Consider the following 57,671-nt stretch of genomic DNA (forward strand, 5'->3'; position numbering starts at 1 on the left):
ACCCAAAAGCTTCTGTTGATTTCCAAGGAAACACAGGACCTTTTATCCAATATACTTATGCTAGAATTCAATCAATTTTAAGAAAAGCAGATTTTGATTATTCAAACCCTGTTTCTGTTGAATTACATGCAAAAGAAAAAGAATTAATTAAGTTATTAGAATTATACCCTGAAACAATTCAGCAAGCAGCTAAGAACTACTCTCCTGCTGTAATTGCTAATTACACGTACGACTTAGTAAAAGAGTTTAACTCATTTTATCAAAACGTACATATTTTAGGGGAAGAAAATCAAGATAAAAAAGTATTTAGAGTTCAGTTATCTAAAAAAATAGCGGACACTGTAAAATCAGCATTCAGTTTATTAGGAATTCAGGTTCCTGAAAGAATGTAAAAACTAAAATTATGAAAAAGAAACTATTTGTATTATTAATTTTATTTGTAAAAACTGTTGACCTTAGATCTCAAAACGATCATTTAGGTAAAATTTTTTTTAGAAATGGAACACAGGAAGTAGTAAATTATAAGTGGGTTATTTCAACAAATGTATTGCAAAAACCTAAAATTAAATTTACTAAGAAAAATGGTGTTTTTGTTATAAATGGATTTAATGAAATAGAAAAAATTAGGAAATATCATACCAAAGATAATAAAGTTAACGATAGTACCGATTATTACTTTAAAAGTTTAGACAGTAAAATCTTAACTTTAAGAAGTGTTATTTCAAAAGGAAAACTCAGATTATATGCTAAAGATCATTCAAGAGAATATAGTAGTAGTTTTGTTTTTGGTACTATAAATGGTTCATCATCTTATCAAACATACTATGTGGGTGCTCCTTATAGTGTAAAAGTAACAAAGCTTCCTAAAAAAATAAAAAGTAAAAAATTTAAAAAGATATTATCAAAGTATACATCTAAATGTAAACCTTTTACAGAAAAACTTAATGATAAAAAGTTTTTAGAAAATAAATCTGTAAAAGACATTATCAATTACTACAATGAAAATTGTAAATAAAAAATAAAACAAACAACAAGTAAAAATAGACGACATGAAATACGACGTATTAATAATCGGAAGTGGTCCTGGTGGTTATGTAACTGCTATTAGAGCTTCTCAATTAGGATTTAAAGTTGCAGTAGTAGAAAAAGAAAACTTAGGTGGGATTTGTTTAAACTGGGGATGTATCCCTACAAAAGCATTATTAAAATCTGCTCAAGTATATGATTATTTAAAACATGTTGATGAGTACGGATTAAAAGCTGAAGCAATCGATAAAGATTTTGATGCTGTAATTAAACGTAGTCGTGGTGTTGCTGAAGGAATGAGCAAAGGTGTTCAATTCTTAATGAAGAAAAACAAAATTGATATTATTGACGGATTTGGAAAGGTAAAACCTGGAAAAAAAGTTGATGTTACTGATAAAGATGGTAAAGTAACTGAATACAGTGCAGATCATATTATTATAGCTACAGGAGCTCGTTCTCGTGAGTTACCAAACCTACCACAAGATGGTAAAAAAGTAATTGGTTACCGTGAAGCTATGAGTTTACCTACACAACCAAAATCTATGATTGTTGTTGGTTCTGGAGCTATTGGAGTTGAGTTTGCTCACTTCTACAATTCAATGGGAACTGAGGTTACTGTTGTTGAATTTATGCCAAACATTGTACCAGTTGAAGATAAAGATGTTTCTAAACAAATGGAGCGTTCTTTTAAGAAAGCTGGAATTAAAGTAATGACTAGCTCTTCTGTAGAGTCTGTTGATACTTCTGGTGATGGTGTAAAAGCGACTATTAAAACTAAAAAAGGAGAACAAATTTTAGAAGCAGATATTGTTTTATCGGCTGTTGGAATCAAAACAAATATTGAAAACATCGGATTAGAAGATGTTGGAATTATTACTGACAGAGATAAAATTTTAGTAAATGATTGGTACCAAACTAACATTCCTGGATACTACGCTATTGGTGATGTTACTCCTGGTCCTGCTTTAGCACACGTTGCTTCTGCAGAAGGAATTACATGTGTTGAAAAGATTGCTGGTGTTCATACAGAAGCTATCGATTACGGAAACATTCCTGGTTGTACTTATGCAACTCCAGAAATTGCATCTGTTGGTTTAACTGAAGAAAAAGCAAAAGAAGCTGGTTACGAATTAAAAGTTGGTAAATTCCCATTCTCTGCTTCAGGAAAAGCAAAAGCAGCTGGAACTCCTGACGGATTTGTAAAAGTAATTTTTGATGCTAAGTACGGTGAATGGTTAGGATGTCATATGATTGGTGCTGGTGTAACTGATATGATTGCTGAAGCTGTTTTAGGACGTAAATTAGAAACTACTGGACACGAAGTATTAAAAGCTATCCATCCTCACCCAACAATGAGTGAAGCAGTAATGGAAGCTGTAGCTGATGCTTATGACGAAGTAATTCACCTATAAAAAGATTATATATTTTTTAACTAAAACCTCACCTATTGGGTGAGGTTTTTATTTTTAATTTGACTTTGAAAATTAATTATCAATTAAAAAAGTTATGAAAAAAATTTTATTTTCCTTTTTGGTTATTATTTGCTCTTATTCTTATGCTCAACAAATATCCAATGAAGATTGGACAACAGATTTAAATTTTTTAAAAACAGAATTAGCTAAGAAACATAAGAACTTATTTTTTAAAATAAGTAAACAAGATTTTGAAAAAGAAATTGAATCCATAGTAAATTCTTTAGAAAAAGATAGTAATATTGAAACCTCAATAAAACTCACCCAATTAATTGCTAAAGTAGGCGATACACATACTAACTTAAGTATATCTCATTTACTAAGAAAAAGAAAAACACTTCCTTTAGGTCTTATTTGGTTTGGAGATGGATTGTATATAAATGCTACCTCAAAAGATAATTATGAAATTTTAGACAAAAAATTAATTGCTATTAACAACTATAAAATCGAGACAATTATCGACAGTTTAAAAACATTATTTGTTCCTGAAAACAGAGCTGTTATTAATCAAAATAGTAAAAGATTATTACCTAAACATGTCTTATTAAAGCATTTTGGTTTTGCTAAACCTAACGATAGTATTTACAATTTAAAATTAACCGATCAATCAGGTAAAATAACCAATTATAAACTTAAAGAGGTAGATATTCCTACGAAAAGGTATAGAAATAAAATCTATATGAGAGTTAACGCTCAAAAACCATTTTATATGAATGGTAGTCGTAAAATTTTTAAAGAGAAATATTTTCCAGAAGAAAAAATTTATTTCGTTCAATATAATAAATGCGTTAGTAGAGAAACTGTTGAAAAATACGGAAAAAAAGAATTTGCCTACAGATTTCCTTCTTTTAAAAAATTTGAAGCTAAAGTTTTAAAAGAGCTAAATGAAAACAAAAACATTGACAAACTTATTTTTGATATGAGGTTTAATAAAGGGGGGAGTTCTTATTTAGCTGAAAACTTAATTAAAGAAATTGCCAATAATAAAAAGATCAATCAGAAAGGAAAACTTTTTGTCGTGGTAGGTAATGATACTTTTTCATCAGCTATTTTTAATACTGTTGATTTTAAAAATAACACTAATGCAATTATAATTGGTGAAGAAACTGGAGGAAAACCAAATCATTATGGAAATATTAAATCATTTGCTCTTCCTTATTCAAGAATTAAAGTTACCTTTTCTTCAGATTTTTACAAGCTGAGTGATAAAAATGAAAATACAATTACCCCTGATGTTCTTATAGAAACAAAATATAATGATTTTAAAAAAGGAATAGATCCTATTTTTGAATATGTTAAAAAACAATAAGAAAAGATAAAACCTCACCAAAATGGTGAGGTTTTTTTATCTTTGAACATGAAAAAATTTTTCCCATTATTCGTAGTATTATTAATGACGTGTTTTTATTCTTGTAAAAAAGAAGAAAAGAAAACACCTGTACACCCTTTAAATCTTCCTTTTAATGAACGTCCTGTACCTACTCTTCCAAATAACAATATGTTAGGCGGTGGTGTTATAGGAGGTGCACATTATATATGTCCTAAAAGATGTAAAGGAGGAACTTCTAGTGAAAAAGGAGTTTGCCCTGTATGTAGCTCAGCATTAGCTCATAACCAAGCTTTTCATAATAAACCAGCGAGCACTTCTAGTTCGCCAATGTCAACGCCTGTAACAAAACCAGCCTCTGGCCCAAATGCTAATGGCGAATACCATTATAAATGTAAAAACGGTTGTGCTGGTGGCGAAGATGCAGCCGGTAAATGTAGAAGCTGTACGGCAGACTTAGAGCATAATGCTGCTTATCATAGTTAAAGATTACTACTATAAAAAGTATAAAAACCTCACCAAATAGGTGAGGTTTTTTGATTGAATAATCTATTTCAAATAATCGAAAGTATTCACCATTACATATTTTGGGCTTCTGCTTATAAAGTCTCTAAAAAAAGCTGTATGACTTGCTCCCATCAATATAAATACACGGTCATTTTCTGTAAGTTCAATTCTATTTAAATTTGAATACATTCTTAAATTTCTTTGATAATATTTTGCTGCTTCATCGGCTCCTTCAAAATTATCTTTAGTTCCTACATGGGTTAGCATATCTGCATTTACAGCTATTAAAAAGTCAAGAAACCTATCGTGATTTGTTTGTTTTAATTTATCTAAAAGGTTTAGTTTGTTTTCATCATAATTAACTTCTGGATAAAATTTTAATCGATTTTTATAAAACTTATCATGCCAAATAGCATCTATTTCATTGTTAATTTCTCTTCCAATATTATAATTATACCCCATCCTGTAATCTATTCCATAAATTCGTTTAGTATTCGATAATCTTCCTAATTCATAAGCTAATAACTCAACTTCATCTGGTTTTTTAAATTTCATTTCAGGAGTTGCTATGTACTGCTTATATAGAGTCTGGAGTTTTTCATTATATGTTGGCGGAGTTTCTACAATAATAACTGTTGGTTTAAATTCAGCAAGCATAGCTGCTATTTTATGAACTTCTAGTTGATTCTTTTTATCATGTTCGTCAAACTCAGTTTTAGTAGCATCAGAAGTTTGTCCCATATGAAAAGTTCCAAAGTTTAAAACTGGGATTTTCTTTAAATCAGAATTTGTTTCTTTTTTTACTTCTGAAACCTTATTTTCTTTTTCTTCGTTTGTCTTTTGTTTAGCGCATGAAACGGTTGACAAAATTGTTATTACAAGTATTAAATATATTCTTATCATTTTATTTTTAATTATAGTTTAGTTATTTCTTCAAAGTTTTTTAAATTAAAATCTACCGACGATTTTGCTAAGAAATTCAGAATTGATAAATGTCCAGCTCCCATTAAAACAAATACTTTGTCCTCTCCTGCTTTGTTCATATTTAGAATATTTTGAAAAATCCTTAGATTTCTACTGTACCACCAAATTGAATTATCTGCTCCAAAATAATCTCCTTTTTCAGCTTCACCCATTTTAAATTCACCTATTAAATAATGCCCGTGATTATGACTTACTACATCAGGATTATTCATTATTTTAAAATACTCTACTAATGACATTTCTGTTTTTAACTTATCTCCTTTTTCATATAAACTAAAATAAGTATCATTAATATTCATTTCTCTTTTAATCATTTCCATTCCTGCTTTTTGAGCATAGTAGTTCTTCTTAGCTTTAAATTCTTTTTGAGTTAAATCGCTTTTAAAGTTTCTTGACGGAGCATCAACAGCATAGAGTTTTTTGTGTCCTAATTCTTTTCCTAATCTGAAAGCTACTTGATATATTTCATTTGATTTTAATCTAAACTTTCCTTCCAAATAGGCATTGTATAAAGAATCTAACTTTTTCTGCTTGGTTGCTTTCCATTCTACTCCAATCTTAGTAGGTCCGTATTTTTTAATAACATTGAGTAACTCTCTTAATTCCTTTTGACGTTTCTCTGAAAAAATATCTACAGTATATTTTGGTTTATAACTATCTAATTGTGGATTTGCGAAATGAAATGATCCTAAGATTAATAAATCTGATGATTTTATATTTTTAAAATGTTCATCTATTTGAGTTTTTTGAGCAAATACAATACTTGTTATAAATAAAACAATAAATAAAATTCTAGTTTTCATGATTCTATAGTTTTGAATTCGATACTCCAAAAGTATTTACTTAAGCTAGCTAAAAACTCTAATTTCAACCAACACTAATATGTACCGTACCAACTCATCAAAAAATTATATCACAAATTTCGTTGTGTAGTTTTACTAGTTTGTCCTAAAAAACAGAAACTACGTCTTAAAAAGAAAAAGAAAGTTACCTTTATAGCTACTTTTGAACTATGGAATTAAAAAAGACTTTTAAATATCACCTCATTCTTGGATTCATTATTGTTGGAATGGATCTTTTTAGAAGTTATATTACTGGTGGACATACATATTTTATAGAAAAATATAATCTTGTAGGGATTGTTTTAAAAACTACTTTCTACATGACGTTTTTTAGTGTTTATGCTATTAATGTTGGTATTATTTGTCCTAAAACCTTAGCTAAAAACAATCTTGTCTATTTTATTTTAGGGCAAATATCTCTGTTTTTCATTTTTGCAGGAATTCGCTATTTATTAGAAGAAATAATAGTGTACAATATTGCTGGATTTCATAATTATCATGAAAGCACTAGAACCTTTTGGTATTATGTTTTTGACAATTCTTATTATAGTTTACAAATAATTTTATTCAGTACTTTCATATTTTTATTATTCCGTTTTCTTGAGAATAAAAACAAAATTCACAAGCTTAAACTAGAGCATCAACAAGCAGAATTAGATGCTTTAAAAACACAATTAGAACCTCATTTTCTATTTAACACTTTAAATGTTTTCTATTCTGAATTGGCAGATACCCAACCAGAGACTGCTAAAGGAATTTACAAACTTTCTGAACTATTACGATACCTTACTTATGAAGCTCAAAAGGATTACATGCCTTTAAAAAGAGAAATAAAGTTTATTAAGGATTATATTTATTTTTATGAAAAAAGGTTTGAAAATAACTTGTTTCTAAATCTATCAATAAAAGGCGATGTAGCAGAACAACAAATACCTTCTTTGGTTTTGGTTCATTTTATTGAAAATATCTGTAAACATGGTATCATCAATGATAAAAATAACCCTGCTAATATTTCTATTACAATTAATGTAGATTCTTTAGAGCTCAAAACACAAAATAAAATTTCTACTGTTAAAAACTATAGCAGTACAGGAATTGGAAGAGAAAACTTAAAAAAACGATTAGAATTACTTTTTGATAAAGAATTCATCTTTGAACATAAAGAGTTAAATAATACGTATACTACATATTTAAAAATACCAATCAAAGCCAACTAACTTATGAATACTTTAAAATGTTTAATTGTAGATGATGAAGCTCCGGCGATAAGATTATTAGAATCTTATGTAAAAAAAGTATCTTTTTTAGAACTAGTTGGATCTACAACAGACCCTATAGAAGCTATCAGTATTATTGAAAAAGAAGCCTTAGATTTGGTATTCTTAGACATACAAATGCCAACCATTACAGGAATTCAACTTTCTAAAATTATAAAAGATAAGGTTAACGTAATTTTTACCACTGCTTATCCTCAATTTGCTATTGAAAGTTATGAACTCAATGCTATTGACTACCTTTTAAAACCTTTTGAATTTGAGCGTTTTTATAACGCAATTTTAAAAGTAAAACCTAAAGAAAATATAAAACCAATTAGTAAAAGTGATGAATTTATTTTTATAAAAACGGATGGTAAAAATAATTTTGAAAAAGTGTATACAAACGAAATTCTCTATATTGAAAGTTTAAAAAATTATGTATCACTTCATTTAGAAAATAAAGAGGTTATTACCTATAGTACTTTAAAACATTTTGATACTGAACTATCTTCTAAAAGCTTTATAAAAATTCACAAATCTTACATTGTTGCTATTCAACACATAGCAAAAACGGATTCTCTTTCTGTATACTTAACCAACGGTAAAAACTTACCTATAGGAGATACGTATAAAAAAAACTTTTTTGAAAAGATTAATAAACTAATATTATAAAGTTCTAATTATTCTTAATAGTTCCTTAATTATTAAATATTTAACAACCTCATTTTAAAATATTTTTAACCTTAGCAATAAATATGTTAAAAATTTACAATTTCGGCACGATAATTGTTTTTAACATTGCTTTAACTTTTTAATCACAAACTATGAGAAACTATCTACTACACAGTTTTAATTGATGGGAGAATTGTTAAATGAAAAGGAAAGAAAAAACTCGAAGCATGCTAACTTCGAGTTTTTATTTTTATAAAAAATGTAAAATTAATTATCTAATTAACTTTTTATATTTAATACGTTTCGGCATTAAATCACCTCCTAAACGTTTCTTTTTGTTCTCTTCATAATCTGAGAAAGAACCTTCAAAGAAATACACTTGACTATCTCCTTCAAAAGCTAAGATGTGTGTACAAATTCTATCTAAGAACCATCTATCGTGAGAAATTACCACAGCACAACCTGCAAAGTTTTCTAAACCTTCCTCTAAGGCTCTTAAAGTATTTACATCTAAATCATTCGTAGGCTCATCTAATAGTAAAACATTACCCTCTTCCTTTAAAGTCATTGCTAAATGTAAACGGTTACGTTCTCCACCAGAAAGTGTATTCACTTTCTTATTTTGTTCGCTACCTCCAAAATTAAAACGACTTAAATATGCACGAGAGTTCACTTGCTTTCCTCCCATCATTACTAAATCTTGACCCTCTGAGAAATTTTCCCAAATAGATTTTTCTGGATCTATATTAGAATGTGATTGATCTACATAAGCAATTTTTGCTGTCTCTCCTACTTTAAAACTTCCAGAATCTGGAGCTTCCTCTCCCATAATCATTTTAAAAATTGTAGTCTTACCAGCACCGTTTGGTCCAATAATACCAACAATTCCTGCTTGTGGAAGATTGAATTCTAAATTTTCATATAATAATTTATCTCCAAAAGCTTTTGATACACCAGTTGCTTCAATAACATTCGTTCCTAAACGAGGCCCATTAGGAATGTAAATCTCTAATTTTTCCTCAGTTTGCTTTTGGTCTTGACTCATTAATTTCTCATAGTTCTTCAAACGTGCTTTTTGCTTTGTTTGACGACCTTTTGCTCCTTGTCTAACCCAATCTAACTCTCGTTCTAATGTCTTTTGACGTTTAGAAGCTGTTTTACTTTCTTGAGCTAATCTTTTCGATTTTTGATCTAACCAAGACGAATAGTTTCCTTTCCAAGGAATTCCCTCTCCTCTGTCTAATTCTAAAATCCATCCTGCAACATTATCTAAGAAATATCTATCGTGTGTTACAGCAATAACAGTTCCTTTGTATTGTGCTAAATGATGCTCTAACCAGTGTACAGATTCTGCATCTAAGTGGTTGGTAGGCTCATCTAATAATAATATTTCAGGCTCTTGCAATAACAATCTACATAATGCAACTCTACGACGCTCTCCTCCAGATAATACTCCAATCTTCTTATCAGAATCTGGTGTACGTAAAGCATCCATTGCTATTTCTAACTTGGTGTCTAATTCCCAAGCATTAGAAGCATCAATTTTATCTTGAAGTTCGGCTTGTCTAGCCATTAACTTCTCCATTTTATCAGCATCAGAGTATACTTCTTCTAAACCAAACATATCGTTGATTTTGTTATACTCATCTAAAATAGCTACAGTTTCTGCAACTCCTTCTTTTACAACTTCTAAAACTGTTTTATCATCATCTAATTGTGGCTCTTGCTCTAAATAACCAACTTTATATCCTGGTGAAAAAGTTACATCTCCTTGGAAGTTTTTTTCTACTCCAGCTATTATTTTTAACAATGTTGATTTACCAGATCCATTAAGTCCTAGAATACCAATTTTAGCTCCATAAAAAAAGCTTAAATAAATATCTTTTAAAACTTGTTTCCCGGTACTTTGATAGGTCTTAGAGACCTTATTCATTGAAAAAATTACTTTCTTATCGTCTGACATTTAATTGCTATTTTTTATTGTTTAAACTCTTCCTTTAAGGGCGTTAAACACCCAAGCATTTGCAAAAAAACCTAGACCTACAGCTCCAAAACCATATCCTGCTATTTCATCGTATTTAAATACAGCTAATGCTACTAATAAAATACCCATTAAAACCATTATAAGCGTTGCCCAACCTAGGACTGTGTTTTTATTCATTGACATAATTTACTTTTTACAAAAAATGTGAATTACAAATATCGGTATTTATTTAGATTTGACAATATTAAGTTTTAGGGCAAAAACCTTATTATTCATTACAGGTTTAAATTTATCATATCTTTTATATTTCTATTTTTGGAAAAAATGTAACTTAGTCTTCAAAAATGCGTCTTTATAATATGCGTAACATATTGTACATATTATTCTTTTTATCAGTTGGTAAGTTTTCCTACGCTACAAATGACAATGAAATCATTATCAATTCTGTTCCTATTCATTTTAAGAACGCAAAAGTTATAAATGAACATTCTACTCGAATTCCTTTTAAATTAGTTGATAGACTTATTGTTATTGAAGGTAACATAAAAGATAAAAAAGGGAATTTTATTATTGATACAGGTTCTGAAACCATGATTTTAAACAAAGCGCATTTTAAAATTTATCCTTTTCAAAAAGAAAAAAAAACTACAACAGGAGTTATTAATAATGTAGATAATCTTTTTGAAAAAAAGATAAAAAAACTATCACTAAAAGAGTTTACTCTTCATAATAAGAGATCTGATATTATTGATTTATCTCACATAGAAAAAAGTAAAAAAATTAAACTATTAGGAATCATTGGTTACAGTATTTTAAAAGACTATGAAATTTTTATCGATCTATACCTGAATCAGATTACGCTTACCAAAATAGATTCATCAGGAAATACTTTAAATAAAAATGTATATCTGGAAAAGATAGTTGATACTGTTGACTTTAAACTAGAAAAACACACTATTGTTTTAAATGGTTATATTGGTAAACAGAAAATAAAATTTGGTCTAGATACGGGTGCTGAATTTAATCAGTTGCATAAAAGAATTAACAAAAAAGCTTTAAGGCATTTTTACCCTAAAAAACGTGTAAAACTTGTGGGGGCAAGCAAAAGAAAAATTGAAGTTATGTATGGAGATTTATTCCGAATAAAACTTAGTGATAAGATATATTTTGGACCTATGAAAACCATGCTCACCAGCCTTCATAACATGAACAAAGCCTTTGGCACAAATTTAGATGGTATATTAGGACATGACTTTTTTGCACAAAAAAGGGTTATAATCAATTATAAAAAAGAGAAGCTTTATTTTATTAATTACCCACTTATAAGATAGTTTTTACCTCTTTAAAAAAATCATTTGATTGTATTTATAGTATAGCATGAAGCATTTATTAAAAATAACTTTATTCATAATTTGTTTTAGTAACCTCAACGTTTTTTCTCAGAAAAAAGCAATAAAAGGTTATAAAATAGAAGGAGATTATGTTGTTTTTACATTTGATAAAAGAGACTATACTGAAGCTACCAATGAACGTACCAAAGAGAAGCTGGATTTTGATGATTTTGACATAGAAAATGTTGTTGTTTCTGGTAATTTTAATTCATGGTCTAGAGACAGTTGGAAAATGACTAAGGTTTCCAAAAACATATATGAATTAAGAAAAAGAATTACCGATTTTAAAGATGAATTTGACTGGGAATTCAAATTTGTTATAAATAATCGCATTTGGGCTGAACCCTCTGAAAACATAAGCAATATTACTCCTGCTAGGGATGGTTTCATGAATTACTACACTTATAATTTAAAAATGTATAGTGCCTATCCTAGTAAAAATGGAAATGCAAAATTTAGACTTAAAGGTTTTGAAAATGCTAAAAAAGTAATTGTTACAGGTTCTTTTAATAAATGGAACGAACAACTTTTTGAAATGGAAAAAACCGATAATGGTTGGGAGCTAACACTTCAATTAAATCCTGATAAATATGAATACCGATTTATTGTTGATGGTGCTTGGATTGAAGACCCAATTAACCCTATGAAAGTTCCTAATGAATTTGGAGAATATAATTCTATAATTGATATTTCTGTTAAGGTAAAATTCTTTTTATATGGTTATGAAGACGCCAAAGAAGTAATTTTAGCCGGATCTTTTAATGATTGGTCTGAACATTCTTTAAAAATGAAAAGAGTAAAGAATGGTTGGACATATTCAACAAAACTGCCTTCTGGAAAACATCATTATAAATTTATAGTAGATGGAAATTGGAAAGTAGATCCATCAAACCCTGTAAAAGAATTTGATGGACATGGTAATATCAATTCTGTAAAAATGGTGAAATAATTAAATTTTCGCTGCTAATCTACTTCCTTGGTCTATTGCTCTTTTAGCATCCAATTCTGCTGCCACATCAGCCCCACCAATTACATGAGTTTTAATCCCTTTAGCTTCTAATGGTTCTAATAATTCTTTGTAAGGTAATTGCCCTGCACAAATAATAATATTATCTACTTCTAATACTTTTTGTTCTTCATTTTGTGTATAGTGAAGCCCCTTATCATCTATTTTAGTGTATTGAACTTCATTAATAAACTGTACTTTTTTCTTTTTTAATACAGCTCTATGAATCCAACCTGTAGTTTTCCCTAATTTACCACCAAACTTACCTTTACTACGTTTTAGCATAAATATTTCTCTTGGAGATGGATGAAAATCTGGTTGTATTCCTTCTATTCCTGCGCGTGCTTTTAAAGATTTATCAATTCCCCATTCTTGTAACCATGCATCTATATTTTGTGAAGTACTTTCACCTTCATGTGCTAAATATTCAGATACATCAAAACCAATTCCTCCTGCTCCAATAACAGCAACCTTTTTACCTACTTCTTTTTTAAGTTTTATAACATCGATATAACTCAATACTTTTTCATGATCAATTCCATCAATACGTGGTGTACGAGGAGTAATACCTGTAGCTAAGATAACCTCATCAAAGTTTCCTTGGGCTAAATCTTCAGCATTAACTCTTGTATTCAATTGTAGATTTATATTGTGTAGCTCTATTTGTTTGTTGAAATAACGAATAGTTTCATAAAACTCTTCCTTTCCAGGAATTTGTTTGGCAATATTAAACTGTCCTCCTGTTTCTTTATCGGCATCATAAAGAGTTACTTCATGACCTCTCTGGGCTGCTACAGTTGCTGCCGCTAAACCTGCTGGCCCAGCTCCTACAACAGCTATTTTCTTTTTATTTTCAGTTGGAACGTAATTTAATTCTGTTTCATGACATGCTCTTGGATTTACCAAACAGCTAGCTACTTTCTTTTGAAAAGCGTGATCTAAACAAGCCTGATTACAAGCTATACATGTATTTATTTCATCTTCTCTTTCCTCCTTTGCTTTATTTACCCATTCTGAATCTGCTAAAAATGGGCGTGCCATAGAAATCATATCTGCGTGCCCTTCTTTTAATACCTTTTCTGCAGTTTCAGGCATGTTAATTCTATTAGAAGTTACTAATGGAATTGACAATTCTTCTTTCATTTTTTGAGTAACCCAAGTAAATGCTGCTCTAGGTACTGATGTGGCTATAGTTGGGATTCTAGCTTCGTGCCAACCAATTCCTGTATTTATAATAGTAGCTCCCGCTTTTTCTATTTCTTTTCCTAACTGAACTACCTCTTCCCAAGAACTTCCTTGTTCAACAAGGTCTAGCATTGATAAACGATAAATAATAATAAAGTTTTCTCCTACTGCTTCTCTTGTTTTTTGAACTATTTCAACAGCTAAACGGATTCTATTTTCATAATCTCCTCCATAATTATCAGTTCTTTTATTTGTTCTTTTAACAATGAACTGATTAATTAAATATCCTTCAGACCCCATTATTTCTACTCCATCATATCCAGCTTCTTGAGATAACTTTGCACAGTTCACAAAATCTTTTACAGTTCTTCTAATACCAGATTGCTTTAATGCAAATGGCTTAAAAGGATTTATAGGTGCTTGGATTTTTGAAGGAGCTACACTAATTGGGTGATATCCATAACGTCCAGAATGTAAAATTTGCATACATATTTTACCACCTTCTTTATGCACTGCTTCTGTAATTTTTTTATGTTCTCTGGCATGCTTTTTAGTACTCATTCTTGCAGAGAAAGGCGCAGTCCACCCTTGAATATTAGGTGCAATTCCTCCTGAAACTATCAATCCTACTCCTCCTTTTGCTCGTTCTGCATAATAAGCAGCTATTTTTTCTATACCATTTTTTTCTTCTTCTAAACCAGTATGCATAGATCCCATTAAAATTCTATTTTTAATAGTAGTAAAACCTAAGTCTAGGGGCTCGAAAATATGTTTATACTTTGTCATTGTTTTGATAGTTTTAGTTGAAATTTATTATGCATGCATAATAAATGCAAAATACATTAATTTTCTTTAAAAAATAAATAAGGCAGCCATTTAATGACTGCCTTATTCTTCTATTTATTATTTTTCTAAATAAATTTAGCTACTATCTGATTAACTGGTAAAACATCTTTAGTATGCTCTATACTTGGTCCAGCTACCCATACAGTTTTATAAGTAGCTTTCATGGCTGCCTTTTCAGTAGCTTTCATTCCTATTGAAAAACGGATCATTTTTACCCACTTTTTTAATTTTCTATTTTTATTTAAAAGCTTTTCTAACCAACTTTCTTCTGTACCTATTTTTTGTACATAAGGAGTATTAATTACTGTACAGGGTGTTCCAGAAATTCTCTTTGTCATTATAATGTCTTTCTCTCCATAAGTAACACAAGCTTCCTTATATTCTTTGGTTACGTCTGACTCTGTGGATGCAATAAAAGGACTTCCAACTGATACACCTATAGCTCCATAAGACAACATTTCTTCTAACTGTTCTTTATTCCCTACCCCTCCGGCTGAAATAACTGGTATATTACAATTACTTGTTAACTCTTCTATTAACTCTTTAGGAGTAAAATTACCTCTGTGTCCTCCTGCTTCATTATTTACAGCAATCAAAGCATCCGCTTTTAAGGATTCTACTTTTTTAGCAAATTTTAAATCGGTAACGTCACAAAATACTTTGATTCCTTTTTTATGTGCTTCTCTAATCGTTTCTTCTGGACTTCCCAAAGAAGTTATAATAAAATCTACTCCTTCTTCACACAGTACTTCTAATTGTGCTTTATATTTAACATTAGATTTATTCACAATTAAATTAAAACCAAAAGAACCTCCTTCTACTTTATGCTCTTTTAATTCTTTAATAGCTGCTCTTAGTTCTTCTAAGGTTCTATAATTCAATGCAGGGATACAACCAGCTACTCCTGCTTTCATACCTTCAATGACCATTTTAGTATTTGACACTAAAAACATTGGTGCCATAATTATTGGGTGTTTAACACCTAAGATATCTTTAAGATTTGACATATTTGAAGTTTTAAATTTATTATGCGCGCATAATAAATTGCAAGATACGATTTTTTATAAGACAAAAAGACAATTAACTTTTAAGTATATTTACATATGCTATAAATTTAAAATTGTGCTATGAGTAAAAAAAGATCTGAGTTAATAGGAAAACTTATTATGTTAATCTTATTTGTTTCTTGTTCAAAAAATGAAGTTAGGTTAAAAGAACTCGCAAGTTACCCTGTGAAATTTGCTAAACAAAAAGTCAATCATCCGAGTAATGATTTTTCTATATTTATCCCAAAAAGCTGGAAATGGAAAGTTGAAGATTATAATAATGAAAACATTATTTTAGGTATTGATGCTATCTCTAATCCCGATAAAGATGGATTTACTGATGTTATTGCTATTCAAAAGATTAAAAGTTTAGGAAAAAATAAAAGCTTAGAATCTGAATTCAAACACTACTTTAACTTAATAAAAAATAATTCGAAAGGTCAAAAGATAGTAGAATCTGGTTCTACAGAAATTTTAAACCAAAAATCATATTTCATACATATAAAATCAACTACTGATATATATGGAGCTACTGAATCAATAAGTTTTATTTTAAACAGCGAAACTGAAGGAGTCTTCTATAACTTAACAGCTTCTGCATCTCAAACTAAAGACTTCAAGAAAAATATGTCGGTTATGATTAGGTCTCTATCAACTTTTAGAAAATTAAACAATGAATAAATCGATGATAGAATTGAAAATTTTACAATTTGGGAACAAAAAAATAAATGCATAACATATAATTTTAAATCATACACTATGCACTAAAAATTACTTCTGTAAGGCTAGAAGTCATCAATGTTAATACAAATAACCCATTTTCCCTTTCTGATAATCTCGTAATGCTTCCATTATCTCTGTTTGAGTATTCATAACATAAGGTCCCCAAGAAGCTACTTTTTCATTTATAGGCTCTCCTGATAATACTAACAAAGTACTTTCTTTTTTCGCTTCTATTTGTATGCTATCCCCATCTTGATGAAAAGTAATCATTTGAGTTGCTCCTTTTTTTAAAGTTGCTTCATCATTAATCAGTACTTCACCATCTAACAAATACACTAGGGATTTATGTGATGTTGGAATACTAATATTCATTTCTCCTTTCTCTTGAGTTTTAACCGTAAACACATTAACTGCTGTTTGAGTTTTAATCAGTCCTTGTTTTTCTTCTAGTTCTCCAGCTACAACTTTTAATTCTATACTCTTATCTTCATTTGTTATAACAGGAATATCTTCACTTTTTAAATGTTGATAATTTGCAGGCATCATTTTTTTTACTGCTGGAAGATTAAGCCATAATTGTATTCCTTCTAACTCCCCTCCTCTTTCTACAAACTCTTTTGATGGTCCTTCTGCATGAATAATACCTCTACCTGCTGTGGTCCATTGTACATCTCCTGCCTTTACTAACATTTCATTTCCTAAAGAATCCCTATGCAATTGCTCTCCTTTAAATAATAATGTTATTGGCTCAAAACCTCTATGTGGATGTGGTCCTAAATCAAAAGGATTATTAAACGGACTTATTGCATAAGGTCCATAATGATGCAGTAATAAAAATGGATCTACCATATCTATTCCTTCTGTTGGAATGGGTTGTCTTAATCTTACTGGTCCCATGCTTACAAGTGGACTCCCTACTTTATGCGCTATTGTTTTTAATGTTTTCATGTTTTTTTAATTCAAATGATACTTCTACTTTTAATTTACCTAGTAAATAAAGTTGTTCGGTATTTTCTGCTTCTTGTATTTTAAAATCATCACATTTAAATTATTTTCCATGGAAAATATATTGATAAATTTTTTGCCCTTTTCAATATATTTTTATTCCTATCTAATTTTGTCTAATAAATTACTTAACTGAATTGCTTCTTCTTCGGTAATATTTTCAATAAAATCTACATCAATATTACTGTCTATGGTTTCAAGTAACTCTAATCCTTGATTGGTTATGTTTATAAATACAACTCTCCTATCGTGATCGCATCTCATACGATTAATTAATTTCTTATCGCATAATTTGTCCATTAATCGAGTGGCATTAGGAGCTCTTTCAATCATTCTGTCTTTAATAACCTGAACTTTTATAGGTTCTTTGGCTCCTCTAAGGATTCTAAGAATATTATACTGCTGTGGTGAGATTCCATAAGGGCGGAAAAATTCATTTTCTTTACTAAGAATCCAATTTGCTGTATATTTTATATTTATAAAAGCTTTCACTTTGTTATTTGGAAATGTTGAATTAATGTCTTTTGAAATATCTCCCATTGTATCTACCCTCTTAATTTTAAATCCTTCATTAACTTATTGAACAAATCTGATGTTGGTGTTAAATAGACCTCTTCATTAATAAATAATGTTGGGTATTTAACTGTACCTTCATACAGCTCTTTACTATGTTCTCTGGCTTGTTCATCCGTTGATACATCTTTGTAATCAAAAGCTATTTCTGTAGATTTTAAAAAGTTTTTAAACGCAACTGAATGTGCATGCCCTTTTCTACCGTATAAAGTAATTTTCATCTTTTTCTTTCTTAGTACAAAATTAGTTAAATCGCTTTTTATTTCCAAGGAAACTAATGTAAGAGCATTTATTTCATTTGGCAGTATTGGTAAAAATACAATTACTCCTTATCCTATAAAACCTTCCTTTACATGTGCTCCATCACAATAAGGCTTATTTTTTGAAGCTCCACATCTACAAAAAGCTGTTGTTTTGTTTTTTTTCTCTGATTTTCCATCTGAGTTAGTTATATGTAAAGTTCCATACACTAACAATGGTCCATTTGCTAAAACTTCAATCTTAGTCTCTGTATATGCTTTTTCCTTACTTTCACCTTTTGATATGTATGATAATGCACCAGATGGACAAGCTTCTACTTGTTTTTTAATCCTTTCTGTAGTTGCTCCTTCCATGTTTACCCATGGTTTATTTCTTGGATCAAAAACCTGAATTAATTCTTTCCAACACTTCTTAGCGTGAATACAAGTTTTTGGTTTCCAAACTACAGTAATATCATCATTACTGTATTTTTTTACTAGCTCTTTTTGCTTATCAGACATAACTAAAATGTTTTTATTTATACTACATTTTCGAAAGTTGTAACTGCTTCTTTAAGTTTATTATTTAACTCTTCATTTACAATACTTCCCTCTTTAAAGTTATCATAAAATACTGGTAATGAGAAATTCGAAGCTACATTGGCTCCCATATGAGGAAAAGTTCCTAATGCTGAAGCCAAAACTCCTGCGCCTCCTCTACCTCCTGGTGATGCTGCCATTACTAAAACTGGTTTGTCTCTAAATACTTTCCTATCTTTTCTAGAAGCCCAGTCGAAAATATTTTTAAATGCTGCTGAATACGATCCGTTATGTTCAGCTAAAGAAACTATAAATCCATCATATTTATCTAAAGCTTCATTAAACTTAGCTGCTCCTTCTGGATATTCTTCATCTCTTTCTATATCTTCACTAAAAACGGGTGTCGTGTAATCGTTTAAATCTAATACATCAAAAGATACATTCTCCAATTGACTTGCTGCATAAGTTGCTAATTGTTTGTTAATTGATGTAGTACTTGTACTACCTGCAAATGCTGCTATTTTTTTCATCTTGTTATATTATTTTACTACTTATTTCTGTTTCTCCTTTTATCATTTTAGCAATAGGACATTGAGCTGCCATTGCTAATAATTTTTCTCGTTGTTCTTCGGTTACTTCTTTTTCAAAAGAGATTTCCTCTACTAACGATTTTTTTATTCCTTCAGAAGTTAATGCCTGTTTTTGACTTACTTTAACAGTAATCTCACCTAAATCCCAATTTTTCTTTTCAGCATACATACGTAATGTCATAGATACACAACCGCCTATTGCTGTTAACAAATACTCTACTGGTGTTGGAGCATTATCGTCTCCTCCTTTATTAACCGGTTCATCTATCATTACAAAATGATTTCTCATTTTTGCTTCTGCTAAATAATTACGATTGGTTAGTTTAACTTCTGAAGTGATATTTTTAGGCATTTATCTTTTTATTATATATGTATGAGGTTACTAATAAAATCATTGCCACAATTGCTCCTGTTTGTTGTCCATCACTTATCATAACATGTGCAAAAAATGCAAGTATAAAAGCAAAGAAGAAACCAGCGTATGCCCATTCTTTCAAAAATGTATCTCTTAAAAACCATATAGCTACTAACCCTAAAATCTTAGCTATTCCATATGGATAAATAATATAGGTTGGATAACCGAATGCTTCATACATTTTTGATATTTCAGCATTATTTACAAAGTACATTCCAGCAGAAAACAACATTAATAAACTTAATAATCCTGTTGCTACATAATAAATAATTTTGTCTCTTTTCATTATAATTTGGTTTTAAATTCTTTACAAAGATATAAAAAATATTTTTATTTACCATGGAATATATTTTCTAGGTATATATTTACTATTCTCTTATTATTAAATTATTTAGAAATATTTGTATATTTGCATAAGCACTTATATAAATAGTTATTTTAAATATTATGGACGCATTAAAAGGTTTTGGTGAAATAGGAATGGGCTCTCGATTAAAGAGAGTAAGTGAATATATGATGAGAGAAACCCAATTGGTATATGACAGGTATAATATTGATTTTGATCCTTACCTCTTCCCTACTTTTAAAATCATAAAGAATAAGAAAGGAGTTACCAATGCCGAAATAACTAACAGTTTACTAATATCGCAACCAGCAACAACACAAGTAATAAATAAGCTACTAAAAAAAGAACTCATAGTACTAAAAGAGGATAAAATAGATAAGCGAAAAAAAGTAATATTTCTTTCTGAAAAAGGTAAAAACCTAGTAAAGAATGTTACTCCAATATGGAATAGTATAGAACAAATTATAAAAGACTACACAACTATTAGCTCTAATTCTTTAGTAGAGCATTTAAACATTTTAGAAGAAAAATTTAACAAAAAAGCTTTTAGCGAAGCTATTATAGAACATATACAAATGAATACAATAAAAAAACACAACCTACAGATTGAAGAATTCAAAAAGGAATATGCTGTTCATTTTTATGATTTAAACATTGAATGGCTTAAAACATTTTTTTACGTTGAACCTTATGATGAAGAAGTTTTAAGTAATCCTGATAAATATATTATTGATAAAGGTGGACATATCTTTTTTGCAAAATTAGATAACGAAATAGTAGGTACTGTAGCACTAATGCCTATGAAAGAAGAGAACGTTTACGAACTTACAAAAATGGCGGTTTCACCTAAACATAGAGGTTTTAAAATTGGTCAGAAATTAATGCAACAATGTATCAATTTTGCCAAAGAGAATGAATTTGACAAGCTGGTATTATACTCTAATACTAAATTAGAAAACGCTATTTATATTTATAGAAAATATGGTTTTATTGAAATTCCAGTTGAAGAAAACTCACCGTACATTAGAAGTGATATTAAAATGGAATTAAAAACGAAATAAATAAAAAAACTCCTGCTCAATGCTGGAGTTTTTACTTCAAAATAAAATTTATAAACCGCTAACTATAAATTTATGCTTTTATAAAGTTTCCCGCTATGCAAACAAACAACCTTTTACAAACCACATAAACGGGAAACTTGCCTACTAATAATTACTTTACACTTCCAATTCTGCTAATTCTTGTGTAGAAATTTGTTTGTTGGATTCAAACTGGTTAGAAGTATTTTTTGCTCCTCCTGCTTTTAAAGCCTTATCACCAGCAAAGAAAGTTTTATGGTCATCACCTAAATCAGAACCAGCCATTCTTTGATGCTTTACACAAGAAACTCCTTTTCTTATTTCTTTTCGTTGTACTTCTTTTACATAAGACAGCATGCCTTCTTCTCCAAAATACCCTTCAGTTAAATCGTTCATATGAAGTGCTGTAGTATGATATGTTGGCAAGGTTATTAAATGATGGAATACTCCAGCTTCTTTAGCTGCGTCTGCTTGAAAAGTTTTAATTTTCTCATCGGCTCTTAAACATAATTCAGAACCGTCATATGTAGCATCCATTAAATTATTTCTATCGTACATAGACACATCTTCACCTTCTATAAGCATCGTATCGTAAACCTGATTACGGAAATTTAATGTCCAATTAAATGATGGTGAATTATTATAAACCAACTTGGCATTTGGCACTACTTCTTTTACTCTATTTACCATATGTGCTATTTGACTAACATTTGGCGTTGGTGTTTCAATCCATAATAAATCTGCACCATTCTTCAAACTAACAATACAATCCAACACAACTCTATCGATATTTGAACCTTCTCTGAATTTATATAATCCGTTAGACAATCTAACCGGACGCACTAACTTTCCATCTCTTTTAAGTAACACATCGTCTTCCTTTGCATTTTCAATAGCTATTTCTTCAGCTTCAACAAATGCTAAGTATTGAGAAGCTAAATCTCCTGGCTCCTGACTTACTGGTAATTTTTGCGTTAAACCAGCTCCTTCAGAATCTGTTCTAGCGACAATAATTCCATCTTCTACCCCTAACTCTAAAAATGCGTATCGAATAGCATTCAATTTAGCTATAAAATCTTCATGTGGTACCGTTACTTTTCCGTCTTGATGTCCGCATTGTTTAGCATCAGAAACTTGATTTTCTATTTGAATAGCACAAGCTCCTGCTTGTATCATTTTTTTAGCCAATAAGTAAGTTGCTTCTTCATTACCAAAACCTGCATCAATATCAGCTATAATTGGTACTATATGTGTTTCAAAATTATCTATCTGATCTTGTACATCTTCCCCTTTTTCCAATCGTTTAAATAAATCATTTAGTTCAACAGCATCTGCCTGTCTTAAAAAATCATAAATCTCTTTTATCAAAGCAGGTACCGCTGTTTTTTCATGCATCGACTGATCTGGTAACGGTCCAAATTCTGATCGCAATGCAGCCACCATCCACCCAGAAAGATACAAATAACGTTTGCTTGTTGTTTTATGATGCTTTTTTACAGCAATCATTTTTTGTTGTGCTACAAATCCATGCCAACACCCTAACGATTGTGTATAATTTGATGTATTTGCATCATACTCAGCCATATCTTTACGCATAATAGCAGCTGTATATTTTGCAATATCCAAACCAGTTTTAAATCGGTTTTGAGTTACCATTCTTGCTGCATTCTCTGGACTTATAGCGTTCCAGTTGCTTTCAAACTTTTTCTTAAGGTTTTTAACTGTTTCTAAAGCTGAATTATAACTTCCTTGAGCTAAATTTTTCATAAATTTGTGTTGTTAAATAAGTTATTTAATTTTATTGATAGCTTACCCTATTAAATGTTGCCGCATTTAGTAGGGCTTTTTTTTATAAATATTTGTATGCTGGTAAGGTTAAGAATTCTACAAAGTCTTCATTAAGAATTAAATCATCAAACAACTGGATAGCTGTGTCAAATTTCCCTTGCTTATATCTTTCCTCTCCCACATACGTTTTAATCTTTTTAATTTCTTCTTTTTTATATTGTAAGTACATGTCTTTAGTAAATGTTCTTCCATCTTCTAATAACACATTTTTATGTAGCCATTGCCAAACCTGAGTTCTTGATATCTCAGCTGTAGCTGCATCTTCCATTAAATTATATAGTGCTGCTGCTCCTTGTTCCATTAACCAAGATTCTATATATAAAATACCAACATTTATATTTTCTCTAATTCCTTCTTCAGTAATTGTTCCTTCAGGTAAATCAACCAATGCTTGTTCTGTTATAGATATATCTTCTAACTTTTTATCTATTTGATTTGCTTTCGGCATATACTCATTAAAAACATCCATCGCTACTTTTACCAACCCTGGGTGTGCAACCCAAGTTCCATCATGACCATTTTTTACTTCTTGCAACTTGTCATTATATACTTTTGAAAAAGCCAACTCATTAGCTTTATCGTCGTTTTTAACTGGTATTTGTGCAGCCATTCCTCCCATAGCATGTACACCTCGTTTATGACATGTTTGGATTACTCTTAACGAATAAGCCTTCATGAAAGGACTACTCATAGTAACCTGAGCTCGGTTTGGTACTATAAACCCATTGTGATTTCTAAACTTTTTGATATATGAGAAAATATAATCCCAACGACCACAATTTAAACCAGCCATATGATCTTTCAACTCATAAATAATTTCATCTAATTGAAAACTAGCTGTAATCGTTTCTATCAATACAGTTGCTTTAATTGTTTTTTGAGAAATCCCAAGATAATCTTGCGCAAATACAAAAACATCATTCCACCAGCGAGCTTCTTCATAGTGTTCTAACTTCGGTAAATAAAAATAAGTAGCACTTCCTTGACCTAGTAAGTTTTTAATATTATGGAAAAAATACAATCCAAAATCTACTAAAGAACCCGACATCTCTTCTCCTTCTACAACAAAATGTTTTTCATTTAAATGCAATCCTCTAGGACGAACCAACAATGTAGCTACCTTGTCATTTAGTTTATACGTTTTATCCTTCTTTTCATTATAAAAGGAAATCGTTTTATTTACTGCATCTCTTAAATTTACTTGCCCGTCTAGAATATTAGTAATTGTAGGAGAATTGCTATCTTCAAAATCAGCCATAAATGTCTTTGCGCCAGAATTCAATGCATTGATAATCATTTTTCTCTCAACTGGACCAGTTATTTCTACCCTTCTATCTAGTAAATCTTTTGGCAATCGTTCACATACCCAATCATCCTCTCTTACTAACTTTGTTTCTTCTGGAAAACTTGGAAAGTTACCTGCATCAAAATATGCCTGTTCTATTTCTCTCTCTTCTAATAATTGAAGCCTTCTTTCATTAAATCTTTCATGAAGTTGAATTAAAAAAGCACTAGCTTCTTTAGTTAGAATGCTTTTATACTGAATAGCTTCAAAACCTTTAAATTGAATTTCTTTGATTAGAACATCTTGATTCATAATAACTTATTTTTAATTATTGACACTTCAATATTAAAAAAAAGAACTCAAAACAAAAAGCGAACGTTCGCTAAAAATATGTTTTTTACTAATTTTTATTAATTCGCTAATTTTTATACCTTTGAATTGCGAATCTTTTAATAAAACACTTTGGAAGAAGAATATATTAGACTTGTTTTTGGTTTAAAACTTAAACAAATACGTACCGATAAAAACCTATCACTCTTCGGATTAGCCAAATTAACAGGCTTATCTAAATCGTATTTAAATGAAATTGAAAAAGGAAAAAAATACCCAAAAACAGATAAGATTGTAATACTTTCTGAAAAACTAGAAGTTCCATATGATCATTTGGTTTCTTTAAAATTGGATAAAAACTTAGCTCCAATTGGTGAAATCTTACAGTCGAAAATTTTAAAAGAAATTCCGTTAGAGCTATTTGGTATTAAAGAAAACAATCTTATTGATATTGTTGCCAATGCTCCTGCGAAAGTGAATGCTTTTATTAGTACTATTATAAAGATATCTCAAAACTATAACTTAACAAGAGAAAGCTTCTTTTTAGCTTCTTTACGTTCGTACCAAGAAGCACATAATAATTATTTTGAGGATATTGAGAATAATGTTATTTCCTTTGCTAAATCTTATCATGTTGATTTAAGTAAACCTATAAAATCAAAAGAATTAGAAGATATTTTAATTCAAGAATACGGATACACTATTAATACTGAAGAACTTTCTAAACATCAGAAACTATCAGAATTAAGAAATATTTACATTCCAAAGAATAAAACACTACTTCTTTTTGATGATATTAGTGAAGCACAAAAAACATTTATTTACGCTAAAGAAATTGCTTACAATTATTTAAATATTGAAAATCGATTATACACCTTTCCTTGGATAAAATTTGAAAGTTTTGATCAGGTTTTAAATAATTTTATTGCTTCCTACTTTGCTGGAGCTCTTATTATTCCAAAAGAAAATCTAGTTAACAAACTAACTCATTTATTTTCTTTACAAGATTGGCAACCTATTCAATTGCATAAAATCATTAAAAGCTTTCATTGTTCTGATGAAACTTTTTACCAACGCTTAACAAATATATTGCCCAAGCACTTTAACATAAAAAACCTATTCTTTTTACGTTTTACTCATAAGGAAAACTCATCCATATATAGGCTTTCAAAAGAGCTGCATATTACTCAGCAACAAACACCACATGCAAATCGTAATAACGAACACTATTGCAGAAGATGGGTTTCTTTAAAGACAATTGAAGACTTAGAAAAAAACGCTGATAAAAAGTCTAGTTACGGTATTCAAATATCATCTTATGAGAACTCTAAAAATGAGTACTTAGTTTTATCCGCTGCCACTTCCGACCCTTTTAAAGACAACATTAATAGAAGTGTGAGTATTGGTATGCTATTATCTCCTCATTTAAAGAAAAAAATTCAATTCTTTAAAGAAGATACTTTTACCAAGAAAACTGTAGGTGTTACCTGTGAATCTTGTGGTGTAAAAAACTGTGAAGAACGGGTAGCTGAGCCACGAATTTTAAACAAACAATTAAGAAATTTAGAAATAGAAAAAACGGTAGAAAGCATCCTAGAATCATACAAGTAAACACCTTGTATTCTACCTTGATTTTCTTATTTTAGCAAACGCAAAACAAATAACTTACAATGGATCTTAACTTCAATAAAAACGAAGACCACAATAAACTTTTAGCTTCAGACTTACGCCAACGCTTAGTAAAAGTAAAATTAGGAGGCGGACAAAAACGTATTGACAAACATCACGAAAAAGGAAAATTAACTGCCAGAGAACGTATTGATTTTCTTTTAGACAAAGACACTAAATCTATAGAAATTGGTGCCTTTGCAGGAGAAGGAATGTATGAAGAGCACGGAGGATGTCCTTCTGGTGGAGTTGTTGTTAAAATGGGATACGTAAGCGGTAAGCAATGTATCGTTGTTGCAAACGATGCTACTGTAAAAGCAGGTGCTTGGTTTCCTATTACAGGTAAGAAAAATTTAAGAGCTCAAGAAATTGCTATTGAAAACAAACTTCCTATTATTTACTTAGTAGATTCTGCGGGAGTATATTTACCAATGCAAGATGAAATTTTCCCAGACAAAGAACACTTTGGAAGAATTTTTAGGAACAATGCTGTAATGAGTAGCATGGGTATTACTCAGATTGCTGCTGTTATGGGAAGTTGTGTAGCTGGAGGAGCTTATTTGCCAATTATGAGTGATGAAGCTTTAATAGTAGATAAAACTGGAAGTATTTTCTTAGCTGGAAGCTACTTAGTAAAAGCTGCTATTGGTGAAACTATAGACAATGAAACTTTAGGTGGTGCAACTACGCACTGTGAAATCTCAGGTGTTACCGATTATAAAGCTAAGGACGATAAAGATGCCTTAACTACCATTAAAAATTTAATGGATAAAATTGGAGATTATGACAAAGCTGGTTTTAACCGTAAAGAGTCATTTCCTCCAAAAGAAAATGAAGATGATATTTTTGGAATTCTTCCAAGAGAAAGAAATGCTCAATATGATATGTTAGAAATTATCAAACGTTTGGTTGATAATTCTGAATTTGAGCAATATAAAGAAGGTTATGGACAAACCATTATTACTGGTTACGGTCGCATAGACGGTTGGGCTGTTGGTATTGTTGCAAACCAACGTACTTTAGTGAAAACTAAAAAAGGAGAAATGCAGTTTGGTGGTGTTATTTACAACGACTCTGCCGATAAAGCTACTCGTTTTATTGCCAACTGTAATCAGAAGAAAATTCCTTTAGTTTTCTTACAAGATGTTACTGGATTTATGGTAGGTTCTAAATCTGAACATGGTGGAATTATTAAAGATGGTGCCAAAATGGTAAATGCTGTGTCAAATTCTGTAGTTCCAAAATTTACCATTGTTATTGGTAATTCTTATGGTGCTGGTAACTACGCTATGTGTGGTAAAGCATACGACCCTAGATTAATTGCTGCTTGGCCAAGTGCTGAACTAGCGGTAATGAGTGGTAACTCTGCTGCTAAAGTATTATTACAAATTGAAACAGCTTCGTTAAAGAAACGTGGAGAAGAAATTACTCCAGAAAAAGAAGCTGAGTTATTTGATAAAATAAAATCACGTTACGATAACCAAATCTCTCCATACTATGCTGCTGCAAGAATATGGACAGATGCCGTTATCAATCCATTAGATACAAGAACCTGGATTTCTATGGGAATAGAAGCTGCTAACCACGCTCCTATTGAAAAACCTTTTAATTTAGGTGTTATTCAAGTATAATTTGCATACAACTAGTTATGAAAAAAAAGATTATATGGGCTATTCTAATAGCCCTTTTTAGTTTTATAGGATATCAAGCTTACATTTTTACCTTAGCTGATGAAGATAATATTAACCCTATTTATCTAATTCCTAAAAATGCAGCTATCGTTTTGGAAACTGAAAGACCTATTGATACTTGGGACGAAATAAGTTCGAGTGAAATTTGGAAACACTTTCAAACCAATTCTTATTTCAAAGAAGTAACTAAAGACATTAGCGGTTTTAATAAACTTTTTAAGGATCAGAAAGATGTAATTGATTTTATAGGCGAAAGAGATCTTTTAATATCTATTCATAGCTATAAACCTAAAAAATACGGTTTACTTTATGTAATCGATCTTCAAAAACTAGCCAAACTTCGCTTTTTAAAAAGCGCCATTCAAAAATTAGCTGATAGCAACTTTAAGATTACTCAAAGAACCTACAAAGAGCATGAAATTATTGAGCTTTACAATAAAAGCAACAGAGAAACTCTTTATTTATCATTTATTAAAAATCAATTAATTGCTTCTTATACACATGTACTAGTTGAGCAATCAATAAATCAATATTTGGAGCCAGTAATTGGTCGCGATTTGAACTTTGTTGAAATAAAAAAAGAAACTGGAAACGACGGTTTTTTTAATGTATATATTCAATATGAATACTTCGACCAGTACTTAGCTTGTTTTACAAACCCTTCAAACCTTAAAAGCTTTAAAAATGTACAAAACGCTTTATTTTATTCTGGTTTTGACATTTCCATTATGGAAGGAGTTACCTTGCAAGCACTTGGTTATACGAATGTAAATCAGACTTCTCAAACCTTTTTAAAAGCGCTTCAAAATTCTGGAAAAGGTAAACGTAGTATTGCCAAAATTGCTCCAAGAAACACTTCTTTATACCTAAGTTTTTCTTTTGATAGTTTTGATGCTTTTCATACCAATTTAGAAGCTTTAGAAAAAGACAATGCTGCTACTTTTAAAACTTACACCAATCAAATTAAAAGTATTGAAGATCAATTAGAGATCGATATTCAAAAACATATATATAGCTGGATTGGTAACGAAGTAGGGTTACTACATTTTAATTCAGATTTATCTAAAAACAAAAAAGATATTGCTGCGGTTATTAAAGCTGATGATATTGATGATGCTAAAGAAAATTTAGATTTCATTCTTTCAAAAATTAAAGAAAATACGCCTTTAAAATTTAAGCAAATCAACTACAAAGGCTACCCTATTCACTTTTTTGATTTAAAAGGATTCTTTAAGATGTTGGCAGGGAAAACTTTTGCTAAAATGGAAAAGCCATATTTTACCATTATTGATGATTTTGTGGTATTTAGTACGAGTCCTAATACCTTAAAAGAGATTATTAACAATCATTTGGTTGAATACACTTTAGCGGAATCTGAGAGATTTGAAGAATTTAATTATCATTTTGAAAATAAATCGAGTGTTTTTGCCTATGCTGAAACTGCAAATTCATACAACGATTTATTGAGTTTATTAGACTATAAAACTCAGCAACAACTTAGAAAAAATAAAAAGTATTTTAATTCATTTTCGCAGGTTGGTATTCAATTAATTTCTAAAGGAGACTTGTTTGAAAGTAATATTACGCTTTCATATCAATCAGAAGAAGAATTATCCAATCATCAAAACAAAGAAACTGCTTTAAAGGAAGAATTATATAAAAAGCTAATACCTGAAAAAGATTCAGTTATTGTAGAAACTGCAGAAACTATTTTTAATATTCAAGCAATTCATCCATCAGATTTAAGCGCAAAAGAATACAAAGAGTATTACGATGATAAGCAATTAAAATTTGAAGTTGAATTAGACGATGGCGTTTTAGACGGTAGCTTTAAACTATATTATTCTAGCGGTAATTTAAAACTGAAAGGACAGTTTAAAAACGGAAAAAAGACAGGTACTTGGCGTGCCTATAGTGACAAAGAAGGAAAACAAATTTTCAAAAAAAGATTTTAATTGTAAATATTTAACGCAATAGTTACATTTGCCATTGCGTAAACATAATTTTTAAGAAATGGGAAGAGCATTTGAATTTAGGAAAGCGAGAAAAATGAAACGTTGGTCTGCTATGGCTAAAACTTTTACTAGAATTGGTAAAGACATTGTAATGGCAGTAAAAGAAGGAGGTCCAAACCCTGAAACAAACTCTCGTTTACGTGTTGTAATACAAAATGCGAAGGCTGCAAACATGCCTAAGGATAATGTACAACGCGCTATTAAAAAAGCATCTGATAAAGATACAGCTAACTATAAGGAAGTTTTATTTGAAGGATATGCACCACACGGAATTGCTGTTTTAGTAGAAACTGCAACAAACAATAATAACAGAACTGTAGCAAACGTAAGAGCTGCTTTTAATAAATGCAATGGTAATTTAGGAACTTCAGGTTCGGTTGCTTTCATGTTTGACCATGTAGTAAACTTTAAAGTAAAAGAGGATACTTTAGGAATGGATTTAGAAGAGTTCGAAATGGAGATGATTGACTTTGAAGTGGAAGAAGTTTTTGCAGACGAGGAAGATAACTCTGTTATGCTATATGCTCCATTTGGTCAGTTTGGTTCTATTCAGAAATACTTAGAGGAAAACAATATTGAGATTCTTTCTTCTGAATTTGAAAGAATTCCAACAACTACTACTGCTATTTCTGACGAACAAAAAGAAGATGTAAACAAGCTTTTAGAGCGTTTAGAAGAAGATGATGACGTGAATACGGTTTACCACTCAATGCAAGAGTAAACTCAATAATATCAATTACACCCCTCTATTTTACTAGAGGGTTTTATTTTTTATATTTGTTTATTTTTATTGAAAAAATGAACCAATAATGAACCAATTTTGTAATTGATAAATTTCAATTTTCAAATAAGAAGCTATAAAAAGAAAAATAACACTCAAGCTATTAGATTAAGATTCTTTACCTCTTCCAATAACATGTAGTATATAGATTCAAAAATTTCTGTTTTAAACAATCAATGGGATAAAAAAGCAACAAGTTAAAAAACATCCTTTAGAAGAAAATCTTAATGTTCAATTGAATAAATTAAAGAGTAAGGTTAAAAAAATATATTACAATAACAATGGAATTTCTGCAAAAGACTCTTACTGCTTTTAAAAATTTATTCTATACCTGTGTATTTTTATCTGTAATGTATGATGCTTTTATAAGTGAAAGCATGTCATTTGTAAGTGTACTTTTATTAGGTTTATTTTGTTTAATCCACTCGATTGTAGAGCCTTTAGATCCAGATCCAAAAAATAGTACCAAAGTATATCCCGAAACTTTTTCCAGTAAGTTACTAGGTTTTGTTTTAGGTCTTATTGGCATCTTTATTGGTCTATTAATGTATTTTCATTAGTCATATCATTAATCCTTAACGTGGTTTTGGCGTTTAAGTCGTTCAGCACAAGTCTAGATATAGTATTTTTCCTATCATATAAATTACCATATGCAGACAGAGTTGGAGCTATAGCTGTTTGTGCTGCAAAAGTACTAGATGGTTCTATAACTCAACCTGATCAATCTTATTTAGATGATGATCAATTAGATGACGGCTATCTTCTAACTTGTGTTGCATATGCCACTACAGACTGTATAATTCTTACTCATCAAGAGCATAAGATTAATGGTGGTAAATAATTAATTATTAAATTTCTTATGAATTTATCCTTAAAATACTGTATTTATTTTTCATTAGTTTTAGTTTTCTTCTCTTGCTTAAATAAAAATGGTGAGAAAAATGAAAAAACTAATAACCTTTCTGCTGAAATAGAAAAAAGAGAAAGGGAAATAGATAGCTTAAAAAAAATAGACTTTTTAAGTAAAAAGTATAAATTTTTAGACAAAAAATTTAATCTTAACGTAGACAATTCTACATTTCAAAAAGCTATTAAAAAATACAAATTTTATCCTCAAAAAATTAAAACTTATAAAGATTCTTTAAATGTCATTTTAACATATGAATTAGATAGTTATCATGGAGCAAATATGGCAACTAGAAGAATTACCTATAAGTGGAAAAAAATAGGATACTATATTTGGGAGAATAATATCAAATCAAAAGAAATTGGTCTTTCATTTGGCTATTCACATCCCTACAAATTTTACGAATTTTTAATAAGCGAAAGAGAAAACGATTCTCTGAAGATTATTTTTTTTAAAGATTTAAAAAGAAAGTTAGTTAAAGAATTGAATGATTCAATTACTATAAAGCCCTACAAACAGTTTTTAAAATTTGCTTTCAAAAACAATCCTAAAAGGATTCATGACATGAATAATCAAATGAAGAATAATAAACATAGACATTAATGTAATTGATAATAAAATCAACACTTTTTTTAGTGGTGATTTTTTTCACATAATTATTTAACTTTTACTAAAAAATATATAGAACACAATATCAAAGCTAAGCTCATAGTAATTATAGTTTTTAAAATCCCTTTGCAACAAAACTGCAACAGTTTAGTAACAAAAACATCCATGTTGCAACAATACGCATCAGTTTGCAGCAAAATATATTTAAAGAGAACATTCCGAAAACCTTTATAAATACTAGGTTTAAAAAAAACGCTACAACAAAATTGCAATAATTTGCAACAAACAGCAACAGAATGTTTTCTATAGGTTACTTATAACTACTCTAATTTTTTAATTCGTTTACTAAATATTGACATAAAAAAATCACCTTGAATAAGGTGATTGTGGTAAGTATGATTAAATAAAAATTTTCTTTATAGTTCTTTATCTATGTTGTAAAATATTTTATGTTTTTTTCTATAATACTCGCTATTTCAAAGGCGGAATTATCAAACCTTTTCATATCTATTTTTTTTATACCATCTAAGCTAGTGCATAATATCACTTTATCTTCATTTTTCCCTTCTATTATAACATAATCTAATATACAATTCCAATATATTTTTTCTCCATTAAGATTTATATAGTTTTCATGAATAGAAATAACATAGTCCTCATCGTTAAAGTAATTATATGAAATATAGATTATACCAATTAATGAAAACACTATTAAAAAAATCATATTAAATGATTGTAAATCCCATCCATGATTATGTTTTATATTTCCATACACAATCATTAGAAATATCCCAATAAAAACTAATGAATGATTCAGAATACTAAATTTATTCCTATAAAACTTCATATTAACGCCTCCTTTAGAAAGATTTCTATTATTATTTTTCAAACTAAATCTTTCAATATAAAAAGAAGTGTCAGGATCTGTCCAGAATTTTTTATTCTCAAGTTTTGTGTATTTTAGTTTAATTCCTTTTTTAAACTCATCTGTCTTTTCTGTAATTCTTTTTTTGTCAACTTCAAATTTATTACACTCTTTATCGAAGTCAGGGAGTAAATTTGTTAAACTACAAATCACCCCTTTTTCGAAAGAGACGGTTTTGTTTTTACAAATAATACAGAAACCTTTTTGATATTGTTTTTTTTCTTTCAATTAGTTATTTTTTTATAACGGTCTAGTGTATGAGTAGCAGCAGGTTTCTATGCTAATACTTTCGGTTAGCAATATACTTAATAAAAAAGAAAAACGGCTTGAATTTGAATTCAAACAGATATTACTTATACACCTTGTTAGCTCTCGTTATTTATTCTAATTCAGTTTTTGTATAACCATCCAAAACCAACTCAAAAGAACCTTCGGTGGCTGTGGCTTTTTCATAAATTAAAAACCATTCTAATTCATCTTTAGCTAATCAAAAACTATAGAAATTATGATACAATTTGTAAAAATAAATGTAGACTTTAAGGAATTATAACCTCTCTTTTATTTACATTGCATGTTATAAAGTTGAAAAAAATAAACGGAACTTATTTTATTGAAAGTTCCACATAACCAACCAAATTGGACGAATATAAGGAATAAAGTTCCGCATAAAAACAAGTTGTATTTAATGGTGAGAAACGTATTTTATATATCAATTATTAGTCTCATTTTAAGCTGTAATTTGACTCAAAAAAAGGAGGAATTTGAATTGCAAAAATCTAAATTGAATAAACCTGAATTAAGTGGTATTTGGGGGCTGAATAATTATTTTGATAAAATACTTGCAGATAAGAAAATAGCTAAGCATAGATTACAAGTACCAACTTGGTTTGCAATTCTTTTGGAAATAAAGAATGATTCGCTTAAAAGTTACGGTTCAATCATTAAATTGAGGTACAAACTGAATTACACCTCTGACACTCTTGCTTTATTTGATTCTTTTAGAGGTAACTATGCTTTATTAAAAGAAAATGATAATCTATTACTAACTCAGTTACCTAATCAAGAAAGAATAGATTCAATAAAATACATCTTCAGTAAAAGAAATGATTTAAGAAAATTACTTAAACATCAAGACAGCATCTATAATTTTATTCTTGATAAAAACGAAAAAATTGATGGTATAGAAAAAAGCATAACTAGATATTTTAATGAAAAAATAATTTCTGGCACTTATACTTACAACAATAAAATCGTTGTCTTTGATAAGAATGGAGACTTGAAAAACTTTGATAAATTCAACAAATATGAAGTGCGAAATTATTTTGGCACTCTACATCCTCATAAAAACTTAGATGTAATTACTTTAATTAATTCCGAAAATGATGAATATCAACAGTTCAATTGGAAATTTGAGAATGATAAATTGATTTTAACAGAATTCGTTAATGAAATAATTATTGATAAAGAAAAAAAAGTAGTAACTGATGATTTTGTGCTTGGAAAAAATAAAATTGAATTAAAAATAAAAAATCACTAAGTGCATCAGAAAGCAACAACATTGTTGCAAATCACAAAACTAAACTATCGTTTTTCATTAACGTGCAACAAAAACGCAACAGAATGTTTCCTTAAGGTTAGTTTTAACTATAGTTTTCGGACATTAAAAACTGAAAAGTATATTGATATAATTGTAATAAATAAAAAAAATGTAATTTTAAATTATTAAATACTTTTATTCCACGTCTCTCTCTCATTTGGTAAGTATATACGGAATAAATGTACGTATATAAACAAGTTAGCACTAACCACGAAACAAATGAAACTAAGTAGAATATTTAAAACTAAAAAAGCAACTAAGAAATTAGTAAAATTTGTAGCTGGTGATTTAAATAACCCTGAAATTGAATTTAATTATGGGAAAATATTTGAACAATCAGATAATTCAATAAAAATTGCGACAAGTAAAAATCAAATTGAGCTTTTATCTGATCTACTGAATGATTTAGAACCACCTTTTTATATTTTATATGTTTTAGTTGTTTCAAGAATAGGACAAAAGTTAGGTAGGTATCAATCACCAATTTTTGAAACTAAAAAAGAATTGACTAAATTCCTTAATCAGTACCGAAAGTATTTTGAGACGGACGCAAGACACCATATTTGGATTGGAACTGTTGAAAACACAGGGTTATTAGTATATGACCAACATAATGTAATATTTGCATATGGAAACGTGGAAAATTATAGAAATCGCTTAAATAAAAACAAATACAAAGAACAAAATTTCACTTTTCCTGTACCACACGGACATTTATATCACGAAGAAAATGATAAATATGAAAGAAGTATCTTAAAAGAATTTGATTGGGAAATTTTCCCTCTTCAAGAAAATGATATTTATGATGAATAAAAAGCAGGTGCTAACATTGGCTATAATTAATACGGGGCTTGGTGTTTAATCCAATGTTTAGTGTATTTTTATAGAACTGAGCTGCTACACTTATACTTTATTTTGTTTTTATTAATTTTGCTTAATAAAATTGCTCATCCTATTTATATTTCATAATGCTTTTTATAATATTACAAAGAGGAACACCTTTTAGTGGACCAATTTATACAGGTCCTGTTAATAATCATGTTTCTAAATCAAGCCCTGAAGAAATTCTCATTTTAATTGTTGTTATAATTCTATTTGGTACCTTTATTTTTTCTTTTAATAAGCACAAGAACTAGTAGTTCAAAACTGCAGTTTTATTGATTTACTATATTTGTTTTTCAATTAAATTGCTTATGTTTTTACTTTACCTTTTCTTTTTTGGTGTTTCATTGATTCAATTCTCACTTTATTATTTCAAAAAGAAAATAATTAATTTATTCTCAAATAATAAAGAGTTATATATTTCCGATTTTTTAATTCTCCTTATTTTTATTATTCTATATAATTTTGTTTTACCTCGTTTTTTTTATCCAAACCAGGAAGACAATATTAAATGTGGAATGCCAATTTTAGCTATACATTTAGCTTTTTTATTTATTGGAAGTATTAGTAGTATAGTAACTCACATTCTTTGGAAACTAAAATCAAAACTTCTTTTTAAATAAAGCCAGAATCTATACTAATTTTGGTAGTCAATTAGGTCCTAATTAACTAACCGAGGTCCTTTTACCTTTCTAACTTCATTCACCTAAATTACAGGTCCTAAAAACAATAGTTATTTAGAAGAGAAGATTAGCTATTATAATTTTATTAAGTTTAGTATATTGGAATTACCATAAGAAATAAGTCTTATTTTGAGATAAATATTAGTTTTTAATTCATAAAAAAAATGAACCAATAAAACAAAATAAGTAAGGTAAACTCAATAATATTAATAAAATCAACTATAGTCCTTTATTTTTTCTAGAGAGTTTTTATTTTTTTTCACTATATAGACTTTCCCTCTTCTTGAGGATCTTCATCCTCTATTCCATCATCATTAGGATTAGTATATTGGATTTCTTCTTTTTCTTTTGAAGAATTTTCATTGAATAAAATTGATGTAGATAAACCTAATTCAGAATTAATAAATAGAGATAACATCAATAAATACTTCATAATAAATTATATTTTGAAAATTAAAACAACTCTAAAAATACTTGATTAATTTATAATCCATTAATTCCAAAATATAGAAACATAATTCCAAATATTAAGAACAAATATTTCACAAGAAAATCTTTTTTAGGTAAATAAAATCTTCCCTCAGGATTGTTTGGGTCATAATACACTGGTGTTATTTCTCCTATTTTAAACTTAGAATTACTCTTTCCTTTAATTCGTATATTTTTTGTTATTCCATTGTCTAAATATTCAAAAGTCAGAATTGGGAATTTCACTTCTACTTCCCCGTAATTTCCAGCCTCAGTATCTTTTCTTATTTCTCTTTCATATGATACTACTCGTGCATTAGTTAGAATTCCATTTTTTTTAATTAGAATATTTCCAATCATCGTTTTTAACCATAAAATTAGAAAAACAACTCCTAGTATTATAAGTATATAATGCATTTTATTATTGTTATTAGTGTATTTTTTGTCCCTTTTTCTGTTGCCGTGGAAAGATAATTAATAAGATTGAATTTTTACCAAGGAAACCCAATCACATAATTATATAACTTATTATTCAACGCTTTTTATGCTGAAATACCTAAATCAATAGGTTTCCAATTCTCAATTTCAATCTCATAAATAGCAAATCCCCTTTTTTCCACAAAGTTAATTTCCCATTTACTCAATTTAGTCGGATTTTCAGGGATATTTATAAAACTAATATCTAAATCTTTTAAAATTGATATTTTTGAACTTTTTGAGTCAACTTCTCGAATTTTGGCATTCAAATAATTTTCCAAATTATCAAGCAGTTCAGGATACTTCTTTTCAATTTTAAAAATGAGTTCTTTTTGTATTTTACTTATCCCATGCTCATTATTATACACATAAAATTCAATTATTTCATTTACAGAATCCACTTTTCTATTAACATTCCAATATGATCCACCCAAACTATTAGATTTTTTAAATATTAAAACACCGAAAGTCTCGTCCATTATTTTAATCCTTTGTTTCTTGAAAATGTTCAGCATTTCTGTCTTCTTAAATATTGCAAAACTAATTATATCAAAGCAAATATATTTTTTAATAATAAAATACAACACACTATTCATTAGAAATAAAACTTATTTTACTTATCCCAATACATCAATGATTTTTTTAGTTTTTAGGATCTGAAAACTTAAACTTTTGATATAAAAAAACCAACACTTCTTAGGTGTTGATCTATGATAAGTAATGTTTTGATTTTTTTTAAAATCAACTTCATAAGTTGATTATATAATCATATATATATACAATTAAAGAGTAATAAACTAAGCCCATCAGAGTAGGAAATACATATTTATCAAAACCTTTTATAATCTTTCTAATTAAAAACAATAATGCTTCGGCATAACTAAAATTATTATCTTTCTTCCAGAGAATAAAAAGTAATAATACTAAAAAAGACATACCTAAAAGCGCAACCCCTAATAAGAAAAAATGTACCATACAGCAAATGTAAAAATTTATAACTTACAAAATCATTTAACAGATCAGATAAATAACTTTCATTTTAATTTATTTCTTAACCTTTTGACATAAAAAATCAACACTTTAACGATGTTGATATGTGATAGGCATTTTTTTAAGATAATCAACTTATTTGTTGATCTTAAAAAAGCCATTAACCTTTAAATTCAGTATTTAATTGGCTATTTTTTTTATTGCTTACAGTATGCTTTTAACTTCTAATTAATTACTCGGCACTTTTCATTAATCTTTTTCCTTTCAATATTTGAATATCTATAATTAAGGAACTTAAAATTTATATTCAGAGTACAATGGCGCACCTCCAGATTTATAATGCTCTTCACACAAAACTTCCCAGTATGGGTTGTCATTTCTTAACTTGCCGGCTTCACCACATAGATGACATATTTCTAATGACTTTTCCAAATACTTTTCCGTAATTTCATGTAACTTTTCATCAGCATTTATTCCCACCGAAAATCTCAACTCTCCCCATTTTTCTTTCATCACCAGAACTTTTCTGTCCCAACCTGAAGCATCTAATTCACGCATTAATTCAAGAACTAAATTATTCCAACCATCAAAAAATTGGGTATCGGTTTCGTTAAGCTCGGTAAGCTTTTGTAAATCGTATCTATTGATTCTATCATTAATCACAAAATCTTCTAATTTTGTTGTGTTTCGATTCACAAAATCTGCATTTCCATAAATACTTTCAAAATGAACTTTTCGTTTTTCTCTATTACGCTTTTTCAATTCATTTTCAGAAAGAGTAGATGACTGAACTAAAGGAGAAGAAGAGAGACGTTTAACTTTTTTTTTACCTTTCCAATTTCGTAATGCTGTAGGTAACCGTTGTCCTAAATAAAGAATCAAAATAGTTACTATGGCTATAATTTTTAAGATTTTCAAATCCATTCAAATCATTTTTTTTTGTTAAGCTTAAATCATAAGCTTTAACTTAATATAAACACTATAAATAAAAACCTTCCAGCAATCCCCTTAAAACTGTTTGGTATCTACGAAGAATCATCTGTGTTTCTATAAATGTACTACGACTGATTAGATACAAATAAATATATTGATAATTTAGCTTATGACTTTTGGAAAACACAACATTTTACTTACCACTATGTCAACCAACTTTTCAGTTTTTAATAGATCGGATAACTATAGTTTTACACTTTTACATTTATTCATTACACTTATGAGTCTTTGTAAATCAGCTTTTTTTAAATTAATTAATTTGAAAAATTAATTTTAAACTTTAAATTATGATTAAGAACATTTCAAACTTAGGAGTAACTCTAAACAAAAAAGAACAACAAAATATTAAAGGTGGTAACAATGACCATCCTGATACTTTTTGCAATTTCATTTTCATGTGTCCAATTGGGCAAATATGTAGATATGCGAATAATACTGGTACCTACGGAAAATGTGAGTATGCTAAATAATTTTTTTGATTGCCACTCTATGAAATAATAAATAGGTGGCTTTTAAATTTGAGTTCAATACTCAACCTTTTTAAGAATATCTTGCCTATTACTATCTACTCTTTTAAAAATATCTTGAGATACTGAATAAGTTTCAATAGGTTCTTTTGCAAAAGTGTGAAGTAATGTTTTTACAATATCGGTATTGTTATTACAGTGCAGCCATTCGTATTCATCTGAAGGATCTAAAATTATTGGCATATGATAATTCCCTTTATTATTTGGTGAATTATGTATTTCTTTAAACAATGGATTTACTTAAATAGTTATAATACTTGCTGAATACAAAGGTGTATGTCCTTTACCACTCAATGCAAGAGTAAACTCAATAATATCGATAAAACCAACTATACCCCTCTATTTTACTAGAGGGTTGTACTTTTAAGAATTAAGTTCTATATCTATTTTAATTCTGTTAAGCTTATTCATTCTTTTTTCTTTATGTATTTTTTGGATTTTTAGAAAGATACCCCATTAATAACATAATGACTCCAACTGTTACTGAAATTTCTCCAGTAATTTTATTGAAAAAGAGCCCAACAATTCCGACTAAAGTAATTCCATTTGAAACAATAATTAGTTCTAAATCATCTTTTTAGCTTTCTTTTCGTTCATATTTAATTTGTTGTTTTTTTAGTATTTCTTCTCAATTAATAGCAACGGTATGCATATGAAAAGCTACGTATTTGTGTGAGGATTTTCCGAAGGAAAATCATAAGCTAGTAAACGAGGAACTAACATAAATCAAACTAAAAATAATATTTTTTTATTATTGTTGAAACTCTCCAAATTCGCTACTCTTTTCAGTCCATAAAAAATATTCTCCAAATAAAGTTCCAGATAATAATTCGGACGTTAAGTTCTCAACTTTTTGTCCATTAATAGTCAATCCGATACTTTCGTTATTGTTTAGATTCTCTTCAATTTCTCTCAAGAAATTAAATGCGGTAGAATCCAAAACATTTAGAATAAATCGGTTCAAAATTTCCGTTTGCCTTTCGTTCAATCCGTTAAAAAACTCAAATCGTTCATCTTCCAATTGTTGTAATTCAGGTGCTAAATTCGGATTTCTTGGTAATTCAGAATATTCTTTTGCAGTCATAGATTTCCCGAACTCTCTCTTTTGGGAATAATATTTAAAGTTTTCATCTCGTAATTTTTTTACGATTATTTCTCCAAGTTCTTTATAATCCTTTGAAAATTCCATTCAGTTAAAATTAGTTCTGGTTTGCGTTTTGAGTATTATTGGTAATTTGTTTACATACACATAAAATAGGTCGTTATACACCTAATTGGGTAAAGAAATTTGTGTATTTATCTCTCTTTTTCTTTCCAGCTAAGTTAGAGAAATAATTATTTACTACAATTATATCAATGAGCTTATTCGTTTTTTAATAACCTCGATTTATTACAGTTTAAATTTATTTTTACTTCTATGAAAAACAGCTATGATCAACTTAATATTGAATATGTAGAAACTAAGAAGACTTCTTCTCTCGTCAAGTTCACAACTATCGTTTTAATTTTAATTTTTGTATCAATTCCGTTATCTCAAATTAATCCTGACTTCAAACGTTGTGTTACTGTTTATACAGGAGGATGCTTAGGCATAATACCTACTCCAAAATGCTTTTGCTTTTAACTACACTTATTTTAATGTTCATTTACTTAACTGATAGAAGAACTCTTCTGAACGATACTTAGTTTCTCTTAATCTAATTATCAAAAAAACAACTTAACTGCTACATTATCTTAAAATTATAAATTAAGATTTTGTTTTTTCATTAGCTTAATTAGTTAGTTTATATAAAAGTAGTATTAAAGATGACTGGTTACTTATTTTCTTTTTCTTCATTCATAATTCTACTGTTATTTTTTTGATATTAAAAAACCACTTCAATTCAAGTCGTTGGTATTATATTAGTTGCCTTATCCGTTTTTTAACTAGACTATTTATAGTATTTGTCAACTTCTGTTAAATAAGGCAAAACCTTACTTTTATTACGGTTTTTAATTAGTTATGTTAATTTTCATTATTTAGATTTGAGAAATTTAAAATTCAAATTATGTTAAAGAACATTTCAAACTTAGGTTCAATTTTGAACAAAAATGAACAACAAACTATTAATGGTGGAAATACTAACTGTGGAGTTTTCACTAGACCATGTCGAGATGGTTATGGTTTTGACGAAAACTGTTGGTGCGTTCCAGAACCAGGAAACTAAAATTAATTAGCGGACTTCGGTTCGCTTTTCTTTTTCTTATACTCTTAATTATAATTTTATTAAGTTTAGTAGGTTGGAATTACCATAAGAAATAAGTCATACTTTTAGAATAATATTCATTAAAAAATGAGCCAATAATGAACCAAACAAACTAAAAACATAAACAAACTCAATATATACAATACTTAGAAACTCATAAAATGATGTAAACACAGTTTGCTTCCCTACTCAAAAACATCAATTACAACTCTCTATTTTACTAGAGTATTTTGTTTTTTATCTCTCTTCTTCTTGAGAACCTTAATCCTCTTTTACTATTGAAAAACCTCAAGAATAATAAAAAGAATAAAACTATACTATTATTTTGCTTTTACTACTTTTGTATTATGTGGTGGTTAATCTCATTTATCGTTTTAGGAATCATTTTTCCAGTTCTTGCAGAATATCTTGACAACAAGGAAATGGACAAAGAGGATTAACTACACTTATTTTGAATTTATACATTTGTTTGCATGAATAAAGAATTAAAAAAAATATTCTTAACTACATTTATTATAATTTTAACATCAATTGTATTAGTTGCTCTTATTTTTCTATATCTTATACCTTTACCTAGTCCTACTTGGTAACCTACTGTTTTAAAAATTTATATTTTTGATTCATGTTTTTATTTAATCTACCCTTAATTCTGACAGTATCTATAAGCTTATTTCTATTACATATTGTTTATAACTACTATCGAAAAAGAAAGAATAATTAAATAATCTACACTTTTACTTTATTTTGTTTTTACTATTTTTACTTTATGAAAAACAGCTATGACCAACTTAATATCGAATATGTAGAAACTAAAAAAGTTTCTATTTTTGTTAAACTCACAACTTTTCTTTTAATTCTAATTTTTGTTTTCACTCCATTAGCTGAATTTGTTGATGTGTTAGATTATAATTATGCCGTTCCCTATTCTTTTGAACCTGAATTTTTGAAACTTCTAAATTAAAATCACCTATACAGTTTAATTATTAATTTATATTTTTACAACATGAGTTTAGAAGAAGAACTAATTGTTGCTATAATATTTATCTCTTTTGTATTGTTAATAGGTTTAATAATTTCTTTAATTAGATACTTATTAGGCTTTAAAAACAATTTTATTAATCCTACAATTGACAACGACGACTTCTCTTTTTTTGATGATTTATTTTAATACTACACTATTTATAATATTTATTTTTCTTTCTTAAGAAAAAACTTAATTCGTAATATAGTATAGCTTTTAGTTCCCCCCTGTTATTTTAATTTTTTGTTATTTGAAACAGAAATTACTTACTAACAACTAACTTATACCCTCATTCGCTTTTACATTTATTTCCTACACTTTTGAATCTTTATAAATGAGAGCATTCTTAATCATTTAATTTGAATAATTAATAACAAACTTTTAAATTATGATTAAAAATATTTCAAATCTAGGTACTCTTTTAAATAACAAAGAATTAAAATCTATTATTGGTGGTGGGGATGGTTTTGTTCAATGTGAAGATGGGGCTACATTTAGTTCTACTGCAGAATCAGTACAATCTGTAATAATAAATGGCAACCGATGGTGTCAAGACCACGGACATGGTAGATTATCTTGGTATTATTTTATTGAAGTTAATCGAAAATAAGAGCTTTAATTCATTTTATTATTCACATAGCATTCATATTAATATCTTTTTTACGGTTTTACCTTACTAATTTTATGGTTTTTAAATCGATAAATACTTATTAACTAATTAAATTTCAAGGAATTTTAAAAAAAACATCATGTTAAAAAACATTTCAAGCTTAGGTTCTGAATTAAGTAAATCAGAACAAAAATCTATTAAAGGAGGTTTTGGTGATTCTGGTTGTCCTTGGGGAAAATGCCGTAACAAATTTGGGAGATGCTCAATGATAGAATGTCAACGTCAACAAGAGCTTTAAATAACCAAATTATAAAAAATAGAACTGTCTGTTTTTATTTTAAAAGCAGACAGTTCTATTTTTAAAATCAAAATCTCCTATAACTTATCAATAGAAAAGATAACTGTATTTAGTAATTTATTCCTTTTTACAATTTTGAAAGAAGATTAAAAAGATATTTTAATGATTTATAACATCTTCTTTATTTATATTACATGCTATAAAGTTGAAAAATAAACGGAACTTAATTTATTATAAAATCCGTAAAATCAACCAATTTCAATAGGTATAAGAAATAAAGTTCCGCTTATTAACTCCTATACTAACCATAGTCAAACCCTTTAATACTAGAAAACTATAGAAATTTATAATGATAGATTTTTTAAAGTTTATATTACTTATCGTGTTTATTTAAGGGAATAAATATATGCTTCAACTTCCTCTTCTGTATCTTTTAACACCACTTTTGTTATTACTCTTTTGTATGCTTGTCCTTCAAACTCATCTAAGTCTTTCCAACTGTCTTCTAATTTATCAGAGTAAAATATATTTCCTATAACCTTTTCAACTTTATTCTCAAGTCGTATTCCTGGAAAACCGACATCTGCCCCCCATCCTTCTTCGTATAATTCTCCCCAAACATATCCCTTTTTCCATATCCCTCCTATGTTTTTTAATATATACTCATTTGGTTTTTCTGGCCCTAAAGTTCCATACACAAATAGTTTTTCCATTTCAATATTCTTTTTAACGTGTTCTTTATTATATTTTTTATCCTTTAAGACTTTTTATTTCAAAAGTTAATCTATTTATCGTTTTTAGAAGTAAGCTAAAATAGAAAATTATTCACTACGACTTATCTGAATGAAGATTAACAGTTTTGAAAATTTAAAATATTAAAAATGTTAATTTTAGTTAAACAAGGTAAAGCCTTACTTTTATTACGGCTTTTTAGATTCTTTTTTATTTTATAGTTTATATGTTTAGAGAAATTTTAAACTATATATTATGTTAGAAAAATTTAAGAATTTAGGAAAAACAATTAGTAAGCAAGAGCAAAAAAACATTAAAGGGAGTAATTGGTTGCCACAAGGATACTGTGATGATTTTGACTCTGATGTTAGCTTTAATCCAAATTGCGATACAGATAGAGATGGACGTGATTGTCGTTTCCCTTTTTATATTAATAGTTTTGGTAGATGTACACTTTAATATAATTAACTTCATTATCTTTAAATAACGAGAATTTTGAAATTCTCGTTATTTATATCAAAATAGAATTTATTATAGGTTTCCTATTTTATTCTTATATATTTTAGTTATGTAAGCATTTCCTTTACTTATTTTATAGTTTAATTTTATCTAACATTTTTTTACTTTTTAGATTTGAGAAATTAAAAACTCAAATTATGCTAAAGAACATTTCTAATTTAGGTGTTACCCTAAACAAAGCAGGATAAAAATTAATTAATGGCAGTAATGATACACCTTCTAAACTTTGTGTTCCGTTATCACGAGAAATAGTTGTATATGCTGTTCCTTCAAACGAAAACTGTTGTCTTGAATCGAAGTATCTTTAAATGTTTAAAACAGACATCTGTTCGCTTTTCCTTTTCTTATATCTTTAATTATATGATTATTTAAACTATTTTTTAATATTTTCGCGTCCTTAAAAATTTATTATTATGAAAAAACTATTAATCTTAACATTTACTTTTATTTCATTTTTATCTTGTACTGATTCAGATCAAAATATGAAAGATCCTTTTATTGGTACTTGGTATAAATTTTCTTACCAAGGAAAAGAAGTGAGTGATTGCGAAAAGAAAACTACTTTCAATGTAGAAGAAAATGGTAATATCTCTATTTCTTCTTTTGAAGAATATGAAAATAAATGTATTGATGACGGAACCGCCTCTGGTAAATGGAGTAAACACAATGGTAACACCTATGGAATTACCTTAACAGAAGATTCTTCACCAAGTCTTAGAGAGCTTACTTTTAAAGATAATAATAATACTTTTTCGTTTGCAGATAACGAAAATGGAAAAACATTTACTTACACATACAAAAGGAAATAACCCTTTTAATTAATTAAAAAAGAGTCGCAATTTTGCGGCTCTTTTTTTTGATTTATTATACACTTTTTAGGGTAAAACTCATTTAAATCGTTTTATATATACAAAAACAACTTTAGGGGTAAAGCTATTTTTGTTTAATAAAGAAAAGCTTCTGAAGAAGCTTTTCTTTTTACACACTAATTAAAATAATTCTTTTATGGCTCTATTCAATTATAATTAAAAAAAACAAACCCTTACTTATATTATGGTTTAATTTTAAGTAGTTTTTTAATTCATACTTTGAGAAACTTTAAAATTCACATTATGATTAAGAACATTTTTAGTTTAGGTAGTTCCCTAAACAAAGTTGAACAACAACGTATACATAGAGGAAGAAACACAAATGGATCAATTACTACATGTGCTAACATTCCTTATACTTGTGATTCTAGTTACGTAACAGATGAAAGTTACAAATACGTTCGTACACTAGTTTAAATATACTGTAATTGAACTCCAGTCAGTCTGCTTTTCTTCTTAATTTGTTCCTAATATAATTTCCTTAGTTTAAACTCATTAACTTTATAAAATAAATATAACGATTATTCTAAGTTTTTTTAATTAGATAACCATTGCCTTCTTCTATATTTGATAAAATATTTTTAATTTAAAAATCGTTAAAATAGCATATTTTAATCCTTAATACTTTATCTTCTAAAAAAGCGATTATAATTATTCTAACTTATTGAATTCAATAATACCTAGCACAAAATAACAAGAATTACTATAGTTTTTAATATTAATTTTAGTTAAATAAGGATTTCCCTTACTTTTTTTATGGCTTAATTTGATTCATTCATTTTTTTACTGATTAGATTTGAAAAATTTAAAACTCAAATTATGTTAACAAACATTTCAACTCTAGGTACAAGGTTAAATAAATCAGATCAAAAATCTATTAATGGAGGAAGCCGTTGTTTCCCTCTAATGCCTTGTGATATTGATGAATCATGGGATTTTGGTCTATGCCAATGCGTAAAAAGCAACTCATAATAATCTATAAGCGGACTTCGGTTCGCTTTTCTTTTACTTATGCCTCAATGCTACTTTATTAAACTAAACTCTCTCCAAATAAAAACATATTTCTTAATCCCAATTTCTATATTTTTTATTGAGGAAGAAATATAGACAAATTAGATTGTATTCATTTTTATACAACTCTTTCTTTTAATAAACTTATCAAGCTCTAGTAATCTTGTTATAATTACTATTTTTTATTAGAAAAAAATTCTAATGTTAATTATAGTTAAATAAGGAAAAACCTTACTAATATTACGGTTTTATCTACTCTTCTTTTTTTATTAATTTATAAGTTTGAAAAACTAAAAACTATTATTATGTTAAAGAACATTTCAACACTAGGTAAATCATTGAGTAAATTAGACCAAAAATCTATAACAGGTGGAAACGAAGAAGAGTTTTGTCCTGCTGGTCATTGTTTAAATTACAGAGGTGGTTGTACTAACGTTGCCACTGCTTTATTTAATGACTGTGTCAAGTATTAATTTTATCCCCTTGAATATTTCAAGGGGATTTTTTTATAATTAACTATTATTACTCTAATGGAATGTTTTCAATATTATTATAATAACATTCTCTTCTTACTAAGAATTTCCTTCTTAAATACACCTTCATTTTCACCTTAATTAATTATTCAATTAAGATATACTAAACAATATCAATAAAATTTATTCAGTAGGATTAAAAAATTAAATTTATTTTCTCCTAAGCATATCTTTGCATTTATTTCAATTCCTTCAATTAATTAGGGCTTTCAGTAACTTAACTGTTATTAATATAAAAGCTTCTGAATTATGAAAAAATTAAAATCATTTTCAACACTTGCAATTACAAAAATTAAAAAATTAATTATATACCCTAGATTATTTCGCCTCAATAATATAGCGAAGCAACATATGGAGTCATTTAATTATCATTTTAATATTGTAGATAAAACTTCAGATGAGTTCCTAAAAAGTAAACATCAAAAACTCTTAATTGAACACTTAGCAAATCTTGAAAAAGTGAATAAAAAAATTTCCTTACTCGAGTCTTTATAAATCTATCATTTTTGCTTCTATGAATTAATCAGTAAGATCTATTTTCTATTACTATTATTCTATTAGAATTCTTTATACTTATATATAAAAAAGATTAAAAATAAGCATAGATTTATTTCGTATCATGTACTCATTATGATATGAAATGCTTTAATACGATATCAAAAAACTAAAAATGTTTTAATTATTCTATAATAAACAAGTCAATTACTTTTATAGTAAAGTTTATTTTCATTATATTTAAAATAGTAATAGTTCTATAGTATTAATTAATATGGAATAGTTTTTACAACTAAATAATTTCATCAAACATGAGTATGAACGTATTTTATTTTGAACATTCCCATTTAAGAGAATTTATAGAAACCGCTTCGCTATTTTCTAAAAAATCTAACCTAATTATTACAACAATTATTCAAAGAAATGGATTATATAAAGTAGAATTAGAAGAAAGACAAAACCTAGATGATGATGTAGTTAAAGAGTTTATTCAGTTTATTAGTCAAAATACTTCTTTCAAAATAACTTAATCACTCTTCTAAAGTAAAAACTATAGGGCTTACTTATTTTTCTTAAATACAATCCCCTCTCTAATACAAAACTCTCCTTCAAGAAACGACAAATTCGGAACTTAAAAAGACTATAGCTAAAATAAAAATTCCCTTTGTATTTCTGAATTAGGAAACTAAAAACTTCTTAGCAAACTTTAACCCATATTTTACTAATTAAATACCTCTTAATAATCTCTTTACTTTAAACAAAACAAGGTAATTCCTTACTTTTATTACGGTTTTATTTAGATTTTACATTTTTTTTATTCCTAGGTTTGAGAAACTTTAAAATTTTAATTATGTTAAAGAACATTTCTACACTAGGTAAAATATTAAACAAATCAGAAAAACAATTAATCAATGGCGGAGACGAAGATGGATTTTGTCCAGCTGGTTATTGCTTAAATAACAATGGAGGGTGTACAGATCTTGCTACTGCCTTTTTTGATGATTGTGCAAACTAATTTTAAAAAGCCCTCAACTTCTGAGGGCTTTTTTATTTATTACACTATCTTTCTTTTATATTTTTTTTACTTTTTTATACTATACAATTACACTTCATCTCTTTACTCTCAATTAATAATATCTTAATTTTGGATTATTGTGTTGTGGGGACGACACTCCATGTAGATAAAAGGGGTTCGGGAAAGAGACTCCTTTTTTCTACAGTTTTGAATTTAATATTATTGCTATGAATAAATTTGAAAGGCGTTTAAAAGGGTTTTATAAATACAAAAAACGATTAAAAAATTACGGTTTCACAGGTACTGAACATTATATTCTTAAAACTACAGGTAAACCTTGTAGTTGTTTTATGTGTAGCCCCAAAGATGAAAAACCTAAATACAAAGCATCAAAAAATAAAACGCATCATTCTATTATTACTTAGTGTTTTTTATATATTCATTATGTTATTATCCTAGTATTTTTTCTAATTCTTTTATAAACTTGATTGCTTCTTCTTCTATTTTTTGAGTTAAATATTTTGCTTTATCAAAATTAGGCTCCTCCACCATCACGTGACTTATTATCTCTAAACTATTATCTATTGTTTCAGCTAAGTGATATTTTCCCCAGTCGCTTTCTTTAAATATTCTCCAATATTTTTTTCGAACCTCTTTATTTTGCCCAGATAAACAAATCGAAAAACATAATGTTTTATGATTTAAAACAATAACATACTTAAGTTTTTGATTTTTTAATTCTGCTGTTGTTAATGAAAAATAAGAATAATCTGGACTTTCTTTGTAAATTTTCCCAAGCTTAAAAATCGTTTCATACTCTTTATTAAAAAAAATTCTTAGTTCTTTCATGTAGCTTATCAATCGGTAATAATCTAAACTTTTAGGATCACTTTTGTTAGTAATTTCTGAACTTGAAAAACTTAGTCTCTTCTTTTCCTTACTATTTTTCATTTTATAAAGAGGAATACAAATATCTAGAATAAACTTTTTCTCTGGATGAGTTTTAGAGTCATTATGATATATTTCAAAAAAATCTCCATCTCTAAATTCATAACCTTTTTCAATAACCCAAATACACATATTCTTCCAGGCTTTTGAAATTTCTTCTCCTTTAATTTCAAAATGTCCTACTGCATAAACGCCTTTTTTTAAAATTATTTGTCTAATTTCTCCTTCTGAATCTATATTTTGATTAATAGTTACACCTGCACTAAATCGTACTTTAGATTTTTCAGTAACATTTGGATTATCGTGATAAACCGTAATTGCTTTGAAATTAGAAAAGTCTAATACTCTTTTTTCATTTCCCCACTTCATTAACTTTTGAAACATATTTCCAATTTCTTCAAACTTTCCTATTTTTGATATACTAGCAAGTTGTATTTCTGGAAACTCTTTTATTCTTATTTGTGCATTCATTTTAATCCAATCTTTAATATTAGTAATGGAACAAATGTATTTTTCAGATGAAAAAGTTTCTATACCAATCTTGCGAAGTATTTGTTTTCCTTCTGTTTTAAATTTAGTTGGATTAACACCATAATATTTTTTAAAAGCTCTCGAAAATGAACTATCACTATTAAAACCGTACTTATATAGTAGCTCATTTAAAGAAACTTCAGAATCAACAAGTATAATTGAAGCTATGCGTTCAATTCGTTTTCTTTGAACAAACTCATTTAATCTTTCATTTACTACTATTAAAAACACCCTATGAAAATGATACGGTGAATAATGAGCTTTTTTAGATAAAAAATCTAGTGATAAATTGGAGTCTAAATTATTTTCAATAAAGTCTAAAATAAAATTAATTCGTTTTAAATACTCTCGTTTTGTTTCATTCATCACAATTCTTTTATTTCTCAAACAAATATATCATTTACAAACATCCAAACTATAAAACTTAAACCAATTATCTTTTAACTTATAGTTCTATTAGGTTCAATAGAAATACCCTGTCAGTATTCATTTGTAATTTATATAAATATATTATTGAATAGATAAACTAGCTTTTATTATAACATTTAAAACAACCTATTTTGAAAGCTTTACAACTACATTATTTAAAAACATAGAATAACTTATGATTAAAAAGATAAAAAACTACTTTTTAAGTATTTTCGCCGCATACTAACTTAAGTTACCTTAATAATAAATGAGTAAAACCAAAATTTACCTGATACACGGATATACAGCGTCTCCTACTTCCAACTGGTTTCCTTCTTTTAAGAAAGAGTTACTAAATGAAAATGTAGAAATTATCATTCTTGACATGCCTAATTCAAAAGAGCCAAAATTTAAAGAATGGGCAGATCATATGGAGAAAATGATAATAAACGATAGTGAAAACACTATTTTTATTGGACATAGTCTAGGATGTGTAACTGTACTAAACTATTTAAATAGTAATAATCAAAAAAATATTAAAGGGCTTTTTCTTATCTCTGGTTTTATTGAAGAAACCCCTATTCCTGAATTAGAAGAATTCATACAAACAACTCTTGACTATCAATACATCATTAACTCAACGAAAAATCGAATAGCAATATCTGCAAAAGATGATGACATAATTCCATTTGAATATTCTAAAAGAATGGCAGATAAATTAGATGCTAAATTTATTTTATTGAATGAAGGAAAACATTTTATTGATAGAGATAATTTTCTCGATTTCCCATTTTTGGTTAATGAAGTAAGAAAATTAATTGATTAAAGTAATTAGCATCTATCTTATATATTTCGGAAGTTAATTAACTATGCTCGGAAAGAGATATTGTACTTTGAAGAAATGAAATTTATTTTAGAGTATTTAACTTTAATTAAAAAAAAATGTTTAGAAACATATCAAATCTTGGTACAGTACTTACAAAAAAAGAACAGCAATTGATTAAAGGAGCATTTGGTCAATTTAACAATGGGTCAATAGGAATAGCTATAGATGATACAAAGCAACCTTTAAGTGGTGATGCTTGCTCATTAAGTAATTTATGTCCTACTGGACAACTATGTAAATGCGATGATGACGCTTGTACATCTGGGACTTGTGTTAATACATAATTAATTATTAGAAGGTCCCTTGAGATAAAAATTTAAAGTAGAACCTTAAATATGGTTCTACTTTTTAATTTAAATAAGAATTTAAGGGGAAAAATTATTTACTTGTTCTTGCTATTTCTTTAATTAAATCTAACATTTCTTCTCGTTTCTCTGGCTTTGTATTTTTAAAAGTAAACTTAGCTACCTCCAGTAAATTATTTTGTAGTATACTTATTTTATCTTTTTTAATTTTTGTGTAGAAAAAAATTGTTAATACAATTAACAAAGTAGAAATAAGAGCTGCAAAATAATATGACACTTTACTTAAATCTTGAAATGGTTGAAAAATCCAATAAAAATAAAACAAAGGTCCAATTAACATAATACTATGCAGTAGCCTTAAAGCTAAATTATTTTCTTTTAAAATAAAAGATCTATATAACATAAAGAATATGTACACAAAAAAACAAAACCATGGTCCAAACTCACCTAAAAACAATTGAAAAGATTTAAATCCAAAATAACTTTCTTCTTTTTTAATTTCATAATATTCTTTTTTGGCTAAATCTTTGATGTTTTTTGTTTCTAAATATTTTTCATAGGCAACCGTTCCTTTTGCTTGCTTTTTAACTTTATCTAATGCTTTGGCTACTTTCTTTATCTCTAATTTATAATTATCTCGAGCAACAATGTATTCTTCGCTAAAGTTAGGTACAAATTCAAATGAAAAAAATGATGTCATACAAATAACAGCAATCAAATATACTAACAGGTTTTTAGCCTTCAGTATCGTCTGGGTCTTCTCCTCCATCATTGTTTGGATTTGACGCATCTTCTTTGTTGATTTGTTGTAATTCTGTTGTTCCATTTTCTGGTACTATTTTTTTATTATCTGTACAAGAAATAAAACCTAAAACAAAAATTAACACTACTACTTTTAACAATGATTTCATATTTATAAAGTTTAAAATTAGCTTTAAAAATACGGTTAAAAGTACTAGCTATTAATACGTTTAATTTCTATTTCTTTAAAAATAAATTGGTTACATGTTTAAATGCTAAAAGCGCTAATTGTACATTATCTTTCACATCAAGTTTTCTCCGAATTCTTTCGGTACTACTTCTATAAGCACTTCTTGTAATTCCTAACTTATTACTAATCTCATCAGATGTAAAACCTTCAACCAAAAATTGCATAACTTCAATTTCTTTACTCGATAAAACATCTGTTAATAATAATCCACTTGAACTTTCTAAATTCATATCTATAACGGCATCTCTAGATTTTTCAGAAAAATAAAGCTTCCCATTATAAACTGTTTTAATTGCTTCAACAATACAATCGCCAGATTCTTCTTTTAGCACATAACCTTTAGCTCCTAGTTCAATAACTTTTTGTATGGTAAATCCATCACAAATACTTGTTACCATTATGGTTTTAATTTCGGGGAACTTTTTATTTAAATGCTTTAATACGTCTAATCCATTGTAATATGGCATCGAAATATCTAAAAGAAGTACATCGCAATAGTTATTATCTAACCATTCCATAAGACCAAATCCATCGGTTGAAGATCCTACTACACTTATACCTTCAGCTTTCATCATAGCTTTGTAACCTTCAATAACAATTGGATGATCATCTACTAAATATACTTTCATTTAATTCATCTAATTTCAACAAATGTAAAGTTTTAACTTTATTTAAAAAGAGGACGTTTGTCTCAAAAAATAAAAAAATGAAAATTTTTAAATGATATTAAGGTAAAACTATAAGAAACTGCATTAATAAATGCATAACTGTATTTGTTACAACTAGAAAAAAATAATAATTTTGTTCTGCTATTTTAGCATTAAAAATAGAAAAAAAGAAAACAAACCCTAACCTATCCTTTTAAACAAGGGCGTCTGAAAAATATTGATTAAGATTAAGTCATATCAGATGATGTAAAAACGTATAAATTGCTTTGAAAAACAAACTTTTTTTAGCACTGGTTTTTCTTATAATAAAATCGGTAAATAGTCAAGATATAGATAAATTAATTCAAAAATACCCTACCGAAGATGTAGTTGGCCTAAATCTTTCTGAACATTTATTTATCTCTTCAAAAAAAAATAAATTGGATATAAAACGAGTAGTAAATAAACGAAAACTTTATATAACAAATGAAAAAAAATCTTCTGCTAATACAGGAGTTTACTATGATAACTTTCATAAAGTTCTTAAAATTGAAGCTTTAACAAATAATATAAACAATGATTTAAGAAACAGAAACCGTAGGAACAATCACATTTGGAAGGTTAATAACTATTCTGATAAAGATATCATATCAAATGGTGTATTTTTTGGAGATCAAAAACAAAAAACATTTACTTTTCCCGCTGTAACTGAAAAATCTATTACGAATCTAGATTACAGTATTAAAACTATGGATCCTCACTTTATTCAGCCTTTTTACTTATTCAACAATTTCCCTATTACTAATGCTGAATTTTCTGTAACAGTACAAAAAGGTATTGAAATAGCCTATAAAAGTTATAATTTGGATACTTTAAATGTAGAATATTCCAAAGAAGTAAATGATAATTCTACTACAACTTATAAATGGAAATTTTTGAATATTCCTAAAGCTAAATTTGATTACGATTTCTCTCCTGTTTATTATCTCCCACAAATAGCAGTGTTCATAAAATCTTATGAAATAAATGGAGAAAAGAAAAATGTTTTAAATAATGTAAGTGATTTATACGGTTGGTATCAATCTTTAATTACTAACATAAATAGAACAAATCAAGAAGAAATAAAAAACATTACAACAAACTTAATAAAAGGATTAAAAACAGATGAAGAAAAAATAAAAGCGATCTATTATTTTGTTCAAGAGAAAATTAATTATATCGCCTTTGAAGATGGATTAAATGGTTTTATACCTAGAGATGCAGCAAGTGTTTATACCAAAAAGTATGGTGATTGTAAAGACATGGCTAATATTTTAAATGAAATGCTAAAATATGCTAATATCCCTTCTTTTTTAACTTGGATTGGTACACGATCAAAACCGTACAGCTATTATGAACTTCCTACTACTTATACAGATAATCATATGATTACGACTGTTAAAGTAAATAATAAGTTTTTATTTTTAGATGCAACTGCTGAATACCTTCCTTTTGGATACCCTTCTCCTTTCATTCAAGGAAAAGAAGCTTTAATTGGAATATCAAAAAATGATTTCAAAATTTCTGTTGTTGGAGAAGTAGAAAAAGAAAAAAACTATTCTGAAATTAAGTCTAAATTCAACTTCAACGAAGATTTTAACCTAAAAGGAAAGCATATTGCTAAAACAACTGGTTATAAAAAGTTAGATTTTAACCATGCTTTTGATAGAAAAAAAGAAAAAGATAAAGATTTTATTAGAACCTTTTTTAAGCTTGGAAATCATAAAACAACATTTACTACAAAAAAAATCTCCAGTTTATCATTAAAAAATGATACTGTTCAAATTCAATTTGAAAGTAATTTTAAAAACCATGTTCGTAAAATCGACAATAAGTTATTTATAAAATTAAACACTGATAACTTACTTGCTAAAGAATTAGTGAAACATGAACGAAAAAAATATGCTAAGAAAATAAATTATAAATATGTAACTAAATACCTAACTTCTTTTAAAATACCTAAAGGGTATATTCATGAATTTATTCCTAAAAACAGTTCTTTTGAAAACCCTAAATTTGGTTTTGAAACAAACTATAAAATAGATAATAATCATATAATCTTAGAAAAAAAAATATATATAAATGCACTTAAAATTACAGTGAAAGAGATTAATACATGGAATACATTTATTAAAAAACTATCTAGAAACAATAAAAAATCTATCATTTTAAAAAAATTATAATCCTATGAAAAAAATACTTCTATTACTATTATTTATAAATGTATCAGTATCTGCTCAATTATATAAATCTCATGATTGGGATGAAACTCCTATTTTTCATAAACTTTCAGAAGAAGATAAAAAGCTTTCTTCTGTAGCAATTAAAGAAAAACATTTAATTCAATATCATCAACCTCTTATAGGTCCATTGGCTTTATATGATACGCATCATCGTATTGTTAGAGTAAACAATGATAAAGGGATAAAACGACATAATAGAGTATATATTCCTATGAGAAGTGTAGAAAAAATTATAGATATAAAAGCTCGTGTTATTTTTCCTGATGGAAGAATTATAAATTTAAACAAAAAAAACATAAAAGAACTTAAGGATATAAAGGGGTATGGCCGCTATAAAATTTTTGCTATTGAAGGAGTTGAAAAAAATACTCAGCTAGAAATTATTTATACTTTAAGAAAAAACCTATCTACCCTTGGTACTATTTTAGTTCAAAAAGATTATAAAATAAACAATGCTGAAGTAATTATTAGAAAACCATTTCTTTTTGTTACTAATGTTAAAAGTTATAATGGTTTTCCTTCATTGGAAAAAAAGAAAGTTCCAGGTAAGAAATTTGCTTATACTGCAATAGCAAAAAATATTCCTGCAATGGTAGATGAAAAACAATCTGCTTCAGATGCCAACCGAATGAAAGTGGTTTATTTAACCAAACCTGCTTTAGTAGGTATTGATGATGAATGGAGTAATTTTACTTATACCATTAGTAGTAATTTAATAGATGTTCGTCCCAAAAAATATAAAAAACTCATTTCAGATTTTGAAAAAAACTCTCCAAATATTAAAAACAAAGACAGTTTAATTATTGCAGTTTCTGATTATGCAAATAAGAATTATACAATAGAAAGAGGAGGTAGTATTTTTGAAAATATTAAAACTATTTTTAAACAAAAAAAAGGAAGTCAAATAGGTATAATTAAAATTTACACCTCTTTATTTAATTATTATAAAGTTCCATATAAAATTGTTTTAACTTCCAATAGGTTTTATAATAAGTTTGATAAAGATTTTTTTACAAATACTAATTTAGAAATAGCTATGCTGTTTTTCCCTCATAATAAGAAATTCCTATGCCCGTCTATAAATAACCATTCATTGGGTTATCCTCCAGTACGTTATAGTAATAATGAAGGGGTTTTTATTAGTAGTGATAATTATGAATTTGGTTACATACCAACTGGAGATATAAAATACACTTTAATAGATAGAGAAATTGAAACTAATCTTGATTTTGATCTTTTGAGTGTAAAAGTAAAAGGTACATATACCACTACAGGCTATAGAGCAAATAACTCCAGAATGGCATATCAGTATTTTATAAAAAATAATATTGAAGAATTTAGAGATATGGAAGCTGCTTCAGGAATTAATGATGCCGAGTTTACTCAATTTTCCGTAAAAAACCATAAACCTAAACTAAATATTAATAATACTCCACTTATCATAGACTATGAATATTCTTCCGAAGAATATCTAGAAGAGGTTAATGGTAATTATATTTTTAATGTAGGAAAATTAATAGGGAATCAAAGTGAATTATACCAAGAAGAAAAACGTGTAAACCCTATAGAACTATCTTATCCTAATGAATATAAA

The 57,671-nt window shown here is 28.0% G+C and carries 64 protein-coding genes (2 of these 64 running past the window's edge); 36 read left to right on the forward strand and 28 right to left on the reverse strand.

Features of this window, described 5'->3' with window-relative positions; translation table 11 throughout:
- The 5 genes from argS to F7018_RS05245 form a co-directional block, all read left to right on the forward strand.
- Positions 1-392, forward strand: partial view of an arginine--tRNA ligase gene (gene argS / locus F7018_RS05225; RefSeq protein ID WP_150898957.1) — the end only. 1,384 nt of this gene lie to the left of the window's left edge; the window shows 392 of its 1,776 coding nt (coding positions 1,385-1,776); the start codon falls outside the window, past its left edge; it ends in the stop codon at positions 390-392.
- Between the two features lie 11 nt (positions 393-403).
- Entirely contained in the window at positions 404-1,015 is a 612-nt protein-coding gene (locus tag F7018_RS05230) for a hypothetical protein (RefSeq protein ID WP_150898958.1), read from the forward strand.
- Between the two features lie 34 nt (positions 1,016-1,049).
- The gene (gene lpdA / locus F7018_RS05235; protein ID WP_150898959.1) at positions 1,050-2,438 is read left to right on the forward strand and encodes a dihydrolipoyl dehydrogenase; all 1,389 of its coding nucleotides are present in this window, start codon (positions 1,050-1,052) and stop codon (positions 2,436-2,438) included.
- Between the two features lie 94 nt (positions 2,439-2,532).
- Positions 2,533-3,807 (forward strand): S41 family peptidase, encoded by a 1,275-nt coding sequence (locus tag F7018_RS05240; RefSeq protein ID WP_150898960.1) that lies wholly within the window; start codon positions 2,533-2,535, stop codon positions 3,805-3,807.
- Positions 3,808-3,855: 48 nt separating this feature from the next.
- The gene (locus F7018_RS05245; RefSeq protein WP_150898961.1) at positions 3,856-4,311 is read left to right on the forward strand and encodes a heavy metal-binding domain-containing protein; all 456 of its coding nucleotides are present in this window, start codon (positions 3,856-3,858) and stop codon (positions 4,309-4,311) included.
- Positions 4,312-4,374: 63 nt separating this feature from the next.
- On the opposite strand, the gene F7018_RS05250 is transcribed toward F7018_RS05245, so the two are convergent.
- Together F7018_RS05250 and F7018_RS05255 are read right to left on the reverse strand one after the other, a co-directional pair.
- Entirely contained in the window at positions 4,375-5,235 is an 861-nt protein-coding gene (locus F7018_RS05250) for a DUF5694 domain-containing protein (protein ID WP_150898962.1), read from the reverse strand.
- An 11-nt stretch (positions 5,236-5,246) separates the two neighbouring features.
- On the reverse strand, positions 5,247-6,119 hold the full coding sequence (locus tag F7018_RS05255) for a DUF5694 domain-containing protein (RefSeq protein WP_150898963.1): 873 nt from the start codon (positions 6,117-6,119) through the stop codon (positions 5,247-5,249).
- A 209-nt stretch (positions 6,120-6,328) separates the two neighbouring features.
- On the opposite strand from F7018_RS05255, the gene F7018_RS05260 reads away from it, so the two are divergent.
- Together F7018_RS05260 and F7018_RS05265 are read left to right on the forward strand one after the other, a co-directional pair.
- On the forward strand, positions 6,329-7,375 hold the full coding sequence (locus F7018_RS05260; RefSeq protein ID WP_150898964.1) for a sensor histidine kinase: 1,047 nt from the start codon (positions 6,329-6,331) through the stop codon (positions 7,373-7,375).
- Between the two features lie 3 nt (positions 7,376-7,378).
- A complete protein-coding gene (locus tag F7018_RS05265; protein ID WP_150898965.1) occupies positions 7,379-8,086 on the forward strand; it encodes a LytR/AlgR family response regulator transcription factor in 708 nt (235 codons plus the stop codon).
- Positions 8,087-8,357: 271 nt separating this feature from the next.
- Here the strand turns inward: F7018_RS05265 and ettA are convergent, their stop codons facing one another.
- Together ettA and F7018_RS18340 are read right to left on the reverse strand one after the other, a co-directional pair.
- Positions 8,358-10,049: an energy-dependent translational throttle protein EttA gene (ettA, locus tag F7018_RS05270; RefSeq protein WP_150898966.1), complete on the reverse strand. Its 1,692-nt coding sequence runs from the start codon at positions 10,047-10,049 to the stop codon at positions 8,358-8,360.
- 21 nt (positions 10,050-10,070) lie between these two features.
- Complete coding sequence (locus F7018_RS18340) at positions 10,071-10,247, reverse strand: CAL67264 family membrane protein (protein WP_175578649.1); 177 nt, start codon at positions 10,245-10,247, stop codon at positions 10,071-10,073.
- A 182-nt stretch (positions 10,248-10,429) separates the two neighbouring features.
- Between F7018_RS18340 and F7018_RS05275 the strand changes: the two genes are divergently transcribed.
- Both F7018_RS05275 and F7018_RS05280 read left to right on the forward strand, forming a co-directional pair.
- Positions 10,430-11,401 carry a pepsin/retropepsin-like aspartic protease family protein gene (locus F7018_RS05275; RefSeq protein WP_175578650.1) on the forward strand — a complete coding sequence of 324 codons (972 nt, stop codon included), beginning with the start codon at positions 10,430-10,432 and terminating at the stop codon, positions 11,399-11,401.
- A gap of 46 nt (positions 11,402-11,447) precedes the next feature.
- Positions 11,448-12,410 carry a glycogen-binding domain-containing protein gene (locus tag F7018_RS05280; protein ID WP_150898968.1) on the forward strand — a complete coding sequence of 321 codons (963 nt, stop codon included), beginning with the start codon at positions 11,448-11,450 and terminating at the stop codon, positions 12,408-12,410.
- Here the strand turns inward: F7018_RS05280 and F7018_RS05285 are convergent, their stop codons facing one another.
- Together F7018_RS05285 and F7018_RS05290 are read right to left on the reverse strand one after the other, a co-directional pair.
- Entirely contained in the window at positions 12,411-14,438 is a 2,028-nt protein-coding gene (locus F7018_RS05285) for an NADPH-dependent 2,4-dienoyl-CoA reductase (RefSeq protein ID WP_150898969.1), read from the reverse strand.
- A 125-nt stretch (positions 14,439-14,563) separates the two neighbouring features.
- Positions 14,564-15,505 (reverse strand): NAD(P)H-dependent flavin oxidoreductase, encoded by a 942-nt coding sequence (locus tag F7018_RS05290; protein ID WP_150898970.1) that lies wholly within the window; start codon positions 15,503-15,505, stop codon positions 14,564-14,566.
- A 120-nt stretch (positions 15,506-15,625) separates the two neighbouring features.
- On the opposite strand from F7018_RS05290, the gene F7018_RS05295 reads away from it, so the two are divergent.
- A complete protein-coding gene (locus F7018_RS05295) occupies positions 15,626-16,225 on the forward strand; it encodes a hypothetical protein (protein ID WP_150898971.1) in 600 nt (199 codons plus the stop codon).
- Between the two features lie 120 nt (positions 16,226-16,345).
- Here the strand turns inward: F7018_RS05295 and F7018_RS05300 are convergent, their stop codons facing one another.
- The 7 genes from F7018_RS05300 to F7018_RS05330 form a co-directional block, all read right to left on the reverse strand.
- Entirely contained in the window at positions 16,346-17,215 is an 870-nt protein-coding gene (locus F7018_RS05300) for a pirin family protein (RefSeq protein ID WP_150898972.1), read from the reverse strand.
- A gap of 159 nt (positions 17,216-17,374) precedes the next feature.
- A complete protein-coding gene (locus F7018_RS05305) occupies positions 17,375-17,812 on the reverse strand; it encodes a MarR family winged helix-turn-helix transcriptional regulator (RefSeq protein WP_150898973.1) in 438 nt (145 codons plus the stop codon).
- A 5-nt stretch (positions 17,813-17,817) separates the two neighbouring features.
- On the reverse strand, positions 17,818-18,066 hold the full coding sequence (locus F7018_RS05310) for a glutaredoxin family protein (RefSeq protein WP_150898974.1): 249 nt from the start codon (positions 18,064-18,066) through the stop codon (positions 17,818-17,820).
- 108 nt (positions 18,067-18,174) lie between these two features.
- Entirely contained in the window at positions 18,175-18,606 is a 432-nt protein-coding gene (locus tag F7018_RS05315) for a (4Fe-4S)-binding protein (RefSeq protein ID WP_150898975.1), read from the reverse strand.
- Between the two features lie 17 nt (positions 18,607-18,623).
- Positions 18,624-19,154: an NADPH-dependent FMN reductase gene (locus F7018_RS05320; RefSeq protein ID WP_150898976.1), complete on the reverse strand. Its 531-nt coding sequence runs from the start codon at positions 19,152-19,154 to the stop codon at positions 18,624-18,626.
- A 4-nt stretch (positions 19,155-19,158) separates the two neighbouring features.
- Positions 19,159-19,566, reverse strand: coding sequence for an OsmC family protein (locus F7018_RS05325; protein WP_150898977.1), 408 nt, complete (start codon positions 19,564-19,566; stop codon positions 19,159-19,161).
- Positions 19,559-19,915, reverse strand: a complete 357-nt coding sequence (locus F7018_RS05330) for a DoxX family protein (RefSeq protein ID WP_150898978.1) — start codon at positions 19,913-19,915, stop codon at positions 19,559-19,561. The genes F7018_RS05325 and F7018_RS05330 overlap by 8 nt, the downstream gene beginning before the upstream one ends.
- A gap of 161 nt (positions 19,916-20,076) precedes the next feature.
- On the opposite strand from F7018_RS05330, the gene F7018_RS18820 reads away from it, so the two are divergent.
- Positions 20,077-21,036 carry a bifunctional helix-turn-helix transcriptional regulator/GNAT family N-acetyltransferase gene (locus F7018_RS18820; protein ID WP_150898979.1) on the forward strand — a complete coding sequence of 320 codons (960 nt, stop codon included), beginning with the start codon at positions 20,077-20,079 and terminating at the stop codon, positions 21,034-21,036.
- A gap of 156 nt (positions 21,037-21,192) precedes the next feature.
- Here F7018_RS18820 and F7018_RS05340 read toward each other — a convergent pair whose 3' ends face one another.
- Positions 21,193-22,821 (reverse strand): isocitrate lyase, encoded by a 1,629-nt coding sequence (locus F7018_RS05340; RefSeq protein ID WP_150898980.1) that lies wholly within the window; start codon positions 22,819-22,821, stop codon positions 21,193-21,195.
- Positions 22,822-22,903: 82 nt separating this feature from the next.
- Complete coding sequence (gene aceB, locus F7018_RS05345; protein ID WP_150898981.1) at positions 22,904-24,499, reverse strand: malate synthase A; 1,596 nt, start codon at positions 24,497-24,499, stop codon at positions 22,904-22,906.
- Between the two features lie 150 nt (positions 24,500-24,649).
- Between aceB and F7018_RS05350 the strand changes: the two genes are divergently transcribed.
- From F7018_RS05350 to F7018_RS05365, 4 genes are read left to right on the forward strand one after another with little or no spacing between them, the layout of a single operon-like run.
- The gene (locus tag F7018_RS05350) at positions 24,650-26,128 is read left to right on the forward strand and encodes a helix-turn-helix domain-containing protein (protein WP_150898982.1); all 1,479 of its coding nucleotides are present in this window, start codon (positions 24,650-24,652) and stop codon (positions 26,126-26,128) included.
- A gap of 59 nt (positions 26,129-26,187) precedes the next feature.
- A complete protein-coding gene (locus F7018_RS05355) occupies positions 26,188-27,816 on the forward strand; it encodes an acyl-CoA carboxylase subunit beta (protein WP_150898983.1) in 1,629 nt (542 codons plus the stop codon).
- 17 nt (positions 27,817-27,833) lie between these two features.
- A complete protein-coding gene (locus F7018_RS05360; protein WP_150898984.1) occupies positions 27,834-29,831 on the forward strand; it encodes a DUF3352 domain-containing protein in 1,998 nt (665 codons plus the stop codon).
- A 58-nt stretch (positions 29,832-29,889) separates the two neighbouring features.
- Positions 29,890-30,612 (forward strand): YebC/PmpR family DNA-binding transcriptional regulator, encoded by a 723-nt coding sequence (locus F7018_RS05365; protein WP_150898985.1) that lies wholly within the window; start codon positions 29,890-29,892, stop codon positions 30,610-30,612.
- A gap of 385 nt (positions 30,613-30,997) precedes the next feature.
- Here the strand turns inward: F7018_RS05365 and F7018_RS05370 are convergent, their stop codons facing one another.
- Complete coding sequence (locus tag F7018_RS05370; protein WP_150898986.1) at positions 30,998-31,201, reverse strand: hypothetical protein; 204 nt, start codon at positions 31,199-31,201, stop codon at positions 30,998-31,000.
- A 57-nt stretch (positions 31,202-31,258) separates the two neighbouring features.
- Here F7018_RS05370 and F7018_RS05375 point away from each other — a divergent pair, with 57 nt between their 5' ends.
- Positions 31,259-31,513, forward strand: coding sequence for a 2Fe-2S iron-sulfur cluster-binding protein (locus tag F7018_RS05375; RefSeq protein WP_317132378.1), 255 nt, complete (start codon positions 31,259-31,261; stop codon positions 31,511-31,513).
- An 18-nt stretch (positions 31,514-31,531) separates the two neighbouring features.
- Entirely contained in the window at positions 31,532-32,182 is a 651-nt protein-coding gene (locus F7018_RS05380) for a hypothetical protein (RefSeq protein WP_150898988.1), read from the forward strand.
- Between the two features lie 436 nt (positions 32,183-32,618).
- Here the strand turns inward: F7018_RS05380 and F7018_RS05385 are convergent, their stop codons facing one another.
- A complete protein-coding gene (locus F7018_RS05385) occupies positions 32,619-33,341 on the reverse strand; it encodes a hypothetical protein (RefSeq protein WP_150898989.1) in 723 nt (240 codons plus the stop codon).
- A gap of 553 nt (positions 33,342-33,894) precedes the next feature.
- On the opposite strand from F7018_RS05385, the gene F7018_RS05395 reads away from it, so the two are divergent.
- Together F7018_RS05395 and F7018_RS05400 are read left to right on the forward strand one after the other, a co-directional pair.
- Positions 33,895-34,650: a hypothetical protein gene (locus F7018_RS05395; RefSeq protein WP_150898990.1), complete on the forward strand. Its 756-nt coding sequence runs from the start codon at positions 33,895-33,897 to the stop codon at positions 34,648-34,650.
- 279 nt (positions 34,651-34,929) lie between these two features.
- Entirely contained in the window at positions 34,930-35,523 is a 594-nt protein-coding gene (locus F7018_RS05400) for a hypothetical protein (RefSeq protein WP_150898991.1), read from the forward strand.
- A 1,014-nt stretch (positions 35,524-36,537) separates the two neighbouring features.
- On the opposite strand, the gene F7018_RS18345 is transcribed toward F7018_RS05400, so the two are convergent.
- The 4 genes from F7018_RS18345 to F7018_RS05415 form a co-directional block, all read right to left on the reverse strand.
- A complete protein-coding gene (locus F7018_RS18345) occupies positions 36,538-36,708 on the reverse strand; it encodes a hypothetical protein (RefSeq protein WP_175578651.1) in 171 nt (56 codons plus the stop codon).
- A 50-nt stretch (positions 36,709-36,758) separates the two neighbouring features.
- Complete coding sequence (locus tag F7018_RS05405) at positions 36,759-37,160, reverse strand: DUF3592 domain-containing protein (protein ID WP_150898992.1); 402 nt, start codon at positions 37,158-37,160, stop codon at positions 36,759-36,761.
- Between the two features lie 125 nt (positions 37,161-37,285).
- Positions 37,286-37,699, reverse strand: a complete 414-nt coding sequence (locus F7018_RS05410) for a hypothetical protein (RefSeq protein WP_150898993.1) — start codon at positions 37,697-37,699, stop codon at positions 37,286-37,288.
- Between the two features lie 805 nt (positions 37,700-38,504).
- Positions 38,505-39,134: a hypothetical protein gene (locus tag F7018_RS05415; RefSeq protein ID WP_150898994.1), complete on the reverse strand. Its 630-nt coding sequence runs from the start codon at positions 39,132-39,134 to the stop codon at positions 38,505-38,507.
- Between the two features lie 356 nt (positions 39,135-39,490).
- On the opposite strand from F7018_RS05415, the gene F7018_RS05420 reads away from it, so the two are divergent.
- Complete coding sequence (locus F7018_RS05420) at positions 39,491-39,673, forward strand: hypothetical protein (protein ID WP_150898995.1); 183 nt, start codon at positions 39,491-39,493, stop codon at positions 39,671-39,673.
- 54 nt (positions 39,674-39,727) lie between these two features.
- On the opposite strand, the gene F7018_RS05425 is transcribed toward F7018_RS05420, so the two are convergent.
- Both F7018_RS05425 and F7018_RS05430 read right to left on the reverse strand, forming a co-directional pair.
- Positions 39,728-39,961: an SOS response-associated peptidase gene (locus F7018_RS05425; RefSeq protein ID WP_150898996.1), complete on the reverse strand. Its 234-nt coding sequence runs from the start codon at positions 39,959-39,961 to the stop codon at positions 39,728-39,730.
- Positions 39,962-40,481: 520 nt separating this feature from the next.
- Complete coding sequence (locus F7018_RS05430) at positions 40,482-40,919, reverse strand: hypothetical protein (RefSeq protein ID WP_150898997.1); 438 nt, start codon at positions 40,917-40,919, stop codon at positions 40,482-40,484.
- An 859-nt stretch (positions 40,920-41,778) separates the two neighbouring features.
- Between F7018_RS05430 and F7018_RS18350 the strand changes: the two genes are divergently transcribed.
- From F7018_RS18350 to F7018_RS18360, 4 genes are all read left to right on the forward strand, one after another.
- On the forward strand, positions 41,779-41,937 hold the full coding sequence (locus F7018_RS18350; RefSeq protein ID WP_175578652.1) for a hypothetical protein: 159 nt from the start codon (positions 41,779-41,781) through the stop codon (positions 41,935-41,937).
- 1,042 nt (positions 41,938-42,979) lie between these two features.
- Positions 42,980-43,144 (forward strand): hypothetical protein, encoded by a 165-nt coding sequence (locus tag F7018_RS18355; RefSeq protein WP_175578653.1) that lies wholly within the window; start codon positions 42,980-42,982, stop codon positions 43,142-43,144.
- A gap of 241 nt (positions 43,145-43,385) precedes the next feature.
- Positions 43,386-43,607, forward strand: coding sequence for a bacteriocin (locus tag F7018_RS05440; protein ID WP_150898999.1), 222 nt, complete (start codon positions 43,386-43,388; stop codon positions 43,605-43,607).
- Positions 43,608-43,746: 139 nt separating this feature from the next.
- A complete protein-coding gene (locus F7018_RS18360) occupies positions 43,747-43,905 on the forward strand; it encodes a hypothetical protein (RefSeq protein ID WP_175578654.1) in 159 nt (52 codons plus the stop codon).
- A gap of 386 nt (positions 43,906-44,291) precedes the next feature.
- Here F7018_RS18360 and F7018_RS05445 read toward each other — a convergent pair whose 3' ends face one another.
- A complete protein-coding gene (locus tag F7018_RS05445) occupies positions 44,292-44,618 on the reverse strand; it encodes a gamma-glutamylcyclotransferase (protein ID WP_150899000.1) in 327 nt (108 codons plus the stop codon).
- Between the two features lie 274 nt (positions 44,619-44,892).
- Between F7018_RS05445 and F7018_RS05450 the strand changes: the two genes are divergently transcribed.
- From F7018_RS05450 to F7018_RS05465, 8 genes are all read left to right on the forward strand, one after another.
- A complete protein-coding gene (locus F7018_RS05450; RefSeq protein ID WP_150899001.1) occupies positions 44,893-45,096 on the forward strand; it encodes a hypothetical protein in 204 nt (67 codons plus the stop codon).
- 473 nt (positions 45,097-45,569) lie between these two features.
- On the forward strand, positions 45,570-45,965 hold the full coding sequence (locus tag F7018_RS05455) for a hypothetical protein (RefSeq protein WP_150899002.1): 396 nt from the start codon (positions 45,570-45,572) through the stop codon (positions 45,963-45,965).
- A gap of 303 nt (positions 45,966-46,268) precedes the next feature.
- Positions 46,269-46,442 (forward strand): hypothetical protein, encoded by a 174-nt coding sequence (locus tag F7018_RS18365; protein WP_175578655.1) that lies wholly within the window; start codon positions 46,269-46,271, stop codon positions 46,440-46,442.
- Between the two features lie 402 nt (positions 46,443-46,844).
- Positions 46,845-46,997: a hypothetical protein gene (locus F7018_RS18370; protein WP_175578656.1), complete on the forward strand. Its 153-nt coding sequence runs from the start codon at positions 46,845-46,847 to the stop codon at positions 46,995-46,997.
- Between the two features lie 344 nt (positions 46,998-47,341).
- The gene (locus F7018_RS18375) at positions 47,342-47,509 is read left to right on the forward strand and encodes a hypothetical protein (RefSeq protein WP_175578657.1); all 168 of its coding nucleotides are present in this window, start codon (positions 47,342-47,344) and stop codon (positions 47,507-47,509) included.
- A gap of 866 nt (positions 47,510-48,375) precedes the next feature.
- A complete protein-coding gene (locus F7018_RS05460) occupies positions 48,376-48,594 on the forward strand; it encodes a hypothetical protein (protein ID WP_150899003.1) in 219 nt (72 codons plus the stop codon).
- A 320-nt stretch (positions 48,595-48,914) separates the two neighbouring features.
- Positions 48,915-49,079 (forward strand): hypothetical protein, encoded by a 165-nt coding sequence (locus tag F7018_RS18385; protein WP_175578659.1) that lies wholly within the window; start codon positions 48,915-48,917, stop codon positions 49,077-49,079.
- A 227-nt stretch (positions 49,080-49,306) separates the two neighbouring features.
- Entirely contained in the window at positions 49,307-49,504 is a 198-nt protein-coding gene (locus F7018_RS05465) for a hypothetical protein (protein WP_150899004.1), read from the forward strand.
- A gap of 25 nt (positions 49,505-49,529) precedes the next feature.
- Here F7018_RS05465 and F7018_RS05470 read toward each other — a convergent pair whose 3' ends face one another.
- A complete protein-coding gene (locus F7018_RS05470; protein WP_150899005.1) occupies positions 49,530-50,924 on the reverse strand; it encodes an AraC family transcriptional regulator in 1,395 nt (464 codons plus the stop codon).
- Between the two features lie 310 nt (positions 50,925-51,234).
- Between F7018_RS05470 and F7018_RS05475 the strand changes: the two genes are divergently transcribed.
- Together F7018_RS05475 and F7018_RS05480 are read left to right on the forward strand one after the other, a co-directional pair.
- Positions 51,235-51,792 (forward strand): RBBP9/YdeN family alpha/beta hydrolase, encoded by a 558-nt coding sequence (locus F7018_RS05475; RefSeq protein WP_150899006.1) that lies wholly within the window; start codon positions 51,235-51,237, stop codon positions 51,790-51,792.
- Between the two features lie 116 nt (positions 51,793-51,908).
- A complete protein-coding gene (locus F7018_RS05480) occupies positions 51,909-52,136 on the forward strand; it encodes a hypothetical protein (protein ID WP_150899007.1) in 228 nt (75 codons plus the stop codon).
- Positions 52,137-52,230: 94 nt separating this feature from the next.
- Here F7018_RS05480 and F7018_RS05485 read toward each other — a convergent pair whose 3' ends face one another.
- The 3 genes from F7018_RS05485 to F7018_RS05490 form a co-directional block, all read right to left on the reverse strand.
- Positions 52,231-52,857 (reverse strand): hypothetical protein, encoded by a 627-nt coding sequence (locus F7018_RS05485; protein WP_150899008.1) that lies wholly within the window; start codon positions 52,855-52,857, stop codon positions 52,231-52,233.
- 34 nt (positions 52,858-52,891) lie between these two features.
- Positions 52,892-53,068 (reverse strand): hypothetical protein, encoded by a 177-nt coding sequence (locus tag F7018_RS18390; protein WP_175578660.1) that lies wholly within the window; start codon positions 53,066-53,068, stop codon positions 52,892-52,894.
- A gap of 67 nt (positions 53,069-53,135) precedes the next feature.
- Positions 53,136-53,777: a response regulator transcription factor gene (locus tag F7018_RS05490; RefSeq protein WP_150899009.1), complete on the reverse strand. Its 642-nt coding sequence runs from the start codon at positions 53,775-53,777 to the stop codon at positions 53,136-53,138.
- Positions 53,778-54,082: 305 nt separating this feature from the next.
- Between F7018_RS05490 and F7018_RS05495 the strand changes: the two genes are divergently transcribed.
- Entirely contained in the window at positions 54,083-56,017 is a 1,935-nt protein-coding gene (locus F7018_RS05495; RefSeq protein WP_150899010.1) for a transglutaminase-like domain-containing protein, read from the forward strand.
- A gap of 4 nt (positions 56,018-56,021) precedes the next feature.
- On the forward strand, positions 56,022-57,671 hold the 5' portion of the coding sequence (locus tag F7018_RS05500) for a DUF3857 domain-containing protein (protein ID WP_150899011.1). It continues 270 nt past the right edge of the window; the window shows 1,650 of its 1,920 coding nt (coding positions 1-1,650); its start codon is at positions 56,022-56,024; its stop codon lies beyond the right edge, outside the window.

This window comes from Tenacibaculum aiptasiae, from assembly GCF_008806755.1.
GTDB lineage: Bacteria > Bacteroidota > Bacteroidia > Flavobacteriales > Flavobacteriaceae > Polaribacter > Polaribacter aiptasiae.

What these genes read in the sequence shown, in the direction of transcription:
- F7018_RS05230 (WP_150898958.1), top strand. Translation starts at nt 404, where the DNA reads ATGAAAAAGAAACTATTTGTATTATTAATTTTATTTGTAAAAACTGTT.
- lpdA (WP_150898959.1), top strand. Translation starts at nt 1,050, where the DNA reads ATGAAATACGACGTATTAATAATCGGAAGTGGTCCTGGTGGTTATGTA.
- F7018_RS05240 (WP_150898960.1), top strand. Translation starts at nt 2,533, where the DNA reads ATGAAAAAAATTTTATTTTCCTTTTTGGTTATTATTTGCTCTTATTCT.
- F7018_RS05245 (WP_150898961.1), top strand. Translation starts at nt 3,856, where the DNA reads ATGAAAAAATTTTTCCCATTATTCGTAGTATTATTAATGACGTGTTTT.
- F7018_RS05250 (WP_150898962.1), bottom strand. Translation starts at nt 5,235, where the DNA reads ATGATAAGAATATATTTAATACTTGTAATAACAATTTTGTCAACCGTT.
- F7018_RS05255 (WP_150898963.1), bottom strand. Translation starts at nt 6,119, where the DNA reads ATGAAAACTAGAATTTTATTTATTGTTTTATTTATAACAAGTATTGTA.
- F7018_RS05260 (WP_150898964.1), top strand. Translation starts at nt 6,329, where the DNA reads ATGGAATTAAAAAAGACTTTTAAATATCACCTCATTCTTGGATTCATT.
- F7018_RS05265 (WP_150898965.1), top strand. Translation starts at nt 7,379, where the DNA reads ATGAATACTTTAAAATGTTTAATTGTAGATGATGAAGCTCCGGCGATA.
- ettA (WP_150898966.1), bottom strand. Translation starts at nt 10,049, where the DNA reads ATGTCAGACGATAAGAAAGTAATTTTTTCAATGAATAAGGTCTCTAAG.
- F7018_RS18340 (WP_175578649.1), bottom strand. Translation starts at nt 10,247, where the DNA reads ATGAATAAAAACACAGTCCTAGGTTGGGCAACGCTTATAATGGTTTTA.
- F7018_RS05275 (WP_175578650.1), top strand. Translation starts at nt 10,430, where the DNA reads ATGCGTAACATATTGTACATATTATTCTTTTTATCAGTTGGTAAGTTT.
- F7018_RS05280 (WP_150898968.1), top strand. Translation starts at nt 11,448, where the DNA reads ATGAAGCATTTATTAAAAATAACTTTATTCATAATTTGTTTTAGTAAC.
- F7018_RS05285 (WP_150898969.1), bottom strand. Translation starts at nt 14,438, where the DNA reads ATGACAAAGTATAAACATATTTTCGAGCCCCTAGACTTAGGTTTTACT.
- F7018_RS05290 (WP_150898970.1), bottom strand. Translation starts at nt 15,505, where the DNA reads ATGTCAAATCTTAAAGATATCTTAGGTGTTAAACACCCAATAATTATG.
- F7018_RS05295 (WP_150898971.1), top strand. Translation starts at nt 15,626, where the DNA reads ATGAGTAAAAAAAGATCTGAGTTAATAGGAAAACTTATTATGTTAATC.
- F7018_RS05300 (WP_150898972.1), bottom strand. Translation starts at nt 17,215, where the DNA reads ATGAAAACATTAAAAACAATAGCGCATAAAGTAGGGAGTCCACTTGTA.
- F7018_RS05305 (WP_150898973.1), bottom strand. Translation starts at nt 17,812, where the DNA reads ATGGGAGATATTTCAAAAGACATTAATTCAACATTTCCAAATAACAAA.
- F7018_RS05310 (WP_150898974.1), bottom strand. Translation starts at nt 18,066, where the DNA reads ATGAAAATTACTTTATACGGTAGAAAAGGGCATGCACATTCAGTTGCG.
- F7018_RS05315 (WP_150898975.1), bottom strand. Translation starts at nt 18,606, where the DNA reads ATGTCTGATAAGCAAAAAGAGCTAGTAAAAAAATACAGTAATGATGAT.
- F7018_RS05320 (WP_150898976.1), bottom strand. Translation starts at nt 19,154, where the DNA reads ATGAAAAAAATAGCAGCATTTGCAGGTAGTACAAGTACTACATCAATT.
- F7018_RS05325 (WP_150898977.1), bottom strand. Translation starts at nt 19,566, where the DNA reads ATGCCTAAAAATATCACTTCAGAAGTTAAACTAACCAATCGTAATTAT.
- F7018_RS05330 (WP_150898978.1), bottom strand. Translation starts at nt 19,915, where the DNA reads ATGAAAAGAGACAAAATTATTTATTATGTAGCAACAGGATTATTAAGT.
- F7018_RS18820 (WP_150898979.1), top strand. Translation starts at nt 20,077, where the DNA reads ATGGACGCATTAAAAGGTTTTGGTGAAATAGGAATGGGCTCTCGATTA.
- F7018_RS05340 (WP_150898980.1), bottom strand. Translation starts at nt 22,821, where the DNA reads ATGAAAAATTTAGCTCAAGGAAGTTATAATTCAGCTTTAGAAACAGTT.
- aceB (WP_150898981.1), bottom strand. Translation starts at nt 24,499, where the DNA reads ATGAATCAAGATGTTCTAATCAAAGAAATTCAATTTAAAGGTTTTGAA.
- F7018_RS05355 (WP_150898983.1), top strand. Translation starts at nt 26,188, where the DNA reads ATGGATCTTAACTTCAATAAAAACGAAGACCACAATAAACTTTTAGCT.
- F7018_RS05360 (WP_150898984.1), top strand. Translation starts at nt 27,834, where the DNA reads ATGAAAAAAAAGATTATATGGGCTATTCTAATAGCCCTTTTTAGTTTT.
- F7018_RS05365 (WP_150898985.1), top strand. Translation starts at nt 29,890, where the DNA reads ATGGGAAGAGCATTTGAATTTAGGAAAGCGAGAAAAATGAAACGTTGG.
- F7018_RS05370 (WP_150898986.1), bottom strand. Translation starts at nt 31,201, where the DNA reads ATGCCAATAAGACCTAAAACAAAACCTAGTAACTTACTGGAAAAAGTT.
- F7018_RS05380 (WP_150898988.1), top strand. Translation starts at nt 31,532, where the DNA reads ATGAATTTATCCTTAAAATACTGTATTTATTTTTCATTAGTTTTAGTT.
- F7018_RS05400 (WP_150898991.1), top strand. Translation starts at nt 34,930, where the DNA reads ATGAAACTAAGTAGAATATTTAAAACTAAAAAAGCAACTAAGAAATTA.
- F7018_RS18345 (WP_175578651.1), bottom strand. Translation starts at nt 36,708, where the DNA reads ATGAAGTATTTATTGATGTTATCTCTATTTATTAATTCTGAATTAGGT.
- F7018_RS05405 (WP_150898992.1), bottom strand. Translation starts at nt 37,160, where the DNA reads ATGCATTATATACTTATAATACTAGGAGTTGTTTTTCTAATTTTATGG.
- F7018_RS05410 (WP_150898993.1), bottom strand. Translation starts at nt 37,699, where the DNA reads ATGGACGAGACTTTCGGTGTTTTAATATTTAAAAAATCTAATAGTTTG.
- F7018_RS05415 (WP_150898994.1), bottom strand. Translation starts at nt 39,134, where the DNA reads ATGGATTTGAAAATCTTAAAAATTATAGCCATAGTAACTATTTTGATT.
- F7018_RS05420 (WP_150898995.1), top strand. Translation starts at nt 39,491, where the DNA reads ATGATTAAGAACATTTCAAACTTAGGAGTAACTCTAAACAAAAAAGAA.
- F7018_RS05430 (WP_150898997.1), bottom strand. Translation starts at nt 40,919, where the DNA reads ATGGAATTTTCAAAGGATTATAAAGAACTTGGAGAAATAATCGTAAAA.
- F7018_RS18350 (WP_175578652.1), top strand. Translation starts at nt 41,779, where the DNA reads ATGTTAAAGAACATTTCAAACTTAGGTTCAATTTTGAACAAAAATGAA.
- F7018_RS18355 (WP_175578653.1), top strand. Translation starts at nt 42,980, where the DNA reads ATGAGTTTAGAAGAAGAACTAATTGTTGCTATAATATTTATCTCTTTT.
- F7018_RS05440 (WP_150898999.1), top strand. Translation starts at nt 43,386, where the DNA reads ATGATTAAAAATATTTCAAATCTAGGTACTCTTTTAAATAACAAAGAA.
- F7018_RS18360 (WP_175578654.1), top strand. Translation starts at nt 43,747, where the DNA reads ATGTTAAAAAACATTTCAAGCTTAGGTTCTGAATTAAGTAAATCAGAA.
- F7018_RS05445 (WP_150899000.1), bottom strand. Translation starts at nt 44,618, where the DNA reads ATGGAAAAACTATTTGTGTATGGAACTTTAGGGCCAGAAAAACCAAAT.
- F7018_RS05450 (WP_150899001.1), top strand. Translation starts at nt 44,893, where the DNA reads ATGTTAGAAAAATTTAAGAATTTAGGAAAAACAATTAGTAAGCAAGAG.
- F7018_RS05455 (WP_150899002.1), top strand. Translation starts at nt 45,570, where the DNA reads ATGAAAAAACTATTAATCTTAACATTTACTTTTATTTCATTTTTATCT.
- F7018_RS18365 (WP_175578655.1), top strand. Translation starts at nt 46,269, where the DNA reads ATGATTAAGAACATTTTTAGTTTAGGTAGTTCCCTAAACAAAGTTGAA.
- F7018_RS18370 (WP_175578656.1), top strand. Translation starts at nt 46,845, where the DNA reads ATGTTAACAAACATTTCAACTCTAGGTACAAGGTTAAATAAATCAGAT.
- F7018_RS18375 (WP_175578657.1), top strand. Translation starts at nt 47,342, where the DNA reads ATGTTAAAGAACATTTCAACACTAGGTAAATCATTGAGTAAATTAGAC.
- F7018_RS05460 (WP_150899003.1), top strand. Translation starts at nt 48,376, where the DNA reads ATGAGTATGAACGTATTTTATTTTGAACATTCCCATTTAAGAGAATTT.
- F7018_RS18385 (WP_175578659.1), top strand. Translation starts at nt 48,915, where the DNA reads ATGTTAAAGAACATTTCTACACTAGGTAAAATATTAAACAAATCAGAA.
- F7018_RS05465 (WP_150899004.1), top strand. Translation starts at nt 49,307, where the DNA reads ATGAATAAATTTGAAAGGCGTTTAAAAGGGTTTTATAAATACAAAAAA.
- F7018_RS05470 (WP_150899005.1), bottom strand. Translation starts at nt 50,924, where the DNA reads ATGAATGAAACAAAACGAGAGTATTTAAAACGAATTAATTTTATTTTA.
- F7018_RS05475 (WP_150899006.1), top strand. Translation starts at nt 51,235, where the DNA reads ATGAGTAAAACCAAAATTTACCTGATACACGGATATACAGCGTCTCCT.
- F7018_RS05480 (WP_150899007.1), top strand. Translation starts at nt 51,909, where the DNA reads ATGTTTAGAAACATATCAAATCTTGGTACAGTACTTACAAAAAAAGAA.
- F7018_RS05485 (WP_150899008.1), bottom strand. Translation starts at nt 52,857, where the DNA reads ATGACATCATTTTTTTCATTTGAATTTGTACCTAACTTTAGCGAAGAA.
- F7018_RS18390 (WP_175578660.1), bottom strand. Translation starts at nt 53,068, where the DNA reads ATGAAATCATTGTTAAAAGTAGTAGTGTTAATTTTTGTTTTAGGTTTT.
- F7018_RS05490 (WP_150899009.1), bottom strand. Translation starts at nt 53,777, where the DNA reads ATGAAAGTATATTTAGTAGATGATCATCCAATTGTTATTGAAGGTTAC.